Source organism: Pseudomonas sp. NPDC090233 (genome assembly GCF_044772285.1).
In the GTDB taxonomy this organism is placed as follows: domain Bacteria; phylum Pseudomonadota; class Gammaproteobacteria; order Pseudomonadales; family Pseudomonadaceae; genus Aquipseudomonas.
In genome coordinates this window covers 1-56680 of sequence record NZ_JBIVYQ010000012.1, presented here as the reverse complement: position 1 = coordinate 56680, position 56680 = coordinate 1, and the positions used below count along the sequence as shown (strand labels likewise).

At 61.6% G+C, this 56680-nt stretch carries 49 protein-coding genes (1 of these 49 cut by a window edge); 22 read left to right on the top strand and 27 right to left on the bottom strand.

The annotated features are described in order from the left end of the window. The 3 genes from ACIQUF_RS25140 to ACIQUF_RS25130 form a co-directional block, all read left to right on the top strand. Window positions 1–832: the 3' portion of a spinster family MFS transporter gene (locus ACIQUF_RS25140; RefSeq protein ID WP_403136421.1), read on the top strand. 521 nt of this gene lie to the left of the window's left edge; the window shows 832 of its 1353 coding nt (coding positions 522–1353); the start codon falls outside the window, past its left edge; its stop codon occupies window positions 830–832. Between the two features lie 214 nt (window positions 833–1046). Beyond that, complete coding sequence (locus ACIQUF_RS25135) at window positions 1047–3266, top strand: TonB-dependent receptor (RefSeq protein WP_403136420.1); 2220 nt, start codon at window positions 1047–1049, stop codon at window positions 3264–3266. Between the two features lie 69 nt (window positions 3267–3335). After that, window positions 3336–4052, top strand: a complete 717-nt coding sequence (locus ACIQUF_RS25130) for an SDR family NAD(P)-dependent oxidoreductase (protein ID WP_403136419.1) — start codon at window positions 3336–3338, stop codon at window positions 4050–4052. A gap of 58 nt (window positions 4053–4110) precedes the next feature. On the opposite strand, the gene ACIQUF_RS25125 is transcribed toward ACIQUF_RS25130, so the two are convergent. The 11 genes from ACIQUF_RS25125 to gloB all read right to left on the bottom strand — a co-directional run bounded on the left by ACIQUF_RS25125 (window position 4111) and on the right by gloB (window position 16111). Continuing rightward, entirely contained in the window at window positions 4111–4686 is a 576-nt protein-coding gene (locus tag ACIQUF_RS25125; RefSeq protein WP_403136418.1) for a PIN domain-containing protein, read from the bottom strand. Then, window positions 4683–5150, bottom strand: a complete 468-nt coding sequence (locus ACIQUF_RS25120) for a helix-turn-helix domain-containing protein (protein ID WP_403136417.1) — start codon at window positions 5148–5150, stop codon at window positions 4683–4685. The genes ACIQUF_RS25125 and ACIQUF_RS25120 overlap by 4 nt, the downstream gene beginning before the upstream one ends. Before the next feature lie 128 nt (window positions 5151–5278). Then, the gene (locus tag ACIQUF_RS25115; protein ID WP_403136415.1) at window positions 5279–5545 is read right to left on the bottom strand and encodes a DUF3077 domain-containing protein; all 267 of its coding nucleotides are present in this window, start codon (window positions 5543–5545) and stop codon (window positions 5279–5281) included. A 155-nt stretch (window positions 5546–5700) separates the two neighbouring features. Further along, on the bottom strand, window positions 5701–5943 hold the full coding sequence (locus ACIQUF_RS25110; protein WP_403136414.1) for a hypothetical protein: 243 nt from the start codon (window positions 5941–5943) through the stop codon (window positions 5701–5703). Between the two features lie 367 nt (window positions 5944–6310). Beyond that, complete coding sequence (locus ACIQUF_RS25105; RefSeq protein ID WP_403136412.1) at window positions 6311–7921, bottom strand: ABC transporter ATP-binding protein; 1611 nt, start codon at window positions 7919–7921, stop codon at window positions 6311–6313. A gap of 1 nt (window position 7922) precedes the next feature. Then, complete coding sequence (locus ACIQUF_RS25100; RefSeq protein WP_403136411.1) at window positions 7923–8942, bottom strand: ABC transporter permease; 1020 nt, start codon at window positions 8940–8942, stop codon at window positions 7923–7925. A gap of 1 nt (window position 8943) precedes the next feature. Continuing rightward, window positions 8944–10017: a microcin C ABC transporter permease YejB gene (locus ACIQUF_RS25095; protein WP_400804207.1), complete on the bottom strand. Its 1074-nt coding sequence runs from the start codon at window positions 10015–10017 to the stop codon at window positions 8944–8946. 1 nt (window position 10018) lies between these two features. Then, on the bottom strand, window positions 10019–11854 hold the full coding sequence (locus ACIQUF_RS25090) for an extracellular solute-binding protein (RefSeq protein WP_403136409.1): 1836 nt from the start codon (window positions 11852–11854) through the stop codon (window positions 10019–10021). Then, window positions 11851–13680 carry an extracellular solute-binding protein gene (locus tag ACIQUF_RS25085; protein WP_403136407.1) on the bottom strand — a complete coding sequence of 610 codons (1830 nt, stop codon included), beginning with the start codon at window positions 13678–13680 and terminating at the stop codon, window positions 11851–11853. Before ACIQUF_RS25085 ends, ACIQUF_RS25090 begins: the two co-directional genes overlap by 4 nt. Before the next feature lie 120 nt (window positions 13681–13800). Further along, entirely contained in the window at window positions 13801–15231 is a 1431-nt protein-coding gene (locus ACIQUF_RS25080) for a transglycosylase SLT domain-containing protein (RefSeq protein WP_403136405.1), read from the bottom strand. A 100-nt stretch (window positions 15232–15331) separates the two neighbouring features. Further along, complete coding sequence (gloB, locus tag ACIQUF_RS25075; protein ID WP_403136404.1) at window positions 15332–16111, bottom strand: hydroxyacylglutathione hydrolase; 780 nt, start codon at window positions 16109–16111, stop codon at window positions 15332–15334. 85 nt (window positions 16112–16196) lie between these two features. On the opposite strand from gloB, the gene ACIQUF_RS25070 reads away from it, so the two are divergent. The 4 genes from ACIQUF_RS25070 (at window position 16197) to ACIQUF_RS25055 (ending at window position 20583) form a co-directional block, all read left to right on the top strand. Next, complete coding sequence (locus tag ACIQUF_RS25070; RefSeq protein ID WP_400804219.1) at window positions 16197–16970, top strand: class I SAM-dependent methyltransferase; 774 nt, start codon at window positions 16197–16199, stop codon at window positions 16968–16970. A gap of 13 nt (window positions 16971–16983) precedes the next feature. Then, complete coding sequence (rnhA, locus tag ACIQUF_RS25065) at window positions 16984–17430, top strand: ribonuclease HI (RefSeq protein WP_403136402.1); 447 nt, start codon at window positions 16984–16986, stop codon at window positions 17428–17430. Between the two features lie 51 nt (window positions 17431–17481). Continuing rightward, window positions 17482–18240, top strand: a complete 759-nt coding sequence (dnaQ, locus tag ACIQUF_RS25060; protein WP_403136400.1) for a DNA polymerase III subunit epsilon — start codon at window positions 17482–17484, stop codon at window positions 18238–18240. Window positions 18241–18333: 93 nt separating this feature from the next. Then, the gene (locus tag ACIQUF_RS25055; protein WP_403136399.1) at window positions 18334–20583 is read left to right on the top strand and encodes an Orn/Lys/Arg decarboxylase N-terminal domain-containing protein; all 2250 of its coding nucleotides are present in this window, start codon (window positions 18334–18336) and stop codon (window positions 20581–20583) included. Here ACIQUF_RS25055 and ACIQUF_RS25050 read toward each other — a convergent pair. After that, window positions 20567–20785 carry a hypothetical protein gene (locus tag ACIQUF_RS25050; protein ID WP_400804224.1) on the bottom strand — a complete coding sequence of 73 codons (219 nt, stop codon included), beginning with the start codon at window positions 20783–20785 and terminating at the stop codon, window positions 20567–20569. The two genes, ACIQUF_RS25055 and ACIQUF_RS25050, sit on opposite strands and share 17 nt — an antisense overlap. Window positions 20786–20943: 158 nt before the next feature. Here ACIQUF_RS25050 and ACIQUF_RS25045 point away from each other — a divergent pair, with 158 nt between their 5' ends. After that, entirely contained in the window at window positions 20944–21504 is a 561-nt protein-coding gene (locus ACIQUF_RS25045) for an NADPH-dependent FMN reductase (RefSeq protein ID WP_403136397.1), read from the top strand. Between the two features lie 49 nt (window positions 21505–21553). Here the strand turns inward: ACIQUF_RS25045 and phnX are convergent, their stop codons facing one another. Both phnX and ACIQUF_RS25035 read right to left on the bottom strand, forming a co-directional pair. Beyond that, the gene (gene phnX / locus ACIQUF_RS25040) at window positions 21554–22381 is read right to left on the bottom strand and encodes a phosphonoacetaldehyde hydrolase (protein ID WP_403136396.1); all 828 of its coding nucleotides are present in this window, start codon (window positions 22379–22381) and stop codon (window positions 21554–21556) included. A gap of 34 nt (window positions 22382–22415) precedes the next feature. After that, complete coding sequence (locus ACIQUF_RS25035) at window positions 22416–23549, bottom strand: 2-aminoethylphosphonate--pyruvate transaminase (protein WP_403136395.1); 1134 nt, start codon at window positions 23547–23549, stop codon at window positions 22416–22418. Between the two features lie 112 nt (window positions 23550–23661). Between ACIQUF_RS25035 and ACIQUF_RS25030 the strand changes: the two genes are divergently transcribed. From ACIQUF_RS25030 to ACIQUF_RS24995, 8 genes are all read left to right on the top strand, one after another. After that, window positions 23662–24525, top strand: coding sequence for a LysR substrate-binding domain-containing protein (locus ACIQUF_RS25030; protein WP_403136393.1), 864 nt, complete (start codon window positions 23662–23664; stop codon window positions 24523–24525). A 64-nt stretch (window positions 24526–24589) separates the two neighbouring features. Further along, window positions 24590–25627 (top strand): AraC family transcriptional regulator, encoded by a 1038-nt coding sequence (locus ACIQUF_RS25025; protein ID WP_403136392.1) that lies wholly within the window; start codon window positions 24590–24592, stop codon window positions 25625–25627. A 66-nt stretch (window positions 25628–25693) separates the two neighbouring features. Continuing rightward, window positions 25694–30232: an NEL-type E3 ubiquitin ligase domain-containing protein gene (locus ACIQUF_RS25020; protein WP_403136391.1), complete on the top strand. Its 4539-nt coding sequence runs from the start codon at window positions 25694–25696 to the stop codon at window positions 30230–30232. A gap of 132 nt (window positions 30233–30364) precedes the next feature. After that, window positions 30365–32011 (top strand): AMP-binding protein, encoded by a 1647-nt coding sequence (locus tag ACIQUF_RS25015; RefSeq protein ID WP_403136389.1) that lies wholly within the window; start codon window positions 30365–30367, stop codon window positions 32009–32011. A 14-nt stretch (window positions 32012–32025) separates the two neighbouring features. Further along, entirely contained in the window at window positions 32026–32793 is a 768-nt protein-coding gene (locus ACIQUF_RS25010) for an SDR family NAD(P)-dependent oxidoreductase (RefSeq protein WP_403136388.1), read from the top strand. Window positions 32794–32805: 12 nt separating this feature from the next. Further along, on the top strand, window positions 32806–33999 hold the full coding sequence (locus ACIQUF_RS25005) for an acetyl-CoA C-acyltransferase (RefSeq protein WP_403136386.1): 1194 nt from the start codon (window positions 32806–32808) through the stop codon (window positions 33997–33999). 8 nt (window positions 34000–34007) lie between these two features. Then, a complete protein-coding gene (locus ACIQUF_RS25000; protein WP_403136384.1) occupies window positions 34008–35135 on the top strand; it encodes an acyl-CoA dehydrogenase in 1128 nt (375 codons plus the stop codon). Between the two features lie 13 nt (window positions 35136–35148). Then, window positions 35149–35922 carry an enoyl-CoA hydratase gene (locus ACIQUF_RS24995; protein ID WP_403136382.1) on the top strand — a complete coding sequence of 258 codons (774 nt, stop codon included), beginning with the start codon at window positions 35149–35151 and terminating at the stop codon, window positions 35920–35922. Between the two features lie 35 nt (window positions 35923–35957). Here ACIQUF_RS24995 and ACIQUF_RS24990 read toward each other — a convergent pair whose 3' ends face one another. Further along, window positions 35958–40283, bottom strand: a complete 4326-nt coding sequence (locus ACIQUF_RS24990; protein ID WP_403136381.1) for a hypothetical protein — start codon at window positions 40281–40283, stop codon at window positions 35958–35960. 494 nt (window positions 40284–40777) lie between these two features. Between ACIQUF_RS24990 and ACIQUF_RS24985 the strand changes: the two genes are divergently transcribed. The 3 genes from ACIQUF_RS24985 to ACIQUF_RS24975 all read left to right on the top strand — a co-directional run bounded on the left by ACIQUF_RS24985 (window position 40778) and on the right by ACIQUF_RS24975 (window position 42407). Next, window positions 40778–41182, top strand: a complete 405-nt coding sequence (locus tag ACIQUF_RS24985) for a TraR/DksA C4-type zinc finger protein (protein ID WP_027596552.1) — start codon at window positions 40778–40780, stop codon at window positions 41180–41182. A 185-nt stretch (window positions 41183–41367) separates the two neighbouring features. Then, window positions 41368–41562 carry a hypothetical protein gene (locus ACIQUF_RS24980; protein ID WP_403136380.1) on the top strand — a complete coding sequence of 65 codons (195 nt, stop codon included), beginning with the start codon at window positions 41368–41370 and terminating at the stop codon, window positions 41560–41562. A gap of 374 nt (window positions 41563–41936) precedes the next feature. Continuing rightward, entirely contained in the window at window positions 41937–42407 is a 471-nt protein-coding gene (locus ACIQUF_RS24975; protein ID WP_403136378.1) for a hypothetical protein, read from the top strand. Window positions 42408–42461: 54 nt separating this feature from the next. On the opposite strand, the gene ACIQUF_RS24970 is transcribed toward ACIQUF_RS24975, so the two are convergent. The 7 genes from ACIQUF_RS24970 to ACIQUF_RS24940 all read right to left on the bottom strand — a co-directional run bounded on the left by ACIQUF_RS24970 (window position 42462) and on the right by ACIQUF_RS24940 (window position 49614). Further along, window positions 42462–42827: a Na+/H+ antiporter subunit G gene (locus ACIQUF_RS24970; protein ID WP_403136376.1), complete on the bottom strand. Its 366-nt coding sequence runs from the start codon at window positions 42825–42827 to the stop codon at window positions 42462–42464. Further along, window positions 42824–43102, bottom strand: a complete 279-nt coding sequence (locus ACIQUF_RS24965; RefSeq protein ID WP_110639073.1) for a K+/H+ antiporter subunit F — start codon at window positions 43100–43102, stop codon at window positions 42824–42826. The genes ACIQUF_RS24970 and ACIQUF_RS24965 overlap by 4 nt, the downstream gene beginning before the upstream one ends. Then, window positions 43099–43587 carry a Na+/H+ antiporter subunit E gene (locus ACIQUF_RS24960; protein WP_403136374.1) on the bottom strand — a complete coding sequence of 163 codons (489 nt, stop codon included), beginning with the start codon at window positions 43585–43587 and terminating at the stop codon, window positions 43099–43101. The genes ACIQUF_RS24965 and ACIQUF_RS24960 overlap by 4 nt, the downstream gene beginning before the upstream one ends. Then, window positions 43584–45263 carry a monovalent cation/H+ antiporter subunit D gene (locus ACIQUF_RS24955; RefSeq protein ID WP_403136372.1) on the bottom strand — a complete coding sequence of 560 codons (1680 nt, stop codon included), beginning with the start codon at window positions 45261–45263 and terminating at the stop codon, window positions 43584–43586. The genes ACIQUF_RS24960 and ACIQUF_RS24955 overlap by 4 nt, the downstream gene beginning before the upstream one ends. Then, window positions 45260–45604 (bottom strand): Na+/H+ antiporter subunit C, encoded by a 345-nt coding sequence (locus tag ACIQUF_RS24950; protein ID WP_003250128.1) that lies wholly within the window; start codon window positions 45602–45604, stop codon window positions 45260–45262. Before ACIQUF_RS24950 ends, ACIQUF_RS24955 begins: the two co-directional genes overlap by 4 nt. Continuing rightward, window positions 45604–48519: a monovalent cation/H+ antiporter subunit A gene (locus tag ACIQUF_RS24945; RefSeq protein ID WP_403136371.1), complete on the bottom strand. Its 2916-nt coding sequence runs from the start codon at window positions 48517–48519 to the stop codon at window positions 45604–45606. Before ACIQUF_RS24945 ends, ACIQUF_RS24950 begins: the two co-directional genes overlap by 1 nt. Window positions 48520–48669: 150 nt before the next feature. After that, window positions 48670–49614 carry a DMT family transporter gene (locus ACIQUF_RS24940; RefSeq protein WP_403136369.1) on the bottom strand — a complete coding sequence of 315 codons (945 nt, stop codon included), beginning with the start codon at window positions 49612–49614 and terminating at the stop codon, window positions 48670–48672. Between the two features lie 83 nt (window positions 49615–49697). On the opposite strand from ACIQUF_RS24940, the gene ACIQUF_RS24935 reads away from it, so the two are divergent. Continuing rightward, window positions 49698–50261, top strand: coding sequence for a helix-turn-helix domain-containing protein (locus ACIQUF_RS24935; RefSeq protein ID WP_403136367.1), 564 nt, complete (start codon window positions 49698–49700; stop codon window positions 50259–50261). 20 nt (window positions 50262–50281) lie between these two features. Here the strand turns inward: ACIQUF_RS24935 and soxR are convergent, their stop codons facing one another. Then, window positions 50282–50734: a redox-sensitive transcriptional activator SoxR gene (gene soxR, locus ACIQUF_RS24930; protein WP_403136366.1), complete on the bottom strand. Its 453-nt coding sequence runs from the start codon at window positions 50732–50734 to the stop codon at window positions 50282–50284. 86 nt (window positions 50735–50820) lie between these two features. On the opposite strand from soxR, the gene ACIQUF_RS24925 reads away from it, so the two are divergent. Further along, window positions 50821–51201, top strand: a complete 381-nt coding sequence (locus ACIQUF_RS24925; protein ID WP_403136364.1) for an antibiotic biosynthesis monooxygenase — start codon at window positions 50821–50823, stop codon at window positions 51199–51201. Here the strand turns inward: ACIQUF_RS24925 and ACIQUF_RS24920 are convergent. Then, window positions 51180–51950, bottom strand: coding sequence for an alpha/beta hydrolase family protein (locus ACIQUF_RS24920; protein ID WP_403136363.1), 771 nt, complete (start codon window positions 51948–51950; stop codon window positions 51180–51182). The genes ACIQUF_RS24925 and ACIQUF_RS24920 overlap by 22 nt on opposite strands. Next, complete coding sequence (locus tag ACIQUF_RS24915; protein ID WP_403136361.1) at window positions 51934–53052, bottom strand: DUF3182 family protein; 1119 nt, start codon at window positions 53050–53052, stop codon at window positions 51934–51936. Before ACIQUF_RS24915 ends, ACIQUF_RS24920 begins: the two co-directional genes overlap by 17 nt. A 220-nt stretch (window positions 53053–53272) precedes the next feature. On the opposite strand from ACIQUF_RS24915, the gene ACIQUF_RS24910 reads away from it, so the two are divergent. Then, window positions 53273–55081 (top strand): aminopeptidase P family protein, encoded by a 1809-nt coding sequence (locus tag ACIQUF_RS24910; protein ID WP_403136360.1) that lies wholly within the window; start codon window positions 53273–53275, stop codon window positions 55079–55081. A gap of 53 nt (window positions 55082–55134) precedes the next feature. On the opposite strand, the gene ACIQUF_RS24905 is transcribed toward ACIQUF_RS24910, so the two are convergent. After that, a complete protein-coding gene (locus ACIQUF_RS24905) occupies window positions 55135–55416 on the bottom strand; it encodes a hypothetical protein (protein ID WP_317662471.1) in 282 nt (93 codons plus the stop codon). A 189-nt stretch (window positions 55417–55605) separates the two neighbouring features. Beyond that, the gene (gene rhtA, locus ACIQUF_RS24900) at window positions 55606–56493 is read right to left on the bottom strand and encodes a threonine/homoserine exporter RhtA (RefSeq protein ID WP_403136427.1); all 888 of its coding nucleotides are present in this window, start codon (window positions 56491–56493) and stop codon (window positions 55606–55608) included. Window positions 56494–56680 lie beyond the last annotated feature (187 nt).

The window sequence follows — 56680 nt, the reverse complement described above, 5'->3', positions numbered from 1 at the left end:
CGTGCCGGGTGTGCTGTTGGCACTGTTCCTGTTCCTGATCCGCGAACCTGCACGCGGCGCTGCGGAAACCGTGGCGATCTCCCAGGCGCCAGTGGACCGCCCGCTGCGCCGGGTCCTGAGCGTGCCCACCTTCGCCTGGTTGGTACTGGCCGGGCTGACCTTCAACTTCGCCTCGTACGCGTGTAACTCGTTCATGGTGCCGATGCTGCAGCGCTACTTCGAGTTGCAACTGCAACAGGCTGCGGTGGCCACCGGGATGATCGTCGGCCTCACCGGCCTGGTGGGCCTGACCCTCGGCGGCTGGGTGGCTGACAAGGTGCATCAGCGCTTCGCCAACGGCCGGCTGATGTTCGCGGTGATCAGCATGCTGGTCGCGACGATGGCAACTGCTTGGGCGTTGCACGCGGGGCGCATCGAGCTGGGCCTGTTCGTGGCCGTGTTCGGTGTGGGCTGGCTGTTCTCATACAACTTCTACACCTGTGTGTATACCGCCATCCAGGACGTGGTGCAGCCGCGCCTGCGGGCCACGGCCATGGCGCTGTACTTCGCCGGGCTGTACCTGCTCGGTGGTGGATTGGGGCCGGTGGTGGTCGGCGGGCTGTCGGACCACTTTGCCGTGGCGGCGATGGATGCGGCGGGGGAGGTGGTGATGAACGAGGCATTCAAGGCCGAAGGGCTGCATGACGCGATGTACCTGATACCCGTGGCGCTGATGCTGACCATGGTGTTTCTGTTGGCGGCGTCGCGGTGCTTCAGCCGCGATGCGCAGCGGATGCGTGAGGGGATGGTGGCTGATAGCGAAGTGACGGGGGGCCAAGTCGCGGGGGCTTGAAGATAGGGTTGGGGGAGTACCTTCCCCCAACAGAGCACATGGTTACAAGACCCAGCGCCCCGAAATTCCTAGCGTGCTGGCCCTGCGAAGGCTCAAACACGCCGCTTGTCCGCCAGATGGCAATTAGCCTCATTGCAGGTTGATGTTTGGATATGGGAAGCATTACCATTTGCGCCCTCGCGCTTACCTCCATTCCCTGTCCAGGATCCGTATTATGGCGTCCCGCTTTCCGTCACGCCCAGCCTTGCTGGCGCTCTGCTGTTCCGTAACCTTGATGGCACATGCAGCCGAACCGATCCAGCTGGAGGCGACCGACGTCAACGCCGACGCCATCAAACCCCAACGCAACGCGCTGCCCGAGGCATTCGCCGGTGGCCAGGTTGCGCGTGGCGGGCAGATGGGCGTGCTGGGCAACCAGGACAACATGGACGTCCCCTTCACCATGACCAGCTACACCTCCAAGCTGATCGAGGACCAGCAAGCCGAGGACATCGGCGACGTGCTGGCCAATGACCCGTCTGTGCGCGAATCGTACGGTTTCGGTAACCAGTCCAAGGTCTTCGTGATTCGTGGCCTGCCGCTGGCTGGGGACGATATTGCGTTCAATGGCCTGTACGGCATTCTGCCGCGTCAGATCATGTCCACCGACGGGGTGGAGCGTGTCGAAGTGTTCAAAGGGCCGAATGCCTTCCTCAACGGCGTGAGCCCGACGGGTACTGGCCTGGGCGGCAACGTCAACCTGCAACCCAAGCGTGCCGGTGACGTGCCGACCCGCCGCTACACCCAGGACATCAGCTCTGATGGGCGTATCGGCGAGCACCTGGATATTGGCCAGCGCTTCGGCGAAGACAACCGCTTTGGCGCGCGGCTGAACCTTAGCCAGCGTGAAGGCGAAACCGCTGTCGATGATCAGGATCAGCGCACCAAGCTGTTCGTTGCGGGCCTGGACTACCGTGGCGACGACTTCCGCGTCTCCACCGACTTCGGCTACCAGAAGCAGCGCATCAATCACCTGCGCAACTCTGTGCGTCCTGGCGTAGCCACTGTTGCCAATCCCGGAAATGCCACGACAAAGGTACCGACTGCTCCGGATGCCAGCCGCAACTACGGCCAGGACTGGACCTACAGTGAGTCGGAAGACACCTTCGGCATGATCCGTGGCGAATGGGACCTGAATGAAAGCTGGACCGCCTACCTGGCCGGCGGTGCGCGCCACACCCGTGAGCACGGCACCTACGGCACGCCGGTGCTGGTCGGCAATAGCGGCCTGGCCACACTCTCCGGCTCGGACATCGTTCACGGCGAAGACAACACCAGCTTCAGCGCAGGCCTCAATGGTCGCCTGCAGACCGGCCCGCTCAGCCACCAGATCGCGGTGGGCGCCAATACCCTGTGGACCCAGGCAGAAAATGCCTACACGTTCTATCGCTCCACAGCTGGCAATACCAACATCTACAACCCCACTCCGCTGCCCCGGCCGACCGACGTCAGCCTTACTGGGGGGGAGATGGGCGACCCGGGTGTAACCGGCAAGGTCCGTAACCGCAGCATCGCCATCTCCGATACCGTCGGTATCTTCGATGACCGCCTGCTGCTGACCTATGGCGTACGCCGCCAACAGCTGCGCGTCGAGAACTACTTCTACGACGGCACAACACCCAACAGCGCCACCAACCCTTCCAAGGATGGCAGCCGCAATGGCGACCCCTATGAGAAGAGCGTGACCACGCCGGTCTACGGCATCGTGTTCAAGGCGACCGACAGCATCTCGCTGTACGCCAACCGTATCGAAGGCCTGGCTCAAGGCCCGACCGCGCCGGCCAATACCGTGAACGCTGGTCAGATGTTCCCGCCTGGCCGCACCAAGCAACTTGAAGCGGGCATCAAGCTCGACAAGCAGACCTACGGCGCAAACCTTGCGGTATTCCGCATCGAGAAACCATCGGATGGCTACACCGAGGGCGTTACGTACATCCGCGACGGCGAACAGGTCAACAAAGGTATCGAGCTGAGCGTCTTCGGCGAGCCAATTGAGGGCCTGCGCCTGATGGCGGGCGGTACCCGCATGACGTCCGAGCAGAAGAAGACTTTGAACGGCACCAACGACGGCAACCACGCCATTGGCGTACCGACCTTCCAGCTCAATGCCAGTGTCGATTGGGATGTACCCGGCGTGCCAGGCCTGGCGCTCAACGCCCGCATGCTGCGTACCGGTGGCCAGTACGTCGATGCCGCCAACAACCTCAGCCTGCCGACCTGGAACCGCTTCGATGCCGGCGCGCGCTACAAGCTGAAGGTCTCTGATAAAGACCTGACGCTGCGTGTGAACGTGGAAAACCTCACTGACAAGAACTACTGGGCCTCGGCCAACGGCGGCTACATGACCCAAGGCGATCCACGCCTGGTGAAGTTCTCGGGCACGATCGATTTCTGATCCAGGGATTGACCTCAAGTTAACCTGAGGTTCTAGGCTGTCGTCTCATCTCACAAGGAAGACGACAGCATGAAGACGATGGTAGTCGGTGGCAGCAGAGGGTTGGGCCGTGCGCTGATCGAGGGGCTTGGCAAGCCAGGGGATCGCTTGATAGGGGTGTCGCGGTCGCAGCCGAAGGGCCTGACGCTTGTGCCAGGGACAAGTCTCAACTGGATCGAGGCAGACCTTGGCGAGCCTGTTGCCGCCGTCGAACAGATCGCGGCACAGACGCCTGACGACCTCGATGTGCTGATCTACAACGTTGGCATCTGGGAAGAACAGGCGTTCAGCGAGCAGTACAGCTTTCTCGACGATAGCGATGCATCGATCAGAAAGCTGGTCGATGTAAATATCACGGCAACCCTCTTGCTGCTCAAACGCCTGGTTCCCAAACTGCTCACCTCATCCAGGCCGCAACTCATCCTAACCGGTTCCACCTCGGCCCTGCGACAGAGCGGGCGCCCAGAGGTGACATTCGGTGCCTCCAAGTTTGCCCTCAATGGCATGGCCGATGCGCTAAGAGAAGGGTTCAGGCACCAAAAGCTGGCCGTGACCGTGCTGCACCTTGGCTACCTGAACACGGATGATCCGCTGTCCACGCCGCTGCAGGACGCTGCTCAGCGCGGAGGCGGCCGGTTGGTGCCCGTGCACGATGTGGTGACCATGGTCGATGCGCTGTTGCATCTGTCGGATGCTTCGTTTGTGCGTGAACTGGTCATGCCGGCGATTGGCGATGACCGCTTCTGATGAATAGGTGCAGCTCGAGCGGCGGCATTAGCAGTCGCTGGGCTTCGGACCGAGAAAATCAGATGAGAAATTTAAACGCCGACAGCAGTTTTACAGACTCAGGCAGCTTCTGTTGGAGCAGCGTATCCAGATACTCCTGCACGCTGTGAGGTGGGGCTTTCAACGATACCCGTTGCCGCTGGGCAGCCTCAAGCACTGCCGCTTTGTCCAGATCCCACAGGTCGGCGATGAAGTCGTCAGGATGAAGGGGTTCGATATCGAATTTATCCAGTACGGCCTGGGGAAAGTCCTTGAGATTGAATGTGACAATCACTGATGCGTTGCACTTGATTGCAGCAGCGAGGACATGACGGTCATCCTCATCCGGCAGATCTAGCCCATCGATCAGCAGCTCATAGTCCGTGACGAGCGCGTCCGGGACTGCGGTGTCCATGAGTCCTGACGTGCGGTCCAGGTGTTCACGGGTAAGGTCTGGGCGATTGAGAAGTAAATTGCGTTTCCATTCATCATGGATCCTTGTTGACCAGCGTGCGCGGTACACGCCGGTCAGGGCAAGATGCATCAGGAGATCACGCAAAGGGGCGGGGTAGAGAACGTTCGCGTCGTAGAAGGCAGTAAAGGGCGAGTGCTTCATTCGTACCCCATCCTCAGCTCCTGTGCCTGAGCAGCCAGAGCGTCCATTGCGGAGCGACTGACCTCGTCACGTTTGTCCTTGTAGGCGACCAAATCAGAGAACTTAACCCGACGATGGCGGCCAGTCTTGGTGTGTGGGATGACAGCTTCGTCGAGTAATTTGACCAAATGCGGGCGTGATACGTTAAGCAAGTCGGCAGCTTCCTGGGTGGTTAGCTCTGCATGAATGGGAACGACCTTTACCGAATTTCCCAGCGCCAGCTCGCTGAGAATTTCGCCGAACAGGCGAAGCGCAAATGTCGGGACCTCAACGACCTGGCGCTGGTTTTCTTCACTCAGCAGCTCAATCCGTTGCGTTTCTGATTTGGTTGAGAGAAAGGCGGCGAGTGTGCGGCTTGATTCGACAGCCACAGCAATTTCCTTCTCGTCGGGAAGCAGCTTGCGTGAGAGGTCGGTGGTGGTCATTTGCATCTCCTGAGCGATATCCAATGTGAGGCGTTGCGGCTGATTTTCAGCCTTGGATTGGAGTTATATTCGAAATATTCGAAAATCGCAATAAACGAAACGCGCACTGTGCCGGTGTAGTCCCTGCCTCAGTGCTTCATTCCCAATTCAGCGTCATCCATCAGCGCCTTGGCCAAAGCACTCAGGTAGTAAGTGGCCCAGATCAGTTGTGGGTTGTCGTCCATCAGGCCGGCGATGGTCAGGTCGCGTACGCAGCCCATCAGCTCCGAGGCTTGATCGCGAGCTTCCTGGCAGGGGATGCCGGGTTCGATGCAGAACAGTGGTTGTTTGTTTTCACCTTGGTAGAACTTGGTTTTGCCGGCGGTGGTTTTGATGGTTGGGGTGTCTGTGGGCATTGCTTGATCTCCCTGAAATTGCTGTCGCCTGTCCGGGCCTCATCGCGGATGAATCCGCTCCTACGGGAATTGCATATTTCCTGGGCATTGCGGGGTGCCTGTAGGAGCGGATTTCATCCGCGATGAGGCCCGGACAGGCACCACACGGCCAAGGCCTAGTGCCGCATGCGCGGCTCCGCAGGCATCTGGATCTGAATCAACGCCGACTCAAGCAGCACGCGTAATGTTTCAAGCTCATGCATGGAGGCCAGCATTAGCACAGAGGCCGGTGTTCGGGGCTGCAGCGCGATTGCCTGTTGCGTCACGGTTTGTGCGCACAGGGCGTACTCGGTGGCCTGGATGAGGGTGTCTTCGAGGGAGTGGCGGTTGTGGGGTGGATCGGGAACAATCTTCAGCATGACTACGTCCTTTTAGAGGTGCGGTCACCTGACTGCTGTCAAACAGAAGGGTGGCAGCTGTACGTGGGTTGACAGACCGGCGGACATAGTAAGTTCCGGCGCACGCAAGCGTGCCCCACGCACAGCTGCCATAAAGACGAGCTGATAACTATGTACCGTGGCGGCCTGTCAAAGCCGATCGCTGTGTTCAGCGACTTGCCGAGACTAGTGGGCTACTTGAGCAGCCGCAACGGAAAATAGGCGGCAAGAGTATCTTTGGGAAATGGACTACAAGGAAGGGGTGAAGTCTGATTTTTTCAGGCGGTGGATGGCACGGGCTTCGCCCGTGTTCGCGGGGCAAGCCCGCTCCCACAGGGGCCTGTGTTGATCATTGAACTGCGTCAACTTTCAGAAACGCGGCTTCGAGTAGCTGGCGAGTGTAGGGATGCTGCGGCTCGTGGAAGATCATCTGTGCATCGCCTTGCTCGACCACATGCCCGTGCTTGATCACCATCAGTTGGTGGCTCAGCGCCTTGACCACCGCCAGGTCATGGCTGATGAACAGGTAGGTGAGGTTGTATTTCTGCTGCAAATTGCGCAGCAACTCCACCACCTGCCGTTGCACCGTGCGATCCAGCGCTGAGGTTGGTTCATCCAGCAAGATCAAGGCCGGTTTCAACACCAATGCCCGAGCAATGGCGATACGCTGGCGCTGCCCACCGGAGAACTCGTGCGGGTACCGGTGCCGAGTGCGCGGGTCCAACCCGACTTCCTCCAACGCCGCAATAATGGCCGCTTCCTGCTCGGCGGGCGTGCCGATCTTATGTATCCGCAGCCCCTCGCCAACGATATCGGCCACGCACATCCGTGGACTCAGGCTGCCGAATGGGTCCTGGAACACCACCTGCATTTCCCGGCGCAACGGCCGCACTTCTTTCTGGTTCAGGCCTTCGAGTGATTGCCCATGGAAACGGATGCCACCCTGGCTTGAAATCAGGCGCAAGATCGCCAGGCCGAGCGTGGATTTGCCCGACCCGGACTCACCCACGATCCCCAGCGTCTGCCCCTGCGGCAGGCTGAAATTGATCCCGTCGACCGCCTTCACATGGTCAACCGTACGCCGCAGCAAGCCTTTCTTGATCGGGAACCAAACCTTCAGGTCGTTCACTTCCAGCAGCGGCGCGCCGACGGGGTTATGTGCAGGCCCGCCGCTAGGCTCGGCATTGATCAGCATCTGCGTGTAGTGATGCTGAGGCGCGCTGAACAGGGTGGCGCAATCTGCTTCTTCGACAATCTTGCCGCGTTGCATCACGCACACCCGGTGCGCAATCCGCCGCACCAGATTCAGGTCGTGGCTGATCAACAGCAGTGCCATGCCCAGGCGCGATTGCAGCTCCTTGAGCAGGTCGAGAATCTTCAACTGCACGGTCACGTCGAGCGCCGTGGTCGGCTCATCGGCAATCAACAGCTCCGGCTCGTTGGCCAGCGCCATGGCGATCATCACCCGCTGCCGCTGGCCGCCGGACAGCTCATGGGGCAGGGCCTTGAGGCGTTTGCGCGGCTCGGGGATGCCGACCAGCTCCAGCAACTCCAGCGTGCGCGCCGTGGCTTGCTTGCCGGTGAGGCCTTTGTGAATCAGCAGGATCTCGTTGATCTGCTTCTCGATGCAATGCAAGGGGTTCAGCGAGGTCATCGGCTCCTGGAAGATCATCGCAATGCGGTTGCCGCGAATTCGCTGCATGGCCTTTTCGCCTTGCTGCAGCAGGTCCTTGCCTTCGTAGCCGATGCTGCCGCTGGGGTGGCGCGCGAGCGGGTAGGGCAGCAGGCGCAGGATCGAGTGGGCGGTGACGGACTTGCCCGAGCCGCTTTCGCCGACCAGGGCCAGGGTCTCGCCCTTGCGGATGTCGAAGCTGATGCCGTCGACCACGCGGTTGACCTGGTCGCCGGTAACGAATTCCACCGCCAGGTCGCGCACTTCGATCAGGTTCTGTTCACTCATTTCACTTCCTCGGGTCGAAGGCATCGCGGGCGGATTCGCCGATGAATACCAGCAGGCTCAGCATGATCGCCAGCACGGCGAAGGCGCTGATGCCCAGCCAAGGCGCCTGCAGGTTGGACTTGCCCTGGGCGACCAGCTCGCCCAGCGACGGCGCGCCGGGGGGCAGGCCGAAGCCGAGGAAGTCGAGGGCTGTGAGGGTGCCGATGGCGCCGGTGAGGATGAACGGCATGAAGGTCATGGTCGAGATCATCGCGTTGGGCAGGATGTGCCGGTACATGATCGCGCCATTGCGCATGCCCAGCGCGCGGGCGGCGCGCACGTATTCGAGGTTGCGCCCACGCAGGAACTCGGCGCGCACCACGTCCACCAGGCTCATCCACGAGAACAGCAGCATGATGCCCAGCAGCCACCAGAAATTGGGCTGCACGAAGCTGGCGAGGATGATCAGCAGGTACAACACCGGCAGGCCCGACCAGATCTCCAGGAAGCGCTGTCCGGCCAGGTCGACCCAGCCGCCGTAAAAGCCCTGCAAGGCTCCGGCGATGACGCCGATGATGGAGCTGAGGATGGTCAGGGTCAGGGCGAACAGCACAGAAATGCGGAAGCCGTAGATCACCCGCGCCAGTACGTCGCGGCCCTGGTCGTCGGTGCCCAGCAGGTTGTCCGCCGAGGGCGGTGCCGGGGCGGGCACGCTTAGGTCGTAGTTGATGCTCTGGTAGCTGAACGGGATCGGTGCCCACAGCACGAAGCTGTCTTTTTTGGCCAGCAATTCGCGGATGTAGGGGCTTTTATAGTTGGCTTCCAGCGGAAACTCGCCGCCGAAGGTGGTTTCCGGGTAGCGCTTGAAGGCCGGGAAATACCACTCGCCGTCGTAGCGCACGGCTATCGGCTTGTCGTTGGCGATCAGCTCGGCGCCCAGGCTCAGGCCGAACAGAATGAGGAACAGCCACAGCGACCACCAGCCACGCCGGTTGGCCTTGAAGCGCTCGAAGCGCCGGCGGTTGAGAGGGGACAAGGCCATGTCAGTGCTCCCGGCTGGCGAAGTCGATGCGCGGATCGACCAAGGTGTAGGTGAGGTCGCCGATCAGTTTCACCACCAGCCCCAGCAGGGTGAAGATGAACAGGGTGCCGAACACCACCGGGTAGTCGCGGTTGATCGCCGCTTCGAAGCTCATCAGGCCCAGGCCGTCGAGGGAGAAGATCACCTCGATCAGCAGGGAGCCGGTGAAGAAGATGCCGATGAACGCCGACGGGAAGCCGGCGATCACCAGCAGCATGGCGTTGCGGAACACGTGGCCGTACAGCACGCGCGGGCGGCTCAGGCCTTTGGCCTTGGCGGTGACCACGTACTGCTTGTTGATCTCGTCGAGGAAGCTGTTCTTGGTCAGCAGGGTCATGGTGGCGAAGTTGCCGATCACCAGCGCGGTAATCGGCAGCACCAGGTGCCAGAAGTAATCGAGCACCTTGCCGGTGGTGGACAGCTCGTCGAAGTTGTTCGAGGTCAGGCCGCGCAGCGGGAACCAGTCGAAGTAGCTGCCGCCAGCGAACAGTACGATCAGCAGAATGGCGAACAGGAACGCGGGGATGGCGTAGCCGACGATGATCGCCGAGCTGGTCCAGACATCGAAATGGCTGCCGTGGCGCACAGCTTTGGCGATTCCCAGCGGGATCGACACCAGGTACATGATCAGCGTGCTCCACAGCCCCAGCGAGATCGACACCGGCAGCTTCTCGGCGATCAGGTCGATGACCTTGGCATCGCGGAAGAAGCTTTCGCCGAAGTCCAGCTGGGCGTAGTTCTTGACCATGATCCACAGGCGCTCGGGGGGCGATTTGTCGAAGCCGTACATGCGCTCGATTTCAGCGATCAGCGCTGGGTCCAGGCCTTGCGCGCCACGGTAGTTGGAACCGGCCACGGACACTTCGGCGCCGCCGCCGGCAATGCGGCTGGTGGCGCCTTCGAAGCCTTCGAGCTTGGCGATCATCTGCTCGACCGGGCCGCCGGGGGCAGCCTGGACGATGAGGAAGTTGATCACCAGGATGCCGAACAGGGTCGGGATGATCAGCAGCAGGCGGCGCAGGATGTAGGCCAGCATGTCAGTTGGCCTCTTGCACGGCGGCTTCGGTCACGGCAGGCGTGACGTCGGGTTTGATCCACCAGGTGTCGATGCCGACGTCGTACTTGGGCGACACTTTGGGGTGGCCGATGTGGTTCCAGTAGGCCACGCGGTTGGTCTTGATGTGCCAGTTCGGCACCACGTAGTAGCCCCATTGCAGCACGCGGTCGAGGGCGCGGCAGTGCTCGACCAGGCTCTGGCGCGAGTCGGCGTTGATCAGCGCTTCCACCAATTGATCGATGGCCGGGTCGCGCAGGCCGATGAAGTTGCGGCTACCGGGGTTGTCGGCGGCGGCGCTGGACCAGAACTCGCGCTGTTCGTTGCCGGGCGAATTGGATTGCGGGTAGCCGCCGACGATCATGTCGAAGTCGCGCGAGCGCAGGCGGTTGATGTATTGCGAGACGTCCACGCGGCGGATCTGGAAGCCTATGCCCAAATCGGCAAGATTGCGCTTGAACGGCAGCAGCACGCGTTCGAACTGGGTTTGCGCGAGCAGGAATTCGATGCTCACGGGCTTGCCATCCTTGTCGACCATCTTGTCGTCGACGATCTTCCAGCCGGCTTCCTGCAGCAGCTTGTAGGCCTGGCGCTGTTGCTCGCGGATCATGCCGCTGCCATCGCTGACCGGGTTGGCGAAGGCTTCAGTGAATACTTGCTCAGGGACCTTGCCGCGCAGCGGTTCGAGAATCTTCAGCTCGGCAGGCGAGGGCAGGCCGCTGGCGGCCATTTCGGAGTTCTCGAAGTAGCTATCGGTGCGAATGTAGGCGCCGTTGAACAGCTGCTTGTTGGTCCATTCGAAGTCGAACAGCAGGCTGAGTGCCTTGCGTACGCGGATGTCCTGGAACACGGGCTTGCGCAGGTTGAAGATAAAGCCTTGCATCCCGACCGGGTTGCCGTTGGGGATTTCCTCCTTGATCAGGCGGCCATCGCGCACGGCCGGGGTGTTGTAAGCGGTGGCCCAGTTTTTCGCGCTCATCTCCAGTTCGTAGTCGAAGGCACCGGCTTTCAGTGCTTCCAGCGCTACGTTGTTGTCGCGGTAGACGTCGTAGGTCATGGCGTCGAAGTTGTAGAAGCCGCGGTTGATCGGCAGGTCCTTGGCCCAGTAGTCCTTGACCCGCTCGTAGCGGATCGAGCGCCCGGCCTTGACCTCGGCGACCTTGTACGGGCCACTGCCCAGCGGCAGCTCGAGGTTGCCGCGGGTGAACTCGCGGGTCTCGTACCAGTGCTTGGGCAGCACCGGCAGCTGGCCGAGGATCAAGGGCAGTTCGCGGTTGTTGGTGTGCTTGAACTTGAACAGCACCTTGAGCGGGTCTTCTGCCACGACTTCGGCGACGTCGCTGTAGTACTGGCGGTACAACGGCGCACCGTCCTTGATCAGCGCGTTGAAGGTGAACACCACGTCCTCGGCGCGCATCGGGTGGCCGTCATGGAAGCGCGCCTCGGGGCGCAGGTAGAAGCGTACCCAGCTGTTGTCGGGGGCCTTTTCGATCTTGCCGGCGACCAGGCCGTACTCGGTGAACGGCTCGTCCAGGCTCTGACGCATCAAGGTGTCGTAGATGATGCTGAGGTTGTCGGCCGACACGCCCTTGTTGATGAACGGGTTGAGGCTGTCGAAGCTGCCGAAGCTGGACTGGCGGAAGGTGCCGCCCTTGGGCGCGTCGGGGTTGACGAAGTCGAAGTGCTTGAAGTTGGCCGGGTATTTCGGCGGCTCATCGTAGAGGGTCAGCGCGTGTTGCGGCGCGGCCAGGGCCGGCAGGCTCAGGCAGGCGAGCAACAGGCTGCCTGCCAGCTGGCGCAGGCGGTTGCTGGGCATCATTGGGCTTTCTCCGAAGTCTTGAGCCACCAGCTGTTCAGCCCGAGGGTGTAGGGCGGCGTGGTGACGAAGCCGAACCGGTTGCGGTAGGCCAGGCGGTGATTGTCGAGATACCAGTTGGGGATCATGTAGTACTGCCAGGAAAGCACGCGGTCCAGGGCGCGGGCGGCGGCGACCTGATCGTCGCGGGTGCGCGCGGCGAGCAAGGTGTCGAGCAGGTGGTCGACCACCGGGTCCTTGACCCCAGCATAGTTCTTGCTGCCCTTGGTCGCGGCCTGGCTGGAATGGAAGTACAGCCACTGTTCGAGGCCGGGGCTCAGGGTCTGGTTCAGGGTCATCAGGATCATGTCGAAGTCGAACTGGTCCAGGCGTTGTTTGTACTGGGCGCGGTCGACGGTACGCAAGTGGGCGTCGATACCGATGCTGGCCAGATTTTCGACATAAGGTTGCAGGATGCGTTCGAGGTTAGGGTTCACCAGCAGCAGTTCCATGCGTAACTGCTGGCCTTTCTTGTCCACCAGACGCTGGCCGTCGAGCTTCCAGCCGGCCTGGCCGAGCAGGGCCAGTGCCTGGCGCAGGGTCTGGCGGCTGATACCGCGGCCATCGGTGTGGCTGACATGGTAGGGCTGGGTGAACAGTTTTTCCGGCAGCTGATCGCGGAACGGCGCCAGCAGCAACCACTCCTTGCCAGTGGGCAGGCCGCTGGCTGCGAACTCGCTGTTGGGGTAATAGCTGGTCGAGCGGCGGTAGGCGTCGCTGAACAGGGCGCGGTTGGTCCACTCGAAGTCGAGCATCAGGCCCAGCGCCTGGCGCACCCGGGCATCGCTGAAGGTGGCGCGCCGGCTGTTCATGAACAGGCCCTGGGTCTGGGTTGGGATACGGTGCGGGATCTGCGCCTTGATCACCTCGCCACGGCGTACGGCCGGGAAGTTGTAACCGTTGGCCCAGTTCTTCGCTTGGTGCTCGATGTAGATGTCGAACTCGCCAGCCTTGAAAGCTTCGAACGCCACCGTGGCGTCACGGTAGAACTCGAACTCGACGCGCTTGAAATTGTACTTGCCGCGGTTTACCGCCAGGTCTTTGCCCCAGTAGTTCTTCACTCGCTCGAAGATCAGGCGTCGGCCTGGCTGCACCTGGGTGATCCGGTAGGGGCCGCTGCCCAGTGGCGGCTCGAAGGTGGTGGCCTGGAAATCCCGGCCTTGCCAGTAGTGCTTGGGCAGCACCGGCATTTCGCCCAGGCGCAGGATCAACAGCGGGTTGCCGGCGCGTTTGAAGACGAAGCGGATACGCAGCGGGCCGAGGATGTCGACGCGCTGCACTTCCTGCAGGTTGGTGCGGTAGATCGGGTGGCCTTCCTTGAGCAAGGTGCGGTAGGAAAAAGCCACGTCCGCCGAGGTAATCGGCTGTCCATCATGCCAGCGCGCTTCCGGGCGCAGGTTGAACACCACCCAACTGCGGTCTTCGCTGTACTCCACCGAGCGCGCGATCAGGCCGTAACTGGACGTGGGTTCGTCGCCTGAGGGGTCGTACTGGCCGGTGCCGACCATCAGCGTCTCGTTCAGCTCGCTGACGCCGTACTGCAGGAAATTCGGCGTGGTCACCGGGCTGGTGCCCTTGAAGGTATAGGGGTTGAGCGTGTCGAACGTGCCGAATGCCATGGCCCGCAAGGTACCGCCCTTGGGCGCTTGCGGGTTGACCCAGTCGAAGTGGGTGAATGTGGCTGGGTACTTGAGCGTGCCGAACTGCGCGTATCCGTGGCTTTCGCTCACCATCGCGGCTGCGGGAAAGCTCAAGGCCAGGCTGAGTGACAGCAGGAGGGGACGTATCAAGTCGGCATCCGATCCAGAGGCGTTGGGCTTTGGTCGGGGTACAGTAACAGCTTGGCGGGGTTGGAAAAAGGGTATGTCAGGAGGGATTGTATGGGGCTGCAAAACAGCCCCAGGGTCACATCAATGTGACAGGTAGACGGTCAAAGTCTGGCCTGGCTTCAGTGCATGCCCGCTGCGCGGGTTCCAGCGTTTGAGGTGCTGCATTTCGACGTTGAAACGTTTGGCAACCAAGTAGAGCGAGTCGCCTTTACGCACCTTGTACTGAGTGGAGCGTTTGCCCGAGGCAGCAACCCGATTTCCCGCCGCACTCGGCGCCTTGCCGCCGCGCAGCGCGAGCACCTGGCCGGCCTTGACGCGGTTGCCCGGCAGCTTGTTCCAGCGCTGGATGTCCTTGACCGAAACCCGATTGGCCTTGGCGATGGTGCTGAGGTTGTCGCCGCGCTTGATGCGGTAGCTGCGCGCGGCTGCCGGCGCCTTGCCCTCGGCTACAGCGCGTGCAAACACTGCCTTGTTCGGTTGCAGGCTGACCAGTTGCTCGGGCTTGAGGTTGGACAGGCTGGCGGACAGCAGTTGCGCCTTGGCGGTCGGCACCAGCAATTGCTTGGGGCCGTCCACGGTCATGCGTTTCTTGAATGCCGGGTTGAGCTGAATCAGCTCGTCTTCGTCGATGTTAGCGAAGGCGGCGACCCGCGACAGGTCGAGGCGGTCATTGATGGCGACCGCTTCGAAGTAAGGTTCATTGGCGATTGGGCTGAGGTTTACACCATAGGCCTCGGGGGTCGAAACCACCTGCGACAGGGCCAGGAGCTTGGGCACGTAGTCGCGGGTTTCCTGCGGCAGCGGCAGGTTCCAGTAATCGGTCGGCAGGCCGAGCTTCTCGTTACGCTCGATGGCCCGGCTGACCGTGCCTTCACCGGCATTGTAGGCTGCCAGGGCCAGCAGCCAGTCGCCGTTGAACATGTCGTGAAGGCGGGTGAGGTAATCCAGGGCGGCATTGGTCGACGCGGTGACATCGCGGCGCCCGTCATAGAAGTTGGTCTGGCGCAAGTTGAAGTGGCGGCCGGTTGCCGGCATGAATTGCCACATGCCTGCAGCGCTTGCACGCGAATATGCCATTGGGTTGTAGGCGCTTTCGATTGCGGGCAGCAGCGCCAGCTCCAGCGGCATGTCGCGCTCTTCGAGGCGCTCGACGATATAGTGCAGATAAAGGCTGCCGCGTTCGCCCGCGCTTTCGATGAACGTCGGATTACTGGCGAACCACAGACGCTGTTGTTCGATGCGCGGGTTTACGTCGATGCTGTCTTGCAGGGCGAAGCCCTGGCGCATGCGTTCCCACACATCCCGCGGCGCTTGCTCGGCAGGTTTGATCGCGAGCGGAGCCGGCTTGTGCTTGATCCGCGCCTGGTAGTTGTGCGCGCGAACGCTGTCGGATTCGTCGACCTGACGGGTGCTCTGGCAGCCCACCAGGGTGGCGGCCAGCGCCAGCGCACTGATTTGGGCCAGGCGCGTCAGGGCGACTGAATGAGCGGTTCTGCGGCTACGGGAAGACATCGGCGGGGACGGGTATCCGGGCAAAAAATTTCGGCGATTCTAGAAACCGCACCCGCCTGGGTCAACCGTTGACAACCGGTTGCGATATATCTTGAGGTTATCAGAAGGTGTCCTTCCAAGACCTCAAAGCAGCAAAAACAGTGACCTGCGAGTCGTTTGAATGTCCCTTCCATTCGTCTGCTTTTTGTTTAACTAATGTTTCAGACGTACGCAGGAAGGGGTTGGTCAGCCTTTCCAGACCAATGGTTGATGGCAATGTGATGCGATTTTCGCTGCGCAACCGGGTAACTTCTTCAAATCGTTGTAGAACCTCTGAATTGCTGGGCTCCACCGCTTTGGCGAAGCGCAGGTTGCTCAAGGTGTATTCGTGGGCGCAATAGACTTCGGTCTGCACGGGAAGTGCTGCCAGGCGGGCGAGAGCAGGCTGCATCTGCTCAGGCTGGCCTTCGAACATGCGCCCGCAGCCAGCGGCAAATAGCGTGTCGCCACTGAACAGCACGGGTGTTGCCGGCTGATCGCTGAAGTAGGCGATATGTCCCAGGGTGTGGCCCGGCACGGCCAGCACCTGGAATTCAACGCCCAGTACGGTAACCCTATCGTTGTCGTCCAATGCCAGATCCCGGCTGGGAATGCGCTCGTGGGCCGGGCCGCAGACACGGGCGCCGGTCAATTGCTTGAGCCGCTCGACACCGCCGACGTGGTCATAGTGGTGGTGGGTCACCAGAATATCCTCCAGCACCCAGCCGGGGTTGGCCGCCAGCCAGGCTTCCACTGGGCCGGCATCACCGGGATCGACCACCGCGCAGCGGCGTTTGGCAGTATCCTGTAACAACCAGATGTAGTTGTCGGAGAAAGCGGAGAGAGCATCGATCTGTATCATGGTGCGGATCCGTATCGCCAAGCGTGGCACATGAGGCCATCTTAGCCGCGATGGCGCGGTGCGAGAACCTTCGAGGGAGAGCGCAATGACCGACCAAGCCTTTGCCCAGGCCGACCCGGATTGGGTCGAGCTGATCAGCCTGGCCCGTGAGTGGTTCCACGGCCCACTCGGCCAGCTGATGTTGAAGGAAGAGGAAAAGCTGCTGGAAGAAGAGCTGGGGCGCTTCTTTGGCGGTTATCTTGTGCACTACGGCCCCTGCGCCGAGGCGCCGCCCAGCGCGCCGCAGGTGCAACGCAACGTGCGCCTGGGCGCGCCGCTGCCGGGGGTAGAGATTGTTTGCGAAGAGCAGGCCTGGCCCTTGAGCGAGCACGCCGCCGATGTGGTGGTGCTGCAGCACGGCCTGGACTTCAGCCTGTCACCCCACGGCCTGTTGCGTGAGGCGGCCAGCGCGGTACGCCCCGGCGGACACCTGCTGATCGTCGGCATCAACCCCTGGAGCAGTTGGGGCATGCGCCACTTTTTCAGCCACGGCGCGCTGCGCAAGGCCCGTTGCATCTCGCCGTCACGGGTTGGCGACTGGCTCAACCTGCTGGGCTTCGCGCTGGAGAAACGCCGCTTCGGGTGCTATCGTCCGCCGCTTGCCTCGCCGGCCTGGCAACAACGCCTGGCGGGCTGGGAACGGGTGGCCGGCGGTTGGCAGAGCTCCGGTGGCGGCGTTTACCTGCTGGTGGCGCGCAAGATGGTGGTCGGCCTGAGGCCGCTGCGCCAGGAGCGCCGCGAGCCGATGGGCAAGTTGCTGCCGCTGCCACTGGCCAAGGTCAACCGCACGGCGGCCAGCCCGGATACCGACAAGCACTGAACATGAGTGGTACATGAGCGATAGCGTCGAGCTGTATACCGATGGTGCCTGCAAGGGCAATCCCGGCCCTGGCGGCTGGGGCGTCCTGTTAATCTACAAGGGCGTCGAAAAGGAACTGTGGGGCGGCGAGCGCGAAACCACCAACAACCGCATGGAACTGATGGCTGCGATCCAGGGTTTGATGGCGCTCAAGCGCGAATGCGAGGTGGTGCTGACCACCGACTCGCAGTACGTGATGAAGGGCATCAACGAGTGGATGGTCAACTGGAAGAAACGCGGCTGGAAGACTGCCGCGAAAGAGCCGGTGAAGAACGCCGACCTGTGGCAGCAGCTGGACGAGCAGGTCAACCGGCACAAGGTCACCTGGAAATGGGTGCGCGGGCACATCGGCCACCCCGGCAACGAGCGCGCCGACCAGCTGGCCAACCGTGGCGTCGACGAGGTGCGCAGCAAGCGTTGAGCTGGGGTACAATCCCCGGCTTTGTAATTGATGCAAGTTGGAGCGCCCCGCGTGGAGCAGCAGCAAGATAAGCGTTTTGTCATTCTCGATACCGAAACCACGGGCATGCCGGTCAGCGAAGGCCACCGGATCATCGAGATCGGCTGCGTCGAGGTCATTGGCCGGCGTCTGACCGGGCGGCACTACCACGTTTATCTGCAGCCCGACCGCGAGAGTGACGAGGGCGCGATCAACGTCCACGGCATCACCGACGCGTTCCTGGTCGGCAAACCGCGTTTCGCCGATGTGGCCGAGGAGTTCTTCGAATTCATCCAGGGCGCCACGCTGGTCATCCATAACGCGGCGTTCGACGTTGGTTTCATCAACAACGAATTCGCCCTGCTGGGCCAGGGTGACCGCGCCGACCTCTCGCAGCACTGCACCATCCTCGATACTCTGCTGCTGGCCCGTGCCCGTCATCCGGGGCAACGCAACAGCCTCGATGCGTTGTGCAAACGCTACGACATCGACAACTCAGGCCGTGATCTGCACGGCGCCTTGCTTGACTCGGAATTGCTGGCCGACGTCTATCTGGCGATGACCGGTGGCCAGACCACCCTGTCGCTGGCCGGGCATGGGCAAGACAGTGACAGCGAAGGGCAGGGCGCGGGTGGCAGTGAGATCCGGCGGATTACCGGGCGTGCGCCTGGGCGGGTGATCATGGCCAGTGCCGAGGAGCTGGAGGCGCATGCCGAGCGGTTGGCGGCGGTTGCCAAATCGGCGGGTGGGCCTTCGATGTGGCAGGCCTTGACCGAGACGCCTGCCGGTTAATTCATAGTTAGTGCCGGCCTCTTCGCGGGGCACTGACACATCAAGCTCAACTACCCTGAGAGTGACGATCTGTCCTGCGGAGGTAGCCGCCTGATGTACAAGGACCTCAAGTTCCCCATCCTCATCGTCCACCGCGCCATCAAGGCCGACAGCGTCGCCGGCGAGCGCGTGCGCGGGATTGCCGAGGAGTTGCGCCAGGACGGCTTCGCCATCCTCGCCGCCGCAGACAATGCCGAGGCACGCCTGGTCGCCGCCACTCACCACGGCCTGGCGTGCATGCTGATCGCTGCCGAAGGCATCGGTGAAAACACCCACCTGCTGCAGAACATGGCCGAGCTGATTCGCCTGGCCCGCCAGCGTGCGCCGAACCTGCCGATCTTCGCCCTGGGTGAGCAGGTTACCCTGGAAAACGCCCCGGCCGAGGCCATGAGCGAACTCAACCAGCTGCGCGGGATTCTCTATCTGTTTGAGGACACGGTCCCGTTCCTGGCCCGTCAGGTGGCACGTGCTGCGCATAATTACCTTGATGGCCTGCTACCGCCGTTCTTCAAAGCCCTGGTGCAACATACGGCGCAGTCCAACTACTCCTGGCACACACCAGGCCATGGCGGTGGTGTGGCCTACCGCAAAAGCCCGGTGGGCCAGGCTTTTCATCAGTTTTTTGGCGAAAACACGCTGCGCTCGGACTTGTCGGTCTCGGTGCCGGAGCTGGGCTCGCTGCTCGACCACACCGGCCCTTTGGCCGAGGCTGAAGAACGCGCTGCGCGCAACTTCGGCGCCGACCATACGTTCTTCGTCATCAACGGCACTTCAACTGCCAACAAAATCGTCTGGCATGCCATGGTCGGGCGCGACGACCTGGTGCTGGTTGACCGCAACTGCCACAAGTCAGTGGTGCACGCGATCATCATGACGGGCGCCATTCCCATCTATCTGTGCCCGGAGCGTAACGAGCTGGGCATCATCGGGCCGATTCCGCTCAGCGAATTCAGCCCCGAGTCGATCCAGGCGAAAATTCAGGCCAACCCTTTGGCCAAGGGGCACGAGCCGCACATCAAGCTGGCGGTGGTGACCAACTCCACGTACGACGGCCTGTGCTACCACGCCGGGCTGATCAAACAGGCCCTGGGCGGCAGCGCAGAGGTGCTCCACTTCGACGAGGCCTGGTTTGCCTATGCGGCGTTTCATGAATTCTTCACTGGCCGCTATGCGATGGGCACGGCGTGCACCGACGACAGCCCGCTGGTGTTCAGTACCCACTCCACGCACAAGTTGCTGGCGGCCTTCAGCCAGGCGTCGATGATTCATGTGCAGGACGGCGCCCAGCGGCAACTGGACCGTGACCGCTTCAACGAAGCCTTCATGATGCATATTTCCACCTCGCCGCAATACAGCATCCTCGCCTCATTGGATGTGGCGTCGACCATGATGGAAGGCCCGGCCGGGCGCTCGCTGCTGCAGGAAATGTTCGACGAGGCACTGAGTTTTCGTCGCGCCCTGGCCAACCTGCGCGAACACATCGCTGCGGACGACTGGTGGTTCAGTATCTGGCAGCCGCCAGCGGCCGAGGGCATCCACCGGCTGGCCGCACAGGACTGGCTGCTGCAACCGGGTGCGCAATGGCATGGCTTTGGCGAGGTTGCGGACGACTACGTGCTGCTCGACCCGCTCAAGGTCACTCTGGTGATGCCAGGGCTCAGTGCTGATGGGGTGCTGGGCGAGCATGGCATTCCGGCGGCGGTGGTCAGCAAGTTTCTCTGGGAGCGTGGGCTGGTGGTGGAAAAAACCGGCCTGTACAGCTTCTTGGTGCTGTTTTCCATGGGCATCACCAAAGGCAAATGGAGCACGCTGCTGACCGAGCTGTTGGAGTTCAAGCGCCATTACGACGGCAATACCGCGTTGAGCCAATGCCTGCCCAGCATCGTTGCCGTCGATGCGGCGCGCTATCAAGGCCTTGGCTTGCGCGACTTGTGTGATCAGTTGCATGACTGTTATCGCGTGAATGCAACCGCCAAACAGCTCAAACGCTTGTTCAGCCGCTTACCGGAAGCGGCGTTGAGCCCGGCGCGGGCCTATGACCAGATGGTGCGGGGGGCAGTGGAGGCCGTGCCGATCGAGGCACTGCTCGGCCGCGTCGCGGCGGTGATGCTGGTGCCATATCCACCCGGCATTCCGTTGATCATGCCGGGCGAGCGGTTCACCGAGGCGACCCGCTCGATTATCGACTACCTGGCCTTTGCCCGTGCCTTCAACAGTGGCTTCTCGGGCTTCGTGGCCGACGTGCATGGCCTGCAGAACGAGACCGGCACCTACACGGTGGACTGCGTCAAGGAATGCGAATGATCTCGACGCCGCTCTGCACCAGTTCGAAACGGTCTTCACCCAAATGGTTGACTCGGTCACCAATGGCCAGGCGGTAGGTGGTGATGGGAGCGCCCAGGGTGCTGCCGTCGGTCTGCAGGGTGGATTCCTGGAATTCGTGAACGGGATAGATACGGCCTTCGGCGTCACGGGCGTGGAATTGGCCGACCATTACTGCTGCCATTTAGGTGAAAACCTCTGAATTGCGTAGGAAATGTCTGAGTGGATAGACCGCCAAATGTACCGGGAAGTTTTCCGCCCGAGGGAAAAAAAACCACGGCGCCGAGGAACGGTCATCTATAACTATTCAGTCTCTTTTCCCAGCACAGGATGGAAATCGCCATGAGCCAGGTGTATTCGGTAGCGGTCGTCGTCGGCAGCTTGCGCAAGGACTCCTATAACCGCAAGGTGGCCCGCGCCCTCGCAGAGCTGGCGCCGTCCAGCCTTGCCCTGAAGATTGTCGAGATCGGCGACCTGCCGCTGTACAACGAGGATGTCGAGGCCGAGGGCGTGCCCGCACCCTGGCAGCGTTTTCGCGATGAGATTCGCCGAAGTGATGCGGTGCTGTTCGTGACTCCGGAATACAACCGCTCGGTCCCAGGCTGCCTGAAAAACGCCATCGACGTGGGTTCGCGGCCCTACGGCCAAAGTGCCTGGAGCGGCAAGCCGACGGCCGTGGCCAGCGTGTCGCCGGGGGCTATCGGTGGCTTTGGTGCCAACCACGCGGTGCGCCAGTCGCTGGTGTTCCTGGACATGCCCTGCATGCAGATGCCGGAGGCGTACCTCGGCGGGGCGGCAAGCCTGTTCGACGAGGGTGGCAAGCTCAGCGACAAGACCCGGCCATTTCTGCAGGGCTTTATCGACAAGTTCGCCTCCTGGGTGAAGCTGAACCGGGCCGTGTGAGTCGCGGTGCCATCGCCGGTTCGCTGGCGATGGCACCGGCACGATCCGGTCAGAAGGCCTGCGGCATCTCACCCTTGGCCAGGCGGCGGTTGATATCGGCAATCACCTCTGGCAGATCGTTGATGGTGTCGATCAGGTAGTGCGGACGTGAGCTTTCGAACATTGCATGGATCCGCTTGCGTTCGCCCTCCAGCGTCTCGGCGCTTAGCCCTTGGTAACCTTCCCACGTCAGGCCCAACGCGTTGCCGGAACACACCAGGGCCACAGTCCACATGCCGGCACGGCGGCCTTCGAGGATGCCTGGCACCGTATCGTCGACCTTGACGCAGGCGGCCACATCATCGATGCCCAGCGCGATGACGTTGGCCAATGCCTGGGCTGGCCACGGGCGGCCGTTGGGGGTTTCGTCGGTAGCCACCACATGGTCGGCCACGTAGCCATTCTGTGCGGCCAGCTCCACGACCTTGTCCATCACCACCTTCGGGTAGCCCGAGCACGAACCGATTTTCAAACCGTCCTGGCGCAGGCCGGTGAGGGTGTCCAGGGCGCCTGGGATCAGCGCCGAGTGCACGGCGATCTTTTCGATCTGCAGCGGCATGAAGCGGTTGTAGATGGCAGTGACGTCGTCGTCGGTCGGGGTGCGGCCGAACACCTTGCGGTAGCGCTCGGCGATGTCCGGCACGTCGCACAGGGTGCGGATGTGGTCCCACTTGCCCATGCCCATCGGGCCGCGGGCTTCTTCGATGGACACCTGGACGTCGAATTCGGCGAAGGCCTCGACGAAAATCTGGGTTGGGGCGAACGAGCCGAAATCGACAACGGTGCCGGCCCAGTCGAGGATGGCGGCTTGCAGCTGGGTAGGGTTGCTGTAGTTCATGTGCGCTAATTCCTGAATTCGGGTGGGCAAAGGGTCAGATGTCCAGCACTTCCATTTCCCGCAGCACGTCGGCCACGGCATTCACGGCGGCCTGCATACCGTCCGGGCCGACCACGCCGATGCAGCCGACGCGAAAGGTTTCGACCTGGGTCAACTTGCCCGGATAAAGGATGAAGCCCTTGGCCTTGACCCGCTCGTAGAACTCCTTGAACTGGTAACGGGCATCGTTGGGTGCGTGGAAGGTGACGATGATCGGTGCCTGGATCTCGGCCGGGAGGAAGCTGCGCAAGCCAATGGCGGCCATGCCGTCGAGCAGGGTCTTGCAGTTGTCGGCGTAACGTCGATGGCGGGCGGGCAGGCCGCCTTCCTCGTTGTACTGTTGCAGCGCTTCGTGCAGGGCGGCGACCACGTGGGTTGGTGGGGTGAAACGCCACTGCCCGGTCTTGGCCATGTAGGCATGCTGATCGTGCAGGTCCATGGCCAACGAGTGGGCGTTGCCCTCAGCGGCGGCCAGGGCGGATTTCTCGGCGAACACGAAGCCCATGCCAGGCACACCTTCCAGGCACTTGCCAGAGGCGGCGATCAGCGCCTCGAAAGGCACTTCGCGGGCATCGATCGGCAGTGCGCCGAATGAACTCATGGCATCGATGATCAGGCGTTTGCCGTGGCGCTTGATCACCTGGGCGATTTCCGGCAGCGGGTTGAGGATGCCGGTGCTGGTTTCGCAGTGGATCAGCGCCACGTGGCTGATGGCGGGGTCGGCGGCCAGCAGGCGGTCGACATCGGCGGCGGTGGTCGGTTGGTCTTCGGCGGTTTCGAAGGTGCTGTAGGTGCGGCCCAGTACCTTGCAAATCTTCGCCAGGCGCTGGCCATAGGCGCCGTTGATCAATACCAGAACCTTGCCGTCTCGCGGCACCAGCGTGCCGATGGCAGCTTCCACGGCGAAGGTGCCGCTGCCTTGCAGGGGCACGCAGTGGTGGCTGCCTTGCAGGGGCACGCAGTGGTGGCTGGTGTTGCCGTCGATGATCGCCAGCAGTTGTTCGCAGACGCTGGCGGTTAGTTGGTTGAAGTCGCGGTCCCAGGAACCCCAGTCCACCATCATGGCTTGGCGGGTGCGGAGTGATGTGGTCAGGGGGCCGGGGGTCAGCAGAATCGGGGCGTTGCTCATTCCGTAAGTCCTCGCAAGCGGTGGGCTGAAACTACGGGGCCTAGGTTGCAATTCGCGCTCTCATCAATCAAATTGTTTGTTGTTATCTCAGCTATAAGTCAGGCCGATAGATATGAATCTTTTCCAACTGCGCGCCTTCGATGCGGTCGCTCGCGAAGGCAGTTTCACCCGCGCCGCAGCGCGCCTGTTCATCAGCCAGCCGGCAGTCACCGGGCATGTGAAGGCGTTGGAAGAGCACTATCAGATCACTCTGCTGCGGCGCACCGCACGGCGGGTCGAGCTGACTGAGGAAGGCACTCGGCTGGCGGCGATCACGCGGGCCATGTTCGGCCTGGCAGAAGAAGCGCAAGCCATGCTCGAAGCCAACCGCCAGTTGCTGACCGGGCGCCTGGAAGTGGCGGCCGACGGCCCGCATCGGGTCATGCCGATGCTGGCGCAGCTGCGCGAGCGCTATCCGGGTATCACCGTCAATTTGCGCCTGGGTAACGCCCAGGAAACTCTGGCAGCACTGCTTTCCGAGCACGCCGACGTGGCGGTGCTGACCGAGATCGAGGCGCGCAAGGGCCTGTACCTGCAGAGCCTCTGCGAATCGCGGCTGTGCGCCTTGCTACCGGCAGGCCATGCGTGGGCGCAGGGGCAAAGCGATCTGCCTCTGGCCGAGCTTGACCAGCAGATCATGGTATTGCGCGAGCCCAGCTCGACCACCCGACGTACCTTCGACAAAGCCTGCAGTGCCGCTGGCGTTCAACCGCGTGTGTTGCTGGAGCTCGATAGCCGCGAAGCGGTGACCGAGGCGGTAGCGTCGCAGTTGGGGATCGGCGTGGTTTCATCGACCGAAGTCGCCAATGACCCGCGGGTGGTGGCCCGCCCGCTGTCGGGAGCAGGGCTGGTCAACCAGCATGTGGTTGGCTGCCTGGAGCGGCGCCGTGAGTTGCGCCTGATCCAGGCGTTTCTCGGCCTGGCCGCGAGCGCTTGAGCCTGGGCTGGTATTTTCCGCAGGCCGGCCTAAGATGGCCGGCACAGCGCAACCTGGGTGGCCAATGAGCGAGAAAGACACCATTTCCATGCAACTGGTGCGTGAGGCGTTGCTGCAAACGTGTCCGAATGGCGTGGCCGATGCGCTCCTGCTCGGGCGCGCGGGCATCGATAGCAGCCAGGTCGAGCGCCCCGAGGCTCGCGTCAGCGCCGAGGCCTACGCACGCTTGTGGCGCCTGCTGGCGCGCCGTTGCAATGACGAATTCTTTGCCATGGACCCGCGCGGCCTGCGCGGGGGCAGTCTGGCCTTCCTGTGCCGCGCGGCCATGGCTCAGCCAACCTTGGGCCTGGGCCTCGAAACCGCGCTGGAGTTCCTCAGCCTGATGCTCGAAGACCTCCACCCCAGCCTGGTGCGCCAGCCAGGCCTGGCCGAAATTGTCATCAACGAGCCACGTGAGGCACCCCGCAGAGCCTTCACCTATTTCACCTTCTGGATGATCGTGCACGGCGTGGCGTGCTGGCTGGCCGGACGGCGCATTCCTATCCTTGCCATCGAATTGCGGTGTGACGAGCCACCGTTCTGCGACGACTACCGGGTTATGTTTTCCGAGAATTTGCAGTTCCAGCGCCCGCGCACGCGCATGATCATCGCCGCCGATAGCTTGGACATGCCGATCAGGCGCACCGGTTTGGACCTGCAGCGCTTTCTTGCCGAGGCGCCGGGCAACATCCTGGTGAGGTATCGCGACCCCGGCAGCCTGGCCCGGCGAATCCGCCACGACCTGCTGGCACTTGAGCCCATCCGTTGGCCTGATGCCGACAGCCTGGCCCGGCAGTTGTGCCTGTCGGCGTCGACCTTGCGCCGCCGCCTGGCGGAAGAGGGCCAGACCTATCAGGGCCTCAAAGACAGCGTACGCCGAGAGTTGGCGATCGCCTGGCTGACCGAAGACAGCCTGAGCATGCAGGATATCGCCGCGGGCCTCGGTTTTGCCGATGGCAGTTCGTTCTACAAGGCGTTTCGCAAGTGGTTCGGCTGCAACCCGGGGCACTACCGGCAACTTGTCCTGGCGCGAGAGGGGCAGGTTGGCGCTGAGGGTGGCTGATTTCCTGCTGCTGGATATGCGGGCTGTCACGCAGGCTTGGGTTTTTCGACTTCCCCAGGTACCGAAATGCCCATCGACACCACAGGCGCTGCAAATCCGGCTGACGCCAAGCTCAACACCGCGACCGACACGTTTATTGGCTTTGTTCTTCCCGATTGGCTGCAGAAGGCCACCCCAGCGCAAATCAATCAGCTGCGTGACAGTTTTCAACACCATCAGTCCAAGCAGGCCTCGTTGCGTACCGCCACTGCGGCATTGATCCCTCTACAGCGTTTCGCACAAGAGCAATTTGAACAGTTGCTGGTGAATCACCTACCAAAGGGTACCAAGTTGCACACGGTGCAGTGGCTGCAAGTCCGGCGCAACCTTCCTCGTCTGCCGAGCCTTTCCTGGCCAACTTATGGCCCTGAATATGATCGCCAACCGGCGTTGTTGCGGTTGATGCAAAACTTTCATGACGGTGCCGAGCTACTGAAGGGGTCGGGGCTGGTGCTCAGCAATACCGACCAGGTGCTATCTGGCGATCCCGAAAAACTGGCCCAGGACTGCCGCCGCTGGGACATCGGCGGCCGTTACCAGGCGCTGTTGAAACAGGTCTTCACGCCCGCCACCTGCGCGCTGCTGGCAGACGACAAGCGTGCCGGGCTGTTGTTGGCGATCGATATTGCCGCACTCAAGGGCGAGCTTGGCAGTGAGGTGGAGGCAGCGTTGCGCGCGGTGGTTCAGGCAGGCTCGGAAAGCGGGCTTAGCGCTTATCCTGGGCTGTTGACCCTGCTTGGCTGCCCAATCAGCGATGCACTGGCCTTCCAACTGCGTGGGAAGGGCGGGGAAGAAGGCGGGGTGGTGCTGTATCTGCCGAGTGACCCCAAACACGCGTTCCGTCACTTCGAGTCCTGGTCTTCTCTCAATGACGCGATGGTCGAAGCGTTGAGGCAGCGGGACTACCGGGACTATTTCAGCCAATTGGTCGAGTTGGAGGCGCGATTGGGCTTCCTCGACACGCTGGATAAACGCTTGAAGGACACCGCTCCAGATCTTCAGGTGGACGCGGCCACCGGGCAGGGCGAGGTCTTTGGTCGGTTGGTGGCGCAACAGGTGAAAAGGGCCAAGGATGACGCCCGCATACTGTTGGTGCCCACTGCGCAGGTCGACCTGCAAGCGACCAAGGACAGATTGCGGGCATGGGAAGACGCCGGCCTGGGGCTGCTGAACCTTGCCGGGCTGTTCATTCCGGTTGTTGGCGCCATTCTGCTGGGGCAACTAGTGGTGCAAACGCTATCGGATGTCTACGAAGGCGCGGTGGATTGGTACCACGGCCACCAACACGAGGCATTGGACCATATGCTCGGGGTGGCCGAGACGCTGGCGGTGGCAGCCGTTATCGCAACGGGGGGGACTCTGGTCGCGCGAGGTTTTCAGCGCAGCGCCTTCGTTGATGCCCTCGAACCGATTGAACTGGATGACGGCAGACAACGCTTGTGGCAGCGCGATCTGCAGGCGTATGAGGTCACGCCCGTGAGTACTACTCCCGGCGCAAACGGTTTGTTTGGTGAGGGCGATCACCAATGCATGCGGGTTGACGACCGCTACTACTCGGTTCACCGTCCCGACCCGCACGGGCCTTGGCGCCTGCGTCATCCACAGCGTGAAGGTGCCTTTGGGCCTGAAGTCGAGTTCAATGGCGATCGCGGCTGGCGCCTGCGTCACGAGCGGCCGCTGGAGAGCCAAGACAATGCACGCATGCTTGACATGCTCTGGCCGCAGCGGGTGCCGTTGAGCAGCCAGCGGGCCAGTGATGTGCTGCACGTGGCGGGCGTCGACACCGCTGAATTACGCGGGTTGTTGGTGGCGGGCCGGCGGCTGCCCGTCAACCTGCGTGAAAGCCTGCGCCGATTTGAGGCCGATGCTCGCATCCAGGCGTTCTTTGACCAGATGCACCGTGACGTACCGGCAAGCGATGACCAGGAAATCCAACGATGGTGCTTGGCCCAGCCCGGGTTCAATGGCCTGGATGCGCCGACCCTTCGCGAGCGTGTGCTGGAGCGTCAAGGCGCGTTCAGCGAACAGCTTCTGGCTCATCTGACCCAGCCGGAGCTGGCGCCTGACCCTATGTTCGATCTCGTGCGGCGCGACTTCCCCGGCCTGCCACCAGCCTATGCCGCAGCGCTGGTACACGATGTGGCCGAAGCGCAACGTGAATTGGCTGTACTTGAACAGCGCCTGCCCTCGAGCCTGGCTTCTCAGGCACGGACGATGCTGCAGCAGGTGCGCGAGAGTCGCGCCCTGGAAGGGTTGTACTTGAAGAGTAGTTACAGCGACCAGACCGGCGAACTGGCGCTGACCATGCTGTCGCGCTTGCCCCATTGGCCCCGCAGGCTCAACCTTGAGCTGCGCGCGGGCACTGAAAGTGGCCGTAGGCTGGCGGTGACCGACCCCCAGGCTCTCGAACAGAACACCACGGTCATGGTGCGCAGGGAGGGTGAGTTTCGCCTCTACGATAGCCAAGGCCATGAGCGCGAGGATGACATCGACGCGCCGAGAAGCTTCTTCGAAGCCGTCGTGGCGTGCCTGACACCGGCCGAGCTGGAGCGTCTTGATGTGGCTGGCGACGATCCCGCCGAGGCGTTGAGGGCGGGGCTCGTTCAACGCCTGCCGGCCACGCGGACCGAATTGACCAACCTGCTGGGCTGGCGCTCAGCCGAGCTTAGGGCGAATCCGCCGCAGCGCCTGTCGAACGACCGCATCGGTTACCGGCTCAGTGGCCGCGGCGAGGGTCAGCGCTGGGCGCGCAGCACCCTGCGCGATCGCATTCGAGAACTGTTCTGGGGTTTGAACGATACGCAAGTCGATAGCTTCCTGAGCCGGCTGCTGGCGCAGTCTGATTCGCCCTTCGAGGCCATTCTCAGGCTGGAGGCGCAATACCACCGCTTGAACCTGGAACTCAACCGATGGGCCAGTGCCGAACTGAACGACAGGCGGCGAGGTGTACGCCAGTACGTAACAGGGCTGCTACGCCGAGCCTGGCGCCTACAGGGCGAAAATGCCATGGGTGCGGACGGTGCTGTGGACGGTTCGCGCCTGGACCTCAGTGGCCTGCCGCTGCGCACGCTGCCGGCGCTGCCGGCGCAGACCGATTTTGGCAATGTATCGGAATTGCATCTTGGGGGCCTGCAACTGAGTGGTGTACCAGACGGCTTCTTGGATGGGTTCAATACACTGCGGCGCTTGAGCCTCAACCACAACCAGCTGCTGCGTATTCCTGTCAGCATAGGCCGGCTGAGTCAATTGACCGAACTGCGGCTGCTCGCTAACCGGATTCGTTTGGACCTCGACGGTGTCAACGTGCTGGCGAGACTGCCCGAATTGCGTCACCTCGACTTGAGCTACAACCCGCTAGGCGCGATTGCCTTGCGCTTCAATCAACTGCCACGACTCAGGTCGATCGGACTACGCCGATGTGGTCTGCGAACGTGGCCGGAAGGGCTGGAAGTCTGTGGTTTTCTGGACAATGCTGATATCCGGCAAAACCAGATTGCCCAAATCCCCGAAACTGTCATGCAAATGCCAGCGGAATTCCGCCGGTCTTTCAGTGTTGACGGCAATCCTTTAAGCATGGCTGAGAGGGAGCGGCTCTATGCCGATTCCGCGCATCAGCACCTTCCAGCCGATTCGGCAGACCCCGTGCAACCTGCGCCGGAACCCGCAGAAGTAGGGTTGCGTGAGCATTTGCTGAACACCGTCGAGGAAGGCTCACGCCAAGCAAGTTCACAGGTTTGGGACAGGTTGCTGGCATTACCCGATAGCGCCCATCTGTTCAGTTTGCTCGGCGACCTAGAGCGCACGCGAGAATATCAGCTGTCGCCTGAGCACCTCACTGGTCAAATCTGGAAACTATTGCGGGCAATTGACGCTGATAGTGAACTGCGTCTGCAGGTCTTTGAACATGCGGGCATGGCGGTGACTTGCGTGGACAGCGTTGCCAGTCGGTTCAGCGAGTTGCAGGTACGCATGTTGGTCCAACAAGTAAGCCGCGGGGATGCAGGTCAAGCACATGTCAGCGAAATGCTTGGTCTGGCACGCCGGCTGTTTCGCCTGGATGAAGTGAGCAGTTTTGCCAGGGGGGATATCGCCCAGCGAAGGGCTCAATGGTCGGCTGAGAGCTCCCCTAACGGACGGCGTGTCCGGATCGATGAGGTCGAGATCGACCTTTACTACCGCGTGCACCTGGCAAGTGAGTTGGATCTGCCATTGCAACCCCGCTACATGCAGTTCGGCAGGGTGGCCAATGTGTCCAGCACCCAACTGCAGGAGGCAGCGCAACGGGTTCGTGCGGCAGAAGCCACCCAGGCATTGGCGCGGAACATCAGCCAGCGTGGGTTCTGGTTGAACTACCTGCGCGCTGAGCATTCTCAGGCATTCGCGGACATCGAGGCAACGTTCACCCGTCGCGGTGCCGAGCTGGACGAGGCGTCGGAGACGATGACAAGTGGCACCTATCAGGAGCACTGGGATGCGTTACTCATTGAACGCGATGCCCAGGAGCATGCGCTGGCATTGCGATTGACCGAAGAGGCATTGCAAAGCGAGGCCGCACTCCAGGGCTGAGACTGGCCCTGCAAGCAGCGGCCAAACCGGTCATCCAGATTGACAGCTTTGGCCATTGTCGCTGGGGCAGGGTAGCGCGAACATCGTCGGACCGATGGTTAACTCCAAAAACAACAAATCAGGAGTCCGACGATGCGTGATTACGCCGAGGCCGTTCGGCTGTTCGACCATGGCAAGGCCGCTGCGGCGGCACTGCATGGCGACCTCGAAGCGCTCAATGCCTGTGTCGAGTGTTGTGACCGCCACCTTGGGGACGGCAAGCCGGCACTGCTCTATCTGAATGGCGATGGGCACAGCGCGCGATACAGCTTCGAGCAATTGCAGCCGCTTGTGGCCCGCTTCGCCAATGTGCTTCGGGCCCAAGGCGTCAGGGCTGGGGACCGGGTGGCGGGGCTGCTGCCGCGCACACCAGAACTGTTGATCACCATTCTCGCCACCTGGCGCCTCGGGGCGGTGTACCAGCCTTTGTTCACGGCCTTCGGACCGAAGGCCATCGAGCATCGTCTGGAACAGTCCCACGCCCGTGTCGTTGTCACCGACAGCCATAATCGCGCCAAGCTGGACGATGTGCCTGGCTGCCCAACCCTGATCACGGTCAACGCGCGCAGCGGGGAGCTGGACTTCCGGCAGTGCCTCGACAAGGCAGCCGATACCTGCGAGCCGGTGATGCGTACGGGCGACGCCCCGTTCCTGCTGATGTTCACGTCAGGGACAACGGGGCCTGCCAAACCGCTGGAAGTTCCGCTGCGCGCCATCGTTGCCTTTCAGGGCTACATGCGTGATGCCATTGACCTGCGGCCTGAAGACAACTTCTGGAACCTGGCCGACCCGGGGTGGGCCTATGGCCTGTACTACGCCGTGACCGGCCCGCTGTCGCTGGGCCACGCCACTACCTTCTATGACGGCCCGTTCAGCGTCGACAGTTGCGCCCGCGTCATCGACACGCTGGGCATCACCAACCTGGCTGGCTCGCCCACCGCGTATCGATTGCTGATTGCCGCCGGCAAGGCGTTTTCAGCTCCGATCAAGGGCCGCCTGCGCGTGGTCAGCAGTGCGGGCGAGCCGCTCAACCCAGAAGTGATTCGTTGGTTTGCCGATGAGCTGGGGGTAAAGATTCACGATCATTATGGCCAGACTGAACTGGGCATGGTGCTGTGCAACCATCATGGTCTGGAGCACCCGGTGCGTATGGGCTCCGCCGGTTTCGCCATCCCCGGCCATCGCATCGTTGTGCTGGACGAGCAAGGCCATGAGCTGCCAGCTGGCCAGCCAGGCATTCTCGCCGTCGACCGTGAGCAGTCGCCCTTATGCTGGTTTGGCGGTTACCACGGCGTACCCACCAAGGCTTTCGTCGGCAAGTACTACCTGAGCGGCGACACCGTCGAGCTGAACGCAGACGGCAGCATCAGCTTCGTTGGCCGCAGTGACGATGTGATCACCACCTCTGGTTACCGAGTCGGCCCGTTCGATGTGGAAAGCGCACTGATCGAGCATCCGGCCGTCATCGAGGCGGCGGTAATTGGTAAGCCGGACCCCCAGCGCACCGAACTGATCAAGGCCTTCGTCGTGTTGGCCAGTGGTTATTCAGGCAGCGAAACGCTGGAGGAAGCCCTGCGCCAGCACGTACGCCAACGCTTGTACGCGCATGCCTATCCTAGAGAAATCGAATTCGTCAGCGAGCTGCCCAAGACCCCGAGCGGCAAGCTGCAACGCTTCATCCTGCGTAACCAGGAAGTCGCCAAACAACACGCACAGCAGGCCAACCCTGCCAGCGCCTGAAAGGAAAACCGCTCATGCAGATAGCCAACAAACACTTCATCATCAGCGGCGCCGCTTCCGGGTTGGGCGCCGCCACCGCACAGATGCTGGTCGAGGCCGGCGCCAAGGTCATGCTGGTCGACCTCAATGCCCAGGCTGTCGAGGCCAAGGCCGCCGAGTTGGGTGACAACGCCCGTTTCGCGGTGGCCGACATCAGTGATGAGCAGGCCGCCCAAGCCGCAGTCGATGCGACCGTCAGCGCCTTCGGCAGCCTTCACGGGCTGGTCAACTGCGCCGGGATCGTCGGTGCCGAGAAAGTGCTGGGCAAGCAAGGCCCACATGGCTTGGCCAGCTTCGCCAAGGTCATCAACGTCAACCTGGTCGGCAGTTTCAACCTGCTGCGCCTGGCGGCAGCGGCCATGGCCGAAGGTGCCGCCGATGAAGGTGGCGAGCGCGGTGTGATCATCAACACGGCGTCCATCGCTGCCTATGACGGCCAGATCGGCCAGGCGGCCTACGCCGCCTCCAAAGGCGCCATCGCCAGCCTTACCTTGCCGGCGGCCCGCGAGTTGGCACGCTTCGGCATCCGGGTGATGACCATCGCCCCAGGTATTTTCGAGACACCGATGATGGCCGGCATGAGCGATGAGGTGCGTGCTTCGCTGTCCGCTGGCGTGCCGTTCCCGCCGCGCCTGGGGCGCCCGCAGGAGTACGCTGCGCTGGCCCGCCATATCATCGAGAACAGCATGCTCAACGGCGAGGTGATCCGCCTCGACGGCGCACTGCGCATGGCTGCCAAGTAAGGAGATCGAACAATGAGCCTCATCAACGACCCGATCGTCATTGTCAGCGCCGTGCGCACGCCCATGGGCGGCCTGCAGGGCGACCTCAAGAGCCTGACCGCCCCGCAGTTGGGTAGCGCGGCCATTCGCGGCGCCGTGGAGCGGGCGGGCATCGATGCTGCCAGCGTTGAACAGGTACTGTTTGGTTGCGTGCTGCCGGCCGGCCAGGGCCAGGCGCCGGCGCGCCAGGCGGCGCTCGGCGCCGGGCTGGGCAAGCACACCACTTGCACGACGCTGAACAAGATGTGCGGCTCGGGCATGCAGGCGGCGATCATGGCCCATGACCTGCTGTTGGCCGGTAGCGCCGAGGTGGTGGTGGCCGGTGGCATGGAAAGCATGACCAACGCCCCCTACCTGCTGGACAAGGCCCGCGGGGGCTACCGAATGGGCCACGGCAAGATCATCGACCATATGTTCATGGACGGCCTGGAAGACGCCTACGACAAAGGTCGCCTGATGGGCACGTTTGCCGAGGACTGCGCCCAGGCTGATGCCTTCAGCCGCGAAGCCCAGGACCAGTTCGCTATCACTTCGCTGACCCGTGCCCAAGAGGCTATCAAGAGCGGTCGCTTCGCCGCCGAGATCGTGCCGGTGGAGGTCAAGGACGGCAAGGAAACGCGCGTCATCAAGGATGACGAGCAGCCACCCAAGGCGCGCCTGGACAAGATCCCGCAGCTCAAGCCGGCCTTCCGTGAGGGCGGAACGGTAACGGCGGCCAACTCCAGTTCTATTTCCGACGGCGCCGCCGCACTGGTGCTGATGCGCCGCTCCGAGGCGGACAAGCGTGGCCTGAAGCCGTTGGCAGTGGTCCATGGCCATGCCGCGTTCGCTGATACGCCCGCACTGTTTCCTACCGCCCCAATCGGTGCCATCGACAAACTGATGAAGCGCACCGGCTGGAACCTGGCCGAGGTCGACCTGTTCGAGATCAACGAAGCCTTCGCCGTAGTCACCCTGGCAGCCATGAAGCACCTCGATCTGCCCCATGACAAAGTCAACATTCACGGCGGCGCCTGTGCCCTTGGCCACCCGATCGGCGCTTCCGGTGCGCGCATCCTGGTGACCCTGCTGTCGGCCCTGCGCCAGAACAACCTGCGCCGGGGCGTAGCGGCCATTTGCATCGGCGGTGGCGAAGCCACGGCCATGGCTGTCGAATGCCTGTATTGAGGTGAACCATGCTGGTAACTGACGAGCAACAACAGATCGCCGACGCGGTGCGCAACTTTGCCCAGGAGCGCCTCAAGCCATTCGCCGAACAGTGGGACAAGGCGCATCGCTTCCCCAAAGAGGCCATCGAGGAAATGGCCGAGCTCGGCCTGTTCGGCATGCTGGTGCCGGAACAGTACGGCGGCAGTGACACGGGTTATGTGGCCTACGCCATGGCACTCGAAGAGATCGCTGCGGGTGACGGCGCCTGCTCGACCATCATGAGCGTGCATAACTCGGTGGGCTGCGTGCCGATTCTCAAATTCGGCAGCGAAGTGCAGAAGCAGACGTTCCTGGCCCCCCTGGCCAGTGGGCAGATGCTCGGCGCCTTTGCCCTGACCGAACCCCAAGCCGGTTCCGATGCCAGCAGCCTGAAGACGCGCGCACGTCTGGATGGCGATCACTATGTGCTCAACGGCAGCAAGCAGTTCATTACCTCCGGGCAGAACGCCGGGGTGGTGATCGTCTTCGCCGTGACCGATCCCGACGCTGGCAAGCGTGGCATCAGCGCGTTCATCGTACCGACCGATTTGCCGGGTTATCAGGTGGCGCGGGTGGAGGACAAGCTCGGGCAGCATGCGTCCGACACCTGCCAGATCGTTTTCGATGACGTGCGGGTGCCTTTGGCCAACCGCTTGGGCGAGGAGGGCGAAGGCTACAAGATCGCTCTGGCCAACCTTGAAGGCGGGCGCATCGGTATTGCCTCGCAGGCCGTGGGCATGGCCCGTGCTGCCTTTGAAGTGGCCCGCGATTACGCCAACGAGCGGAAAAGTTTCGGCAAGGCTTTGATCGAACACCAGGCCGTGGCCTTTCGCCTGGCAGACATGGCAACGAAAATTGCCGTGGCCAGGCAGATGGTGCTGCATGCCGCTGCGCTACGTGATGCCGGGCGCCCGGCGCTGGTGGAAGCGTCGATGGCCAAGCTGTTTGCCTCGGAAATGGCCGAAAAGGTCTGTTCGGATGCCTTGCAGACCCTGGGCGGATATGGCTATCTGAGCGACTTCCCGCTGGAGCGGATCTACCGCGATGTGCGGGTTTGCCAGATTTACGAAGGCACCAGCGATATTCAGCGCATGGTCATTGCGCGCAATCTTTGAAGGAGCAGACTGCATGGCATTCGAAACCATCCTGTTGGACATCCACGGCAAGGTCGGCCTGATCACCCTCAACCGTCCGCAGGCACTCAATGCGTTGAACGCGCAGATCGTCAGCGAGATCAACCAGGCGTTGGACCAGCTCGAGCGCGACCCGAACATCGGTTGCGTGGTGCTGACCGGGTCGGCCAAGGCCTTTGCCGCCGGCGCCGACATCAAGGAAATGGCCGAGCTGCAGTACCCACAGATTTACGTGGACGATCTGTTCAGCGATGCCGACCGCGTCGCCAACCGCCGCAAGCCAATCATCGCAGCGGTTTCCGGCTTCGCCTTGGGCGGTGGCTGCGAGCTGGCGATGATGTGCGATTTCATCCTCGCCGCCGACAACGCCAAGTTCGGCCAACCGGAGATCAACCTCGGCGTACTGCCGGGTATGGGCGGCACCCAACGGCTGACCCGGGCGGTGGGCAAGGCCAAGGCCATGGAGTTGTGCCTGACCGGCCGTTTGATGGGCGCCGAAGAGGCGGAGCGTGCTGGCCTGGTGGCGCGCGTGGTACCGCAGGCAGAGCTGCTTGAAGAAGCCTTGAAGGTGGCTGCCACCATCGCCGGCAAATCGATCCCGGTGAGCATGATGGTGAAGGAGAGCGTCAACCGCGCCTTCGAAGTGACATTGAGTGAAGGCGTGCGGTTCGAGCGCCGGGTGTTCCACGCCGCATTCGCGACCGAGGACCAGAAAGAAGGCATGGCTGCTTTCATCGCCAAGCGTGAAGCTCAGTTCAAGGATCGTTGATGGCCAAGGGCGCGGCATGGGCCGCGCCGTTCGCTTCAGAGAGTGAAAAAATACCGCGCAGCCTTTGCCCCGGTGATCGGTGCGCGGTACACGTCTACCGTGCGTCCATTGCTGTCCGTGTAGTGTTTGCCTCGCATGAAGCGTTGTGCGGCGGTTTTGAGGTGGCCAGCGGTGAAGTCGGCCTTGGCCGTGCTCATCGCCGGGTAGTGAAAGTGGGCGTACCACAGCGCTTGGTCCTGGTGACTGATCAGGTACTCGTCGAGAAAGTCCGCAGGCCTGCCTTTGAGCTTGGCCAGCCGTGTGCGTGTGCCCACTGCGGTGATCTTGATCTGGTTCTGTTCCAGCAGAAAGATGACGTCACCCATGCGTGGCGGTTGCGCAATGGCTGCCACGATACGCAGCTGCGTGGCTTGCGCCTGGAGTTCACTGGCCAGCAGGCGCAAGGCGCGCGCCACCAGCTCGGCATCCTTGCCGACCGCGGCCTCGTCTGTCTCGTTGTCGGCAGTCAAGCGTGACTCGATAGCCTCGACCTCGGTGAGTAGCCGCTTACGCTGATCCAGCACCAGGTATTCAATGTCACCAGGCCAGTAGCTAGCCACTTCTAGGCTTAGTTTGGCGACCTTGTCACGGGCGTCCTTCATCAGCTGGTCGCTGTCTTTGAGAAGGCGTTTGAGGCTGCGTGCGGTGGGGCGGAGCTGGACGCTGGCAGGCCTGTTCTCGACGTACTCACCTTCAGCGAGGCGGAAGGTGCGGGCAGGCATCTTGTTGTCGGGTGCTGCAACGTCAAAGGTATTGGCGTCGTCGCTGCGCGGTTCGGCCAGCAGCAGCCCACTCTCGGTGGTTTCGATCAGCCCAGGAACTTTGTTGCGCAATTGCTGGAAGGTGCTCACCGGCGGGTACTCCGGCAGCTCGGCCACCTCCTTGCGGATGCGCGTCAGGATCCAGTCCAACTGTGCTTGCAGCGTGTGAGCGGTCTGTAGCGCGGCGACATCTTCGATTTGCTCGATCATGTGGTTCAAATTACGTGCGGCCGCCTGGAACTGCTCGAGGATATTGCGCAATATCCTTGCCATGACTTCCTGGTCGATCTTCCCCAGCGTCAACAATTTGGTGCGTTGGGCGATGGCCAGCTGGAACGTGTCCCAGAACCGGTCCCGCCAGTGCGCCGCTTCTGCAGGTAGCCCATGGACCAGGCTCAGACGGTTGATCAACCCTTCGATACGCAGGCACCGCAGAGTCAGGTCGCGCTCCTGCGTGGCAGGTATTTCGTTGGCCAGGTCGCGCCACTTCAGAATTTCGGGTTGATGCAGGGTCGCCAGCTTGGTCAACCCATCCTGGCACTGCCTCAGGTGAGTATTATTTTCGATCATCTCATCGATCAGCGGTGCAAGCCGGTCCAGGCGGGCGGCGGCGATAAGTGCGTCGCTTTCGGTGAGCTCCTGGCCTGATGCCTGTTCGTTGGCAAGTTGCAGTAGCTGTTCGCGGTCAGGCTGGTAGCGCATGTACAAGATCTTGCGCAAAACACGCTGACAATAGCTGTCCTGATACAGGGCTTGGGCATGGACCACTTTGAAGTGCTTCAACGGTTGCAGGCCGTTGCGGGTTTGCAGGTGCTCGATATGGGTAGTCCAGAACGCGGAAAGGGCCTTGATCTTTTCCTGGCACGTCTTCAGTGTGGCATCGTCGCGGGCGGCGGATACCAGGCTTTCGATGGTGGCCTGTTGTTTGATTCTGTTTGGGAAATCCTCCTTGTCAGCCCGTATCCGTTCATTAACGGCACTCAGTGCGTTTTCCTTTTCCAGCTGAAGCCTGCGGATATCTTCAGACAAGGGCATGCCGCCCTTGAGCCGCAGGCTCAGGTCCACGCGCCAGCGACCGATTTCGTCCCGCAGTAGCCAGGGGCCTGGAGTCAGGTCCGGGCCAACGATGCGCGGCTGGTTGCGCGAAAGATCGACCGCTACCTCAAACACTTCGCCGTCCAGCAGTGCGTACGTTTTGACACCATGCAAATACATCCCGCGCAATGGCCCCGCAGGGATCGTGCTCCCCAGTACGCTGGGCGAGATGCTCGATCGCAGCGCCTGCAGTGCGGTGCGTTGGTTGGCTGAGAGCAGGAGACCCGGGCGTGACCAGCTGAAGTCGATTTGGCTGGTAGCGGCGGTTTCCACGTCGGGAAGCATTGAGGCTGGTAGTCGTGGGGTTTCGCTGGCAATGACTGGGCCGGGGAAGGCGGGCGGCTCCCCCTGCTCGACGCGAAGGCGGAAAATCGAATGGGAAAATAGCAACAGGCTGATATTGACCAGCAGGTTGACCAGTGCCAAGCGATGTCCCGTAGGATTGCTGCTGGCATCGGAATCGGCATACTCGCTCAATGCGACCTCCATCTGAGCGAGCCACGCCACCTTGCCCAAGGTAGCGCCCGCCAGCGGCAGCAGCGTGTTGAACAGCAGCAATCCCAATTCTTTCCAGCGCGCCCAGCGGGTTTGAGCGCTGGTCGACGCGTGGTCCTCGAAGTTGTCGACCGATTCTTTGACACAGGCCAGATAGAGCGCTTCGCCCGGGTCGTGGACCGGCGCCTCCTGTGCCAGCTCAACTGGCGCAGGTGTGCTGAATGGGATGGCGCTGGTGTCGGTCAAGACTGTAAACAGATGCGGCTCGAGAAAACCACCGTGGGCATAGAACCGTTGGACTTCTTCAGGCAAGCGTTGCAGGAGATCGTCCTGGAGTTTGCCAGGCGTACTGATGGCGTCGAACAGTGCCATCCGGTCCTTGAACTGCAGCAACGTGTCGGTATGTAACGGGCGGTACAGCAGACAAGCTTCGGCAACGGGCGTCCGGGGCTCGATCAGCCAGGTATTGCGAGGATGATCGACGGTGGAGCCGGGAGCCTTGATGAACCCCAGTGGACGCATGATCCAGCGCTGTGAATCATCATCGGTAAAAGGGCGGAACACCTCGGCAATGTGCCCGGAGGCATTGCCGTCGGGTAGTGTGCCGCGCAGATATAACTCCTGTGCCAGGGCGGGCAGCTGGCTGCGCAGTTGCTTCAACAGCAGGCGCTGGCGGGCCCCGCGTTGGGGCGAGTCTGCCAGCAGTTCACGTCTTAGCAGCGCGGGGTAGGCGGCGCCGATGTCCAGTTCGGTGATAACGGTGCGCAGATAGGTTTCATCCAGCCATGCCGGCAACGGCTCGGCGGTGGTGGACAGCAGCTCCACACGGCCTGGCTTGAGCAGGCCGAGGTTGCCGATGGCCAGTTGGGCCAAGGTAAAGCTGACGGGCGTCACCTCGCCGGAGGTGACGATCGTGCCTTGGCCTGCGGCAGCGGTAGCGGTGGTCTGGTGATTGATCACCCGCACCTGCGTGGCTTCGAGCGTATTGCCCGGATGGTCTGCTTCGAAGCGGGCGGTCAACTGGCGGTTGCTGAACGTCTCGGCGTTGTCTATCCCGTCCAACCAGAATTTGCCCTCGGCGTTCTGGTAGTCCTCGGCAACATCGAGCAACAGGTCGCCGTAGCGCAAGAGCGGGCGACTGTCGGCATTGCGCAACCAGTCAGGCAGCTGCTCCGACAGGGAGTGCCGCTGGATCGCCTCGGCATCGCTGCACAGGTTGAGCATCGAGGTCAGCCGGTCCAGCTCCAGGTTCATGTTGAGTGCCCCCAGCCTGGTCTGGTAAAGATTGGCCAGGTGCTCGATGACACGTAGTTGCTGGTCGAGCAGGCCCAGCGCCTGAGCCTCGAATGCGTCTTCGTGAAGCGCGGAGATGGTGACCGTATAGGGTGCCATCTCCGCGCTTCTGGGCCAGTAGCGGGCGATGCTCTCCAGCAGCTCGTGGCGGGAGCCGAAGATATGCAGTTTGCCTGTGAGCGTGTAGAGAAGCGTGATCTCGCGTGCAGGTTCTGCGTCTGCGTGTTCGATGAGCAGGGCGCTGGACAGGTCGGGGTCGAGAATCCCAGCCGCCGAAAGGTCCACCGCAAGGTGCGAGACCTTTAGCCCGTCGGTGTTGTTCCAGGCGCTGCGGGCGTGAGTGTCAGGATGGCTATGCACCAACCCCGCGGCCGCGAGGGCGAAGCCTTTCAGGCTGCCCGTGTCACGGTGCGTATCGAGCGCCGTTTTCAGTTGATTGCGCAGAAATTCGCCGTACCATGCCCAGGGTGTGGTCCCGCTGGTATCGAAGCGGCTCCAATAGCCTGTGAGCGACTGCTTGTAGCTATCCACCAGCAAAGGAGCGGCCTCGTTGATCAACGTTTCGACGGCGTGCAGGTCGATATCGACCCGCCAGGCGGGATCGGCGTCCACATGGGTGGTGAGGTAGTCGTCACCCGTGCAGAGATTGAGCGTACTGCGTTGGCAATAGCGTTCCACCAGTACTTGTGAAAGTGGGCGAATCCAGAGCGCCCCGGAATTGGCCTGGTGGCTCGCCAGAAAGAGTAAGAGTGGGTTGTGCGGATCCTCCGGAAGGTGTTTGGGCCATCGTTCAAGCAACATCGCATCGGCAGTGTCAAGCAGAGCGGGCCGATCGGTAAAGCGTCGCGCAACCTTACATTCCAGGGTGGTGGAGCGGGATAAGCGAGGGTGTGCGTTTTCAGACATGACCTGGACCTTGGCGCTAAGAAAGCAGCCATCAGACCGCCGGTGACGGGTTTCTTGGCGTTAGCGGGCTACCGCGCCAATGGGCGGATTACTCACCCTTTCAGCCAATTCCTCCTTCATATGTATTGCCCGTTGCCGCGTGGAGCCTTAGACTGCCGCCCCCTGTAAAAGAGTGCCAATTGGCGCTTGAAAAATTTCGTTACCGATGCCGAGGCGTCGGCGACACCCGAATCGCCCCAAATGCACATTTTTTCATAGAGAAATCGATGACCAAGGAACAGTTGCTGGCCATGTCGGCCGATGACTACATGAACGCTGATCAACTGGCTTTCTTCACGGGCCTGTTGCAGTCGATGAAAGTCGAAACCCATGAGCGCATCGAGCTGAGCCGTGCCACCATCGAAGGCCTGGACACCCCGTCGGATCCTGCCGACGTGGCTTCGGTCGAGGAAGAACGCAGCTGGCTGGTCAACGCTATCGATCGTGACCAGCGTTTGTTGCCTCAGCTGGAAATGGCCCTGGACCGTATCGCCGACGAGAGCTTCGGTTGGTGCGATGACAGCGGTGAGCCGATTGGCCTGAAGCGCTTGCTGATCAGCCCGACCACCAAGTACTGCATCGAAGCCCAGGAGCGCCACGAACAGCTTGATCGTCACCAACGCCAGGTTTGACGAGCGTTGCGTGCCCAGGCCCCTTGGAGCAATCCTTGGGGCTTTTTGCGTTTTCTCGGCCTGCGCAGGCATGCGATCGTTGTGGTTTGCGCAAGACTGCTCTACCGGAGTTGACTGTTTCCTGCGTGTTGACGCGGGTATGATGGCTACATCGTTAGGTTGCTAATTAAATTCCGGAGGGAATGATGAAAAGCCGAGTCGATGTAGCCGTGATGATTGGCTCAGGTGTGCCTGCGACCCTGCAGGCGATGGGCAGGAGGGTTTGTTGGGTGGTGTTGCTCAACGGCGAGCGCCGGGGCACGGCATTTGCCACGCGTGACGAGGCGCTGGAATGTCAGGCGGCCTGGCTGCGCCAGTTGGACAAGGGGAGGGCCGCCTGAGTATCGGCGTGTATCAACGGCAAGAAATGTTGATTGCCTCTCGACGGATTTCAGTGTTTTCGTGCATATTTCTGCTTCAGCCATACGCTGATGGATTTCATGGCCCGACGCTTCGGTGGGTCTACTGATCTTTATCTCATTTGTCCTTGCGAATTCGTTGTAAGGCATTACGTATCCCGCTTGGGAATATGTCTAATAGCTCCTGTTTAGGTCAGGTCTGGCAAGCCAGAGTAAAGTTTCCTGCGAGCTGTGTCGGCAGCAGGCGCAGACGTATGGCACGTCGAACTATTACTCTTTTCGCCTACCGAATTGAATTGACCGCGCATCACCGATTCCGAGTGAGAGCGGATGTCATCGCTTTGAGGATTACTTCATTGGCAGTCAGTACTCTGGATACCCACGCACTGTTCGCTTTGGGCGACCTGCGCGGCAAGTTGGCCAAGCTGTTTCAGGGCCGTTTCGTCTATGTCACCGAGCAAAACCCTGAAGGCCTGTACATGGCCGAAATCGATACCGACAGTGCCTTGGTGGTCGATGACAAGCAACGCCTGGAGTTGAAGGTTGGCGATCATTTCCGTGCAGCCGTATTGCCCAGCCGTGAGGGCGGCAAACTGGAAATGCGCTTTCGCGAGATCAAGTTGAATGTTTATGGCGTAGGTGACTACGCATTTGTTTCCGTGCCCGAAGGTGAGGGCATCGTGTTCCGCGAAGGCCAGGGCGTGATGCTGGTATTCGCCGCTCAGCAGCAAGTGCAAGAAGGGCTGGGCAAACTGCTCAAGGCCGTGACGGGCAAGGTTGCGAAATGGCGCAAGGGCGAGCTGACCACCTTCAAGGCCAGCGAGTGAGCTGACGTGAAGCGTTGCCCCGGCAGCGCCTCACCCAAGGTTGAGCTTAGCTTGTCAGTTACCGTGATCTCGACGGCTGCTGACCTCTTCCGGGACCGGTTCCTTGGACATGCGTTTGCGGAACAGCGCTGCCCTTGCCAATAGCAGCGTGGTGACCGGCACTGTGATCGACAGCAGGATAGGGATCAGCCAGGCATGCAGCACCGGGCTCTGCTTAAGCCACGAAAAGTACAGGATCGAAGCCAATGCCACGCACCAGGCGCCGATGGTTGAGGCCAGTGCGGGGGGGTGCATGCGCTGGAAGTAGTCCTTGAGGCGCAGCAAACCGATGGCGCCAACCAGGGCAAACAGGCTGCCGATCAATAGCAGGGCGGCAGTGACAAGTTCAAGCCAGAGCGGCAGTACCAGTGCTTCATTCATTCGATTACCTCGCCACGCAGCAGGAATTTGGCCAGGGCGAACGAGCCGACAAAGCCGAATAGGGCTATTAGCAGCGCACCTTCGAAGTACGTGTCACTGGCATAGCGAATGCCCAGTACCAACATCATCAGCATGCCCAGAATGTAGAGGTAGTCCAGCGCCAGTACACGGTCCTGGGCGGAGGGGCCGCGGAACAGCCGAATTAACGCCAGCCCCATCGCCAGAGCAAAGATGAACAGGCTGGCGAGGACTGCGTTGGCGAGCAGGCCTGTCATTCGAAGATCTCCATCAGCGGGTGCTCGTAAGTGTGTTTGAAGTGCTCGATGAAGGACGCCTCATCCTCCAGATCGAATACATGCAGCAGGAGTACGCTGCGGTCCAGGGCCAGTTCCGACCAGACCGTGCCGGGGACCACGGTGGTAATCATCGAAAGCGCAGCAAGGCCATGGGCGTCGCGCAGGTCCAGAGGAATGTGCACAAAGGCCGAGCGTGGTGGCCTTTGCCGTGCGCGCAACACGCCAATCGCCACGTGAAAATTGGACTGGATGACATCGATCCCCACTCGGCCAATCAACCTTGCCACCACCAGCGGTCGGCGCACATGGGCATGTTGCGGGCGCAGGGGGGCCATCAGCACAGGGGCGAAGATAGCGAGCGCGGCGGCGAGCAACAGGTTGCCGGGACTGACCGATAGGTTGAGTAGCAGCCACAGCACAAACAGCGCAATGGACAGCAATGGCGCGGGGAATAGCCGCTTCATGGCTGCACCTCCACGTCCATCGTGGTCGGCCCCGGAACGGGACGCGCAGACATCACGGCTTTGATATAGGTGTCAGGCGATTGCAGGCTGGCGGCGGTGTCCTGGGTGTAACGCAGCAACGGTTCAGCCCTGAAGCTGAGAATGATGCAAAGCCCGAGCAGAATGACGATGGGCAGGCATTCGTAGCGACGCAACAGTGGTGAAGGGCGCTCTTCAGGCTTCCAGAAACGCAGGATGCCTACTCGCCCGAAGGCAATCAGTGAGGCCATGCCCGATAGTACCAGCAGGGTAACCAGCGCCCAGCCGGCAATGGACAAGGGTTGCTCAGCAGGCACGCCCAACCCAAGCGGGTTGAACAGCGCGCTGATCAGGTTCAGCTTGCCGACGAAGCCCGACAGCGGTGGCATGCCGATGATCAGTAGTGCGCAAGCGATGAAGCTGAGGCCAAGGAAAGCCATGGTCCAGGGGATGATCTGGCCGATCACGGCCTTTTGCTCATCGTCGAGGTTGATGCCTTTGGGTGGGTGCAGCGATTCGAGTGGCGAAGGGATGGGCTCTTCTTCATCGTCCAGCGGCGCTTCATTGGCCGAGCGCGAGCGCTCGACCAGTTCGGCGAGCAAGAACAGCGCGCACAGTGCCAGGGTCGAGTTCACCAGGTAGAACAGCGCAGCGCCGGTCAATGCTGGTTGGGCAAACCCGACTGCGCCGAGCAACGTGCCTGCGGAAACCAGAATGCTCAGGGCGGCCATGCGCTCCAGGCGTTGCGCGGCCAGTATCGATACGGCGGCCAATGCCAGGGTGACCAGCCCGCCGTAGATCAGCCATTGACCGCCAAAATGTGCCGAAGCGCCAGCCTGACCGGAGAACAGCAGGGTCCAAAGGCGTAGCACGGCATACAGGCCGACCTTGGTCATGATGGCGAACAAGGCAGCCACTGGCGCACTGGCAGAGGCATAGGCCGGAACCAGCCAGAAGTTCAGCGGCCAGATACCGGCCTTGGCCAGAAACGCTATTGCCAGGATCGCTGCCCCGGCGTGCAGCAGACCACGGTCGGCCTCTGGAACCAATGGGACTTTCAGTGCCAGGTCAGCCATGTTCAGCGTGCCGGTCACCCCGTAGAGCATTGCCGCGCCCACTAGAAAAAGCGACGAGGCGAACAGGTTGATGGCGATGTAGTGCAGCCCGGCGCGCACCCGTGCCCGCCCCGACCCATGCAGCAGCAGGCCGTAGGAGGCGGCCAGCAGTACTTCGAAAAAGACGAACAGGTTGAACAAGTCGGCTGTCAGGAAGGCGCCATAGAGGCCCATCAGCTGGATCTGGAACAAGGCATGGAAGCTGGCACCGGCGCTATCCCAGCGGGCGCGAGCGAACAGCAGGGCGCTGATTCCGATGACCCCGGTCAGGGTCAGCAGCAGCGCCGAAAGGTGGTCCAGCACCAATACGATACCGAACGGCGCGGGCCAGTTGCCTGGGAGGTAGACGCCAATGGATTCGGCCTGGCCCTGGGTGCGCACCCACAGCAGCAGACTGATGGCGATGGCCAAGCCGCCGAAGGTCGACAGCAGGTTGAGGCGTGCTTTTATCTGCCGATGCTTCTCGCCCAGCAGCAGCATCACCGCTGCAGTCACCAGGGGTAGCAGGATGGGGGCGACGATCAGTTGGCTCATCACACTCATTCGTCACGCTCCCGGCCATCCACGTGGTCGGTGCCGGTCAGGCCGCGCGATGCCAGCAGTACCACCAGGAACAAGGCCGTCATGGCGAAGCTGATGACGATAGCGGTGAGCACCAGCGCCTGGGGCAGCGGGTCGGTGTAATGCAGCAGGTCCTGGGTCACGCCATCCTTGATGATCGGCTCCTTGCCGATGAACAGGCTGCCCATGCTGAAAATGAACAGGTTGACCCCATACGACAGCAGGCACAGGCCCATGATCACCTGGTAGGTTCGCGGGCGCAGGATCAGCCACACGCCGGATGCGGCCAGTACCCCGATGGCGACTGCAATGACTTCTTCCATCAGGCGGCTCCTGCTTGGCTGGATTTCGGCGAACTGCCCGGACGATAGGCGCGTACCGACTGGTGCGCCAGGGCGGTGAGAATCAGCAGGGTCGAGCCGACCACAACGGTGTACACGCCGATATCGAAGAACAGTGCGCTGGCCACGTGCAGGTCGCCGAGCAACGGCAAGTGCAGGTGGGCGGTATGGGTGGTGAGGAACGGATAGCCCAGCAACATGGCGCCTGCCCCCGTCAGGGTCGCGCACAGCAGGCCGGTGCCCATCCAGCGCAGCGGTCTCAGGCTCATCTGCGCCTCGACCCATTGGGTGCCGGCAACCATGTACTGGAGTATGAAGGCCACGGACATTACCAGGCCCGCGACAAAGCCCCCGCCGGGCTGGTTGTGGCCACGCATGAACAAGTACATCGAAACCAGTACTGCGATTGGCAGAAGCAGGCGCACCAACACGGCAGGCACCATCATGAAGCCCAGGGCGGTGTCGGCGGCGTGGCGTGGGTTGATCAGGTCGGTGACCACGTCCGGTGCCAGTTGGCGTTGCTGGGCCGGCAGTTGCATGCTTTCCTTGGGCGGGCGGAAGCGGCGCAGCAGAGCGAATACGGTGAGGGCCACGGCCACCAGCACGGTGATTTCGCCTAGCGTGTCGAAGCCGCGGAAATCCACCAGCATCACGTTGACCACATTGGTCCCTCCGCCCTGAGGCAGCGCCCGGCTCAGGTAGAAGGACGAGATGTCATTCGGCGTTGGCCGAGTCAGCATGGCGTAGGACAGCAGTGCCATGCCGCCGCCGACCAGAACTGCCAGCAAGAGGTCGCGCAGGCGGCGCACACGGGCGCGGTCGAGGCTGCCGGGCAGCGGCGAGACGCCTTCGATTCGCCGTGGCAGCCAACGCAGGCCGAGCAGGATCAGCACTGTGGTAACCACTTCGACCACCAGCTGGGTCAAGGCCAGATCCGGGGCGGAGAACCAGACGAAGGTGATACACGTCATCAGGCCGCAGACGCCGACCATGATCAGTGCCGCCAAACGGTGGTACTTGGCCTGGTAGGCAGCGCCGATGGCGCAGGCGATTGCAATCAGCCAGAGCGCGACGAATACGCCGGAACCTGGGATTTTTGGCCGATCGCCCCAGCTCAAACCGCTGTACAGCAGCGGCGTCAGGCCAGCGAGGAAGGCCGCCAGCACCAGCATGAACAACTGCGACTGCAGGCGGCGAGTCGTGAGCAGGCCTTCGATGCGCCTGGCCAGCAGCATCAAGCGTACCTGGCCATGCTCGAACAGGCGCTTGCCGTTGAAGTGCTCGATCAGTGGTGGGTAAGGGAACCGGCCAAGGCGCAGTTGGTTGCGCAGCAGCAGGTAAAGCACGATACCGCCGCTCATGGCGACCAGGCTCATCATCAGCGGGGCGTTCCAGCCGTGCCAGATGGCCAGGCTGTATTCCGGGAGCGTGCCGCCCACCACGGGCAGGGCAGCAGCTGCCAGTAAGGGGCCGACCGACTGGGCGGGGAAAATGCCCACCACCAGGCAAGTGAGCACCAGCAGCTCGACCGGCGCGCGCATCCAGCGTGGCGGCTCGTGCGGAGTGTGCGGCAGATCTTGGGCGGTAGGGCCGAAGAATACGTCAACGGTGAAGCGCAGGGCGTAGGCGACGCTGAACGTGCCGGCGAGGGTGGCGATTACAGGCAGCGTCGCTTCGACCCAGGCGGTGGATGAAATGAATACGGTTTCGGCGAAGAACATTTCCTTGGACAAGAAACCGTTCATCAGCGGAACGCCGGCCATTGAGGCGCTGGCTACCATGGCCAGGGTCGCGGTATAGGGGACCAGGCGGATCAGGCCGCTGAGGCGGCGTATGTCGCGGGTGCCGCTTTCATGGTCGATGATACCGGCGGCCATGAACAGAGAGGCCTTGAAGGTGGCATGGTTGAGAATGTGGAACACGGCGGCGACGGCTGCCAGCGGACTGTTCAACCCCAGCAGTAAGGTGATCAGGCCCAGATGGCTGATGGTGGAGTAGGCCAGCAAACCCTTGAGGTCATTCTGGAACATTGCCGCGAATGCGCCCAGCAGCAGGGTAATGGCGCCAGCACCGCCGACAATCCAGAACCACTCTTCGCTGCCCGATAACACCGGCCATAGCCGCGCCAGCAGGAATACCCCGGCCTTGACCATGGTCGCGGAGTGCAGATAAGCAGAAACCGGAGTGGGTGCCGCCATGGCGTGGGGCAGCCAGAACTGGAAGGGGAATTGCGCGCTCTTGCTCAGTGCGCCGATCAGGATCAGTGGCAGCAGCACGGGATACAGCGCGTGCTGGCGAACGGCGTCGCCGGCCGCCAGGACCTTGTCCAGGTCGTAACTGCCGACCACATGGCCGAGCAGCAGTGCACCGACCAGCAGGCACAAGCCGCCAGCGCCCGTGACCATCAACGCCATGTAGGCACCGCGACGGGCGTCGGCGCGGTGGTGCCAATAGCCGATTAGCAGGAACGAGAACAGGCTGGTTAGCTCCCAGAAGAACACCAGCTGCACGAGGTTGCCCGAGATCACCAGGCCAAGCATGGCCCCCATGAAGGCCAGGAAGAAGGCGAAGAAGCGCGGCACCGGGTCTTGTGGCGACATGTAGTAGCGCGCATACAGCGACACTAAAGTGCCGATACCCAGCACCAGCAGGGAGAAAAGCCAGGCGAAACCGTCCATGCGCAGGACCAGGTTCAAGCCGAGACTGGGCAGCCAGAGAAACTCTTCGCGGATCACACCGCCGTGGGCGATCTGAGGGTACAGCAGTGCTACCTGGACGGTGCCGACCAAGGCCACGAGCCCGGCGAGTATGGACTCGGCGTTACGCGCGTTGTGCGGCAGCACGGCTGCCAGGCAACTGCCCACGAATGGCAGAAGCAGTAGCACTATCAAGGACATAGCGTTCTATTCTGGAAAGGTTTGACAAGGATCATACGTGCCAGGCAGTTGATCACCAACACGCAAGCTGTCGCAGAATCATACAAACAGGGCGTTACAAGCTGTTTTTTTATAACAGTTTTTTACAGAGCATAGCCGCAATTGGCGATTTTACAGGCCGACTTCGCGCTCGCCTTGCACTTCGGGTTCTACTTCTGCGGCGCTTGTTCGGCGGATTTTCAGTTCGCTGACAATCACCGCGATGACGATCAGCAGCCCGCCGATCAATGCCACGCCGGGCAAGCGTTCGCCGGCGATACGGCCAACGATCCCGGCCCACACCGGTTCCCCTGCGTAGATCAATGTGGCACGGGTGGGCGATACCGATTTCTGCGCCCAGTTCATCGCAACCTGAATCACCGCGCTCATGGCTCCCAGGCCAAGTGCGCTGAGTACCAACAACCAGGAAAAGTCGGGGATGCGCTCCTGGGTCGGCACCATCATCAGGAAAGACAGCAATGAGGCAGTCGCCAGCTGCACCACGGTGACGCGACGCACGTCGACCTGGCCGGCAAAGCGGCTGATCAGAATGATCTCGGCAGCGATGGCAACCGCGCTTACTAACGTCACCACTTCGCCTTCGCTGAAGTGCAGGCTGCCGCCCTCGGGGCCTGCGAGTAGCATCAGGCCGAAGAATGCCAGGCAGATTCCCAAGCTGGGCATCAGCCCCGGGCGGCGGCCAAGCACCAACCACTGCAGTAGCGGCACGAAAGGCACATAGAGCGCAGTAATGAAGGCTGACTGACTGCTGCTGATGGTCTGCAGGCCCATGGTCTGCAGGCCGTAGCCGAGCATGATGGAGGCGCCGATCAGCACGCCGGCCTTCAGTTCGATGAAGGTCAGGCCCGACAGTGCGCGTGCCGAGACCACTGCAACGAACAACGCGGCGGCAGCAAAGCGCAAGCCGACGAAAAACATCGGGCCACTCACGCTCATCACGTTGTGGACCAGCAAAAAGGTGCCACCCCACAGCATGGTGATGAACACCAATACCATCTCGGCCTTGCTCAGGCGAAAGGTTAGGGTGGTCTGCGGGCTGCTGGTCGGTTGGCTCATGGTCTTGCGCACTCGAAGGGGGCGGCGCACAATCGCCGCAAAGTGGGCAGTATACTGCGCAACCCCTATAAGTGAGCAATATAGTGCACAAAGATTCCGCGCACCGTGCCTCGGTGCTGCAGCATGTCAGTTTGAATGTTCGAGGCCTGCGCAATGCCGCAGGCATGAGCCAGACGGCCTTGGCTGAGCGCTCGGGTGTCAGCCGGCGCATGTTGGTGGCGATTGAAGCCGGCGAGAAGAATGTCAGCTTGACCACGCTCGACCTGATCGCCGAAGCGTTGGGAGTAGCCTTCAGCACGTTGATCCAGGCACCCGATCAGCGCGACACCAGCCGCATCGACGAATTGGCCTGGGCCGGCGAGCATCCGCAGAGCAAGGCGGTACTGCTGGCCAGTAGCAGTGCGCGGCGGGAGGTGGAGATCTGGGAATGGACGCTGGCACCCGGCGAATGCTATTCCAGCGAAGCCGATGCTGAAGGTTGGCGTGAGCAGATTTATGTGGCTGAAGGGCATCTGACATTGATCATCGAAGGGGTCGAGCATCGCCTTCAGGCTGGCCAGTTTCATGTGTTTCCCAGCAACTGCCGCTACGCCTACCGAAATGATGGCACTGTGCCTACGCGCTTTGTGCGCAATGTGGTGATTTGAGTCGTAGCCTTTCAGCGCTTTCAGGGCAGATGCGGCCCTGGCCCCTCATCAGCCAAGTGATCCAGCTTGTTGCGAAGCGGGCACTCCTTTAGCGACATGCAACCGCAGCCAATGCAACCGTCCAGCTGATCGCGTAGGCGAATCATCTCGTCTATTCGTCGGTCGAGGTCCGCACGCCAACCTTCCGACAACCGTTGCCAGTCCTCGGCCGTAGGAATGTGGTCGTTGGGCAATGCCGACAAGGCCGTAGCAATATCGGCCAGCGGGATGCCCAGGCGCTGCGCCATTTTGATCACGGCCACTCGGCGCAGCATCGCCCGCGGGTAACGACGCTGATTGCCTGCGTTGCGCAGGCTGTGGATCAGCCCCTTGGTTTCATAGAAGTGCAGGGCGGTCACCGCTACGCCACTGCGTGATGCCAGTTGGCCGACACTGAGGAGCTTGTCCGGAGCGACAGTAGTGGATGCGGGCATGTGAAAAAGCTCTTGACCTTGAGTTAACTAGAGGTTTTACCCTGCAGGCCATCGCACTGCAAGCGCCCGGAGCAAGGAGACTATTCATGACCGCCACGCCGCATTCCCTGTGGTTCACCCAGATGATCGAGTATGAGGTGCCTGCCTCGCGCCAGGCTGCCCTGGCTCATGCGTTGGTACTGCGCAGCGAAGAGCTGGCCACACGTTGCGCGGGCCTGCAAGGGGTCAGTATCCAGGCCAGTGATGACGGCAGCCGGGTATTGCAGTATTTGCAGTGGCAGTCGCGCCAGGCATGGGCAGCTGCAGCCGAGCGCTTTGTCGAAGAGCCGTTTCTCGAACTGGTGCGTGGCCACCAGGCGCGCAGCGTCAATTTTGCCGCGTACCAAGCTCTGCGCAGCCTGGTACGCGCGGCCGACGGCGGCCTGCACTGCCAGGTCGGTGAGTCTCAGGCATACCAGGGCGCGTAGTGCGGATAGCGATCCAGGCGGGCACCTACCACCATCTCGCCGATCCACGAAGCCAGTATCGAACTGTAGGCTTTTTGACTTTGCTCGCTGGAAAGCGCGTGGTCGGCACCATCGACTATGCGGTGAGTGAGCGAATGGGCGCTGACGAACGCTGAGCGATAGCTCATCAGCGTGGTGTGAGGTACGTAGTCGTCCTGTTCCGACTCCACCAGCAGGACGTCGCCGGTGAACTCCGCGCAAGCGGCTAGCGCGCGGTTGTCAGCTGGGCCGAGCAGGCGCTGGCGGTATGCGTTCAGTCGCTGACGGTCGAGTGTTTGCTTGGGTGTGTCCCAGTCGTCGTCCCAGTACATCGCCGGTACTCGCAATGCCAGCCATTTCACAGGACGTTGCAGGGTGAGCAGGGTGGCCAGGTAGCCACCGTAGCTGCTGCCGATGATGGCGATCGCGCTACTGTCTACCGCAGGGTGGTTGACCAGGCGGTCGTATGCAGCAAGCAGGTCCTTGAGATTCTGCTCCCGCGTGACCGTGAGCCGTTGGCTTTCGGTCTTTTCGTGGCCGCGCAAGTCGAAGGTCATGCACACACAGCCCAAGCCAGTGATATGGCGAGCCCGAGCCAGGTCGCGTTGCTGGCTTCCGCCCCAGCCATGCACGAATAGAATGCCGGGCATCTTGCTGCCAGGGCTGACCAGGGTGCCGACGATGCTGTCGTTTTCAACCTGCAGCTCTATGGTTTCACTCTGAATGGTCATGCTCGCGGATCCGCGCGAATTTGCTGAGTTGTCCGAGTTCACTGTCGTTTCCTTGGTAGAAGAGGGTGGCGTCAGTGGGAAGGTCGGGCGTACCGAACACTTCATGGGTGGAGGCACGGACCCGCTGCAGTGTCGGGTCTTCGGCAAAAGCCTGCAAAGCCAGCAGTTCTGCGCTGCTTGCCCCGCCCAGTCGCCAGGATTGTTCGAGCACGCCGCTGCGTAGATGGCCCTGCGGCGTGTTGCCGCGGGCGATGTCGTAGTTGCGTCGAGAGGCAATGAACCCTGGAAAGTGCCGTTCGGCTGCCTGTTCATAGGTCATGGCCTGGTTGATCGCCAGGCGCAGGTGGTCTTCAAGCGGGAGTTGCAGCAGGGCCTGGTAGTCGCCGCGTACCACGACCAGGTCGGACCCCCCGTAGACTTCAGTGCCCTGATGGTCGTGGGTCAGTTGCTGGGTGCCGTGATAGCTGCAGGTCAGCCCGGCGACACGGACCTGACCGACACTGAAGGTCTCTACCTCACGGAGGTCCTCTTCAAGCACCAACCCCCATAGCGACAGGTCATGGTCATCCATGTCAGCCAGCAGGGGTTCCAGCTCGTCCAAAGCATTTATGACCCTTTGTCCGCGCCCGGCGCAGGCCAAAACCGGTTTGAGCCGTAGAGGGCCGTCACCCAACAGCAACTGGGCGGCGCGGCGGGCGTCGGCTTTGCTGAAAACAGTGTAGCCGCGGAGCAGAGCATCGCTTGCTTGTAATGCGAATGCATCGGTCCAGCCCGGTGGAAAGCTGGCATTGGCCGGCAATGGATGTGAGATTGCCTTGGTGGCCATGTAAGGATGGCTGACCAAGCCGCCGAACAAGTCCTGCTCGGTGCAAATACCCAAGGGTGCATGGCGTTGCAGGTCGATCAAGGTTTCGGTAGGCAGGTAATAGAAGTTGTCGGCTGCCGTGGGAGGCTGGCCGGGATCAACGTGGGTGCAGCCCAGTAGCCCAGCCAGCCCACTGGCCAGCTTCAAGTGCACTGCATGTTCATGCTCCGGGGTGTGCTTGCGGGTGTCGAGCAGCACGACACCAGTCTTGTCTTCACAGGCGCTGGGCATGGGCATCTGCCTGTCGGCAATGAATGTACTGGTTGTGAAGCCCCGACAAGCGGGAAGTTCAGCGGGAAGTGATCGGTGGTCTCCGGCTGGCTGTAGGAAGCGTCTTGATTGCAGGCGGCGTCATGGGTATAGCATGCCGTAACTTGGCCGTTGCGATTGCAGGGCGATGGTGGCTGCTCCATTATCATGCCTCTGGATCAACCAAGTTGTGACCGCAGGAGTGCGCATGAACGTTCAGACCACCATAGAGCAGAGTGTTCCCGAGCGCCTGGCGCGCGTGCGCGAGGTAATGGCCCGGGAGGGGGTCGATGCCCTGCTGGTGCCCTCGGCCGACCCTCATCTTTCCGAATACCTGCCGGGTTACTGGCAAGGGCGCCGGTGGCTGTCTGGGTTTGATGGTTCGGTAGGTACGCTGGTGGTCACTGCGGACTTCGCTGGTTTGTGGGCTGACAGCCGTTATTGGGAGCAGGCCGACAGGGAGCTGGCGGGGAGTGGTATCGAGCTGATGAAGCTGCTGCCGGGCAAATCGGGTGCGCTTGAGTGGCTGGGGGATAACGTTCGGGCTGCCGGGGTCGTGGCGGTGGATGGCGCGGTCATGGCACTGGCTTCGGCGCGTCAGCTTGAAGAGCGTTTGAAAGCACGCGAGATCCGGTTGCGCACTGATCATGACTTGCTGGCAGAGGTTTGGGACGGGCGCCCGGCCCTGCCGAATAATCCTGTTTATCAACACTTGCCCCCTCATGCCACCGTCAGCCGGGCTGAAAAGCTTGCCCGTTTGCGTAATACCCTGGCGGAGAAGGGCGCGGATTGGCACTTCATTGCGACCTTGGATGACATTGCCTGGCTGTTCAACTTGCGCGGCAGTGACGTTTCCTACAACCCGGTGTTCGTATCCTTTGCGTTGATCAGCCAAAGCCAGGCGACTTTGTTCATCGGGGGTGAAAAGCTTGATCAACATTTGCGCCATGTGTTGCAGGTCGATGGCATCGAAGTGCGCGATTACACGGAGGTGGCCAATACACTGGCAAGCATTACCGCAGGTAGTCGACTGCTGTTGGACCCCTCGCGGGTGACCTGCGGCCTGTTGGATAACCTGGATGCGAAGGTCCAGTTGATCGAAGGACTCAACCCGACCACGCTGAGCAAATCATGCAAGAGCGATGACGAGCTGGCTCATATCCGGCAGGCCATGGAGCAGGATGGTGCGGCTTTGTGTGAATTCTTCGCCTGGTTTGAAGCGCAGCAGGGCAAGGAGGTCATTACCGAGCTGACCATCGATGAGCAGTTGAGCGCCGCGCGCGCGCGTCGGCCAGATTTCGTGTCTCTTAGCTTTTCTACCATTGCAGCATTCAACGGCAACGGTGCGATGCCCCATTACCGGGCCACCGAACAATCCCATGCAGTGATCGAAGGCGACGGTTTGCTGTTGATCGACTCGGGTGGGCAGTATCTGGGTGGTACCACCGACATTACGCGAATGGTGCCGGTAGGTACTCCGACACTTGAGCAGAAGCAGGATTGCACCCGGGTGCTCAAGGGCATGATCGCGCTGTCACGCGCTACGTTTCCCCGCGGCATACTCTCACCGCTGCTTGACGCAATCGCACGTGCGCCGATATGGGCGGACCAGGTCGACTATGGCCACGGTACCGGTCACGGCGTTGGTTACTTCATGAATGTGCACGAAGGTCCGCAAGTTATCGCCTACCAGGCTGCAACCACCCCGCAGACTGCCATGCAGGTGGGAATGATCAGTTCGATCGAACCAGGCACTTATCGACCAGGTGCTTGGGGGGTGCGTATAGAGAACCTGGTGGTCAACCGTGAGTTGGGCAAGACGGGATTTGGCGACTTCCTCAATTTCGAGACACTGACGCTGTGCCCTATAGATACCCGTTGCCTGATTGCCAGCATGCTGACGAAGGAAGAGCGGGATTGGCTTGACCATTATCATGCAACGGTGAGGCATCGCCTTGCACCTTTGCTGGCGGGCGATGCCCTGGCCTGGCTCGAAGCCCGCACAACATCGCTGTGATTGGCCCAGATTGGCAAGTATGACAAGGGCAGCTCACGGGCTGCCCTTTTGATTTATTTGCAGATGACGATCATGCTGCGGCTGGTATAACCGGCGGGGTTGATGCCGAACAGGTAATCACCCGGTTCTTCGTCGGTGTCTCCGGAGCGCGCGATCACTTTGTAGCCGCGCTTGCTGCAGGACGTGGCAGCTTTGCTGTAGCACTTGTCCCACGATGACGAGAGGCCGGAGCAATTGATATGCAGGCCCTTTTTCCCCTGTTTGACCTCGGTCTTGGCGGTCGCGGCACATCCAGCAATGGCCAAGACGGCCAGGATGAGCAAGATACGTTTCATTCCTGTCCTTAAATGCAGGGGTGATCAGTCGTCAGACCCTGTCGTCATCGCTTCGGTTCTTCCTGAAATTTCCCTAGCGTCCGTGTCGCACAAGTAGATAGCTAAAAGATTATGATTTTGTGACAGCTTAATCAGCAAGGCGGGACGCTACAATGGCAAATGTTGTCTCAAATGACACTATTTCTCAAATCAGTCGGCCGCAACAGGGGGATTCGTTTCCTTGCGCATGGACAGCGTAGCGCCTACGGACGCGGCGATGATGGCGAGAATTGCCAGCCATTGAGTCACACTGAGCAGTTCCCCCAGGAACAACAAGCCGGACAGGGCGCCAATGGCGGGCTCGATGCTCATTAATGTTCCGAATGTACGCGCTGGCATCCGTGTCAAAGCGACCATCTCCAGGCTATAAGGCAAAGCAGTCGAGAGAATGGCGACGCCCAGGGCCAGCGGTATGACCGAGGGCGTCAGCAGTGCGCTGCCGGCATGTACGATCCCGATCGGCGCCACAAAAATTGCGGCGACCACAACGCCCAATGCCGCGCTCTGAATGCCATGTTCCGCGCCAGCGCGTTGGCCAAAAAGGATATACAGGGCCCAGCATACACCCGCACCGAGCGCATACGCGGCGCCCAGCAGATCAAGCGGCTGGCCACCATGCCCGACAGGCAGCAGCAACAAGAGGCCCGCAACTGCCAGGGCAATCCACAGGAAGTCGATAGCGCGCCGCGAGGCAAAAAGCGCCACCGCCAGTGGGCCGGTGAATTCCAGGGCTACGGCGATTCCCAGCGGAGTCGTTTGCAGTGCCATATAGAAGAGGAAGTTCATGCCGCCCAGCGCCATGCCATAGATGATCACATTGCGCAGTGTGCTGGCGGTCATGCGCACGCGCCAGGGGCGCAGTATCAGCAGCATGATGATGCTGGCGAAAATCAGGCGCAGGGTCGTCGTGCCTTGCGCGCCGATGATAGGGAACATGCTTTTGGCCAATGAGGCGCCGGATTGAATCGATGCCATGGCAATAAGCAGCAGGCCTATGGGGAAGAGCGTGACGGCCAGGCTGCGGGGCTGGGTGTTCATGTGTAGGCGGCGTTCCTGTGGAAGGGCAGATGTGCAATATAGTGCGCAATTGCGGTGCTGCGGTGCAAGCAGGCTCTTTTTATTTACGTTTATGAAATTAAGCCTTGACGCACTTTCGAATCCCCTTATAATGCGCCCCACTTCCAGCGACATCGGAACGACAAACTCCTTGAAATTCAATGAGTTA

What these genes read in the sequence shown, in the direction of transcription:
- ACIQUF_RS25100 (WP_403136411.1), bottom strand. Translation starts at nt 8,942, where the DNA reads ATGGCCTTGTCCCCTCTCAACCGCCGGCGCTTCGAGCGCTTCAAGGCC.
- ACIQUF_RS25135 (WP_403136420.1), top strand. Translation starts at nt 1,047, where the DNA reads ATGGCGTCCCGCTTTCCGTCACGCCCAGCCTTGCTGGCGCTCTGCTGT.
- ACIQUF_RS25105 (WP_403136412.1), bottom strand. Translation starts at nt 7,921, where the DNA reads ATGAGTGAACAGAACCTGATCGAAGTGCGCGACCTGGCGGTGGAATTC.
- ACIQUF_RS25070 (WP_400804219.1), top strand. Translation starts at nt 16,197, where the DNA reads ATGACCGACCAAGCCTTTGCCCAGGCCGACCCGGATTGGGTCGAGCTG.
- ACIQUF_RS25045 (WP_403136397.1), top strand. Translation starts at nt 20,944, where the DNA reads ATGAGCCAGGTGTATTCGGTAGCGGTCGTCGTCGGCAGCTTGCGCAAG.
- ACIQUF_RS25080 (WP_403136405.1), bottom strand. Translation starts at nt 15,231, where the DNA reads ATGTCTTCCCGTAGCCGCAGAACCGCTCATTCAGTCGCCCTGACGCGC.
- rnhA (WP_403136402.1), top strand. Translation starts at nt 16,984, where the DNA reads ATGAGCGATAGCGTCGAGCTGTATACCGATGGTGCCTGCAAGGGCAAT.
- ACIQUF_RS24955 (WP_403136372.1), bottom strand. Translation starts at nt 45,263, where the DNA reads ATGAGTGTGATGAGCCAACTGATCGTCGCCCCCATCCTGCTACCCCTG.
- ACIQUF_RS25035 (WP_403136395.1), bottom strand. Translation starts at nt 23,549, where the DNA reads ATGAGCAACGCCCCGATTCTGCTGACCCCCGGCCCCCTGACCACATCA.
- ACIQUF_RS24965 (WP_110639073.1), bottom strand. Translation starts at nt 43,102, where the DNA reads ATGACAGGCCTGCTCGCCAACGCAGTCCTCGCCAGCCTGTTCATCTTT.
- ACIQUF_RS24950 (WP_003250128.1), bottom strand. Translation starts at nt 45,604, where the DNA reads ATGGAAGAAGTCATTGCAGTCGCCATCGGGGTACTGGCCGCATCCGGC.
- ACIQUF_RS24985 (WP_027596552.1), top strand. Translation starts at nt 40,778, where the DNA reads ATGACCAAGGAACAGTTGCTGGCCATGTCGGCCGATGACTACATGAAC.
- ACIQUF_RS25025 (WP_403136392.1), top strand. Translation starts at nt 24,590, where the DNA reads ATGAGCGAGAAAGACACCATTTCCATGCAACTGGTGCGTGAGGCGTTG.
- ACIQUF_RS25015 (WP_403136389.1), top strand. Translation starts at nt 30,365, where the DNA reads ATGCGTGATTACGCCGAGGCCGTTCGGCTGTTCGACCATGGCAAGGCC.
- ACIQUF_RS24920 (WP_403136363.1), bottom strand. Translation starts at nt 51,950, where the DNA reads ATGACCATTCAGAGTGAAACCATAGAGCTGCAGGTTGAAAACGACAGC.
- phnX (WP_403136396.1), bottom strand. Translation starts at nt 22,381, where the DNA reads ATGAACTACAGCAACCCTACCCAGCTGCAAGCCGCCATCCTCGACTGG.
- ACIQUF_RS25120 (WP_403136417.1), bottom strand. Translation starts at nt 5,150, where the DNA reads ATGACCACCACCGACCTCTCACGCAAGCTGCTTCCCGACGAGAAGGAA.
- ACIQUF_RS24910 (WP_403136360.1), top strand. Translation starts at nt 53,273, where the DNA reads ATGAACGTTCAGACCACCATAGAGCAGAGTGTTCCCGAGCGCCTGGCG.
- ACIQUF_RS25000 (WP_403136384.1), top strand. Translation starts at nt 34,008, where the DNA reads ATGCTGGTAACTGACGAGCAACAACAGATCGCCGACGCGGTGCGCAAC.
- ACIQUF_RS24960 (WP_403136374.1), bottom strand. Translation starts at nt 43,587, where the DNA reads ATGAAGCGGCTATTCCCCGCGCCATTGCTGTCCATTGCGCTGTTTGTG.
- ACIQUF_RS25090 (WP_403136409.1), bottom strand. Translation starts at nt 11,854, where the DNA reads ATGATGCCCAGCAACCGCCTGCGCCAGCTGGCAGGCAGCCTGTTGCTC.
- ACIQUF_RS25055 (WP_403136399.1), top strand. Translation starts at nt 18,334, where the DNA reads ATGTACAAGGACCTCAAGTTCCCCATCCTCATCGTCCACCGCGCCATC.
- ACIQUF_RS25130 (WP_403136419.1), top strand. Translation starts at nt 3,336, where the DNA reads ATGAAGACGATGGTAGTCGGTGGCAGCAGAGGGTTGGGCCGTGCGCTG.
- ACIQUF_RS25125 (WP_403136418.1), bottom strand. Translation starts at nt 4,686, where the DNA reads ATGAAGCACTCGCCCTTTACTGCCTTCTACGACGCGAACGTTCTCTAC.
- ACIQUF_RS25115 (WP_403136415.1), bottom strand. Translation starts at nt 5,545, where the DNA reads ATGCCCACAGACACCCCAACCATCAAAACCACCGCCGGCAAAACCAAG.
- ACIQUF_RS24905 (WP_317662471.1), bottom strand. Translation starts at nt 55,416, where the DNA reads ATGAAACGTATCTTGCTCATCCTGGCCGTCTTGGCCATTGCTGGATGT.
- ACIQUF_RS25020 (WP_403136391.1), top strand. Translation starts at nt 25,694, where the DNA reads ATGCCCATCGACACCACAGGCGCTGCAAATCCGGCTGACGCCAAGCTC.
- ACIQUF_RS25005 (WP_403136386.1), top strand. Translation starts at nt 32,806, where the DNA reads ATGAGCCTCATCAACGACCCGATCGTCATTGTCAGCGCCGTGCGCACG.
- ACIQUF_RS25030 (WP_403136393.1), top strand. Translation starts at nt 23,662, where the DNA reads ATGAATCTTTTCCAACTGCGCGCCTTCGATGCGGTCGCTCGCGAAGGC.
- ACIQUF_RS24970 (WP_403136376.1), bottom strand. Translation starts at nt 42,827, where the DNA reads ATGAATGAAGCACTGGTACTGCCGCTCTGGCTTGAACTTGTCACTGCC.
- ACIQUF_RS24925 (WP_403136364.1), top strand. Translation starts at nt 50,821, where the DNA reads ATGACCGCCACGCCGCATTCCCTGTGGTTCACCCAGATGATCGAGTAT.
- ACIQUF_RS24995 (WP_403136382.1), top strand. Translation starts at nt 35,149, where the DNA reads ATGGCATTCGAAACCATCCTGTTGGACATCCACGGCAAGGTCGGCCTG.
- ACIQUF_RS25050 (WP_400804224.1), bottom strand. Translation starts at nt 20,785, where the DNA reads ATGGCAGCAGTAATGGTCGGCCAATTCCACGCCCGTGACGCCGAAGGC.
- gloB (WP_403136404.1), bottom strand. Translation starts at nt 16,111, where the DNA reads ATGATACAGATCGATGCTCTCTCCGCTTTCTCCGACAACTACATCTGG.
- ACIQUF_RS25010 (WP_403136388.1), top strand. Translation starts at nt 32,026, where the DNA reads ATGCAGATAGCCAACAAACACTTCATCATCAGCGGCGCCGCTTCCGGG.
- ACIQUF_RS25095 (WP_400804207.1), bottom strand. Translation starts at nt 10,017, where the DNA reads ATGCTGGCCTACATCCTGCGCCGCCTGCTGCTGATCATCCCGACCCTG.
- ACIQUF_RS24945 (WP_403136371.1), bottom strand. Translation starts at nt 48,519, where the DNA reads ATGTCCTTGATAGTGCTACTGCTTCTGCCATTCGTGGGCAGTTGCCTG.
- ACIQUF_RS24940 (WP_403136369.1), bottom strand. Translation starts at nt 49,614, where the DNA reads ATGAGCCAACCGACCAGCAGCCCGCAGACCACCCTAACCTTTCGCCTG.
- soxR (WP_403136366.1), bottom strand. Translation starts at nt 50,734, where the DNA reads ATGCCCGCATCCACTACTGTCGCTCCGGACAAGCTCCTCAGTGTCGGC.
- ACIQUF_RS24915 (WP_403136361.1), bottom strand. Translation starts at nt 53,052, where the DNA reads ATGCCCATGCCCAGCGCCTGTGAAGACAAGACTGGTGTCGTGCTGCTC.
- rhtA (WP_403136427.1), bottom strand. Translation starts at nt 56,493, where the DNA reads ATGAACACCCAGCCCCGCAGCCTGGCCGTCACGCTCTTCCCCATAGGC.
- ACIQUF_RS24980 (WP_403136380.1), top strand. Translation starts at nt 41,368, where the DNA reads ATGAAAAGCCGAGTCGATGTAGCCGTGATGATTGGCTCAGGTGTGCCT.
- ACIQUF_RS25110 (WP_403136414.1), bottom strand. Translation starts at nt 5,943, where the DNA reads ATGCTGAAGATTGTTCCCGATCCACCCCACAACCGCCACTCCCTCGAA.